A 53,627-nucleotide genomic window follows, 5' to 3' on the forward strand; every position below is an offset into this window, starting at 1 on the left:
TAACCATTTATAACACCGAAAGACCTCATGAAGCACTAAATAATATGACGCCGATTGAGTATAAAACACTAAAACAAGCAGCATGATTTTCTACGTCAGTTTTGTACTAACTATGGGGTATTTACAAAAAGACTGAGCACTAAATTATCTCTATTTAAAAGAAGCGCAAGCCGATGTTGCGGGTAAAGAACTATGCCGTAAATATGGAATGGGCAACTTTATCTTTTATAAATGGCAAAAAAACAACGATATGAAAATTTCAGATATCAATCGTTTAAAGGAGCTGGAAGCTGAAAATCGTAAACTCAAACAGATAATTGCCAAGCTGAGCTTAAAATCCCTGCTTCAAGAGGAAATCATAAAAAAGCTGTAGTGCCTATAACGACACCTAAAGCTTGCACGCAGGAACGACAAGCAAATCATCCTCCTACTATTGCCATCAGCTGCTCTATTACTGGCTTAAGCAGCTGTGCTTATAACTTCTCAGGACAAAACGTAAAAATCGCACCTCCTATGCAGCCCACAGAAGTTATCCACACCCAATAAACAAGGTGAATGCTGGTCAATGGCTTTTATGAGTGGCCGCAGTCGAAATCAGCGTCGCTTTAGAGCTTTCAATATAATAAATCATTTTAATCGGGAAACATTAAGCATTGATATTGCAATCACTTCATTGGCGAAGAGAATTGCCCGTTACTTCAATAAACTGTCTCAATATAGAGTTATCCATTAAAAAGTCGGATGGATAACAGGCCAGAATTTAGCGGAAAACATTTACTAACTGGGCAAAATCACGTGATATAACCATCAATCATATTCAATCAAGCAACCCATATCAAAATGGGCATATTGAATGATTTAATCGTTCGTATCGTACAGAGGTACTGGATTTATATCTTTTTAATAATCTGACACAAGCAAGGAAAGAAACCGAGTCACAATTAACGACTTATAACACCAATTGAATATAAACATTAAATTGAAATCGTAATTTTCTAGTTATTTTGCATACTAAGTATGGGATATTTATATTGGCGCAGGCCGGAAAATATATTTTTATACTTTTGGCAAATATTCACGTGCTAACCAGCGAATCTGCATCTGTGCATCTGGTAGTAGTTGTTGTAATTCAGCTACCGCTGCTTCAACCAGTAACCGCCCGCACATGAAAATATCAATGGCAGCATAGTGGTGTTCCGGCCATGTATGAATGCTGATATGTGATTCCGCCAGTAACAGTACACCGGTCACGCCGCCGCTGCCGCCAAAGGTATGAAAATGGCTGGCCAAAATATGCGCCTGCGCCATCTGTGCCACCTGAAGCAATACCTTTTCAATAGCAATGGCATCCTGCAACCAGCTACTATTCAGTTGATATACATCTAGCAGACAATGTTGTCCTATAGCATGATTAAGCTGCATTATTTATGCCACCGACCGCCGCTGCCATAATAGCCGCCATGTGAAGAATTTACTGAGTTTGATTGATTATTAAATACAGCATAATTGCACCAAGTAAATATGATGACAATCAGAGCTGCTAAATAAAGGTTATATTTTTTGGCACTGTCTGTAGATTCAAATATACCCCATTCCCGATAAGGAATTTTTACAAGCAATCCGTAAGTGATAAAATGAAATATTAATGGCGTGATGCCAAAATCATTATTAGCCAGCCCTCCTACAAATATCATAAAAAATATCGGAAAATTCAAAACAATAAATAAAGCCATCCAGAAGCTGGCAGTGCGAACATCAATGTCGGGCTTCATGACAGTTTGCAAACGCCATTTTCTGATATTACCTATAGTAAAATCTTTTGCCTTGATGTTTTGATGTTCGCGGACAATTTTAACGGCCTTATCAGTTGGCAGTGGTTTTGCCTTGATGCTGATATTTTTATTACCCTGAAACCATGCAGCTACTAATGAGGCCGGAATACTGCTGACAACCGACCACGACTGTTCGTTACGGGTTAGCGTTGTGGATAATTTACGCTGTTCACAGCCATAATCGACGTAATACATACTGTCGCCCGGTGCTACCTGCCAATAAAAAGCACCAGCAGCATAGAGAACCTGAGCGGCATAATCATAAAGAAAAGGAATTTCATCCTTTCTAAAATCAATTGGCTCTAATGGCCTGTTTAAGGTTGGCCAGTCATCGAGTGTTGAAGCCAGTGCCCATTGATTGTTTTCCAGCTCCAGCAGCCATAAAAATCCTTTTTTGGGGGAATAGAGCAGATATTCCGTCCAGCCAAGCGTTTCTGCTTCAGTTTCCTCATGCTCGGCTACCTGAATATATAAAGGTACGTCCTGCATGACTTTATTAACAGGTACTTCATACAGCACCATCGCGCCCAGTACCCACCAGCTTTCATTGCCAATCCGCGCTCTGCTGCCGATTTTAATGGTTAGGTGGCGCTCCTGATGCTGACGCATTTCACTAGTCGCATGCAGCTGGGCAGTTTCTTCCCCCATGTCCAGCTGGCTACGGCAATACTGGCACACAACATAATCGGCAACGCCGCTTACCCAGCGGATTTCGCCACCGCAATTAGGGCATTTACCTCTTTTGGCGCTGCCCTTAACATGGCCTGCACGGGTGCGAATCTGCTCGGGTGTACGGGTATTTTGCAAACGCAGTGATTTTAGTGCTATCCCCTTACCGGCAAATACCTGTGGCTGAACCTCTCCGTCTGAATAATCCAGCGTGATAAAAGATGTGCCATTGCGGCAATCGGCTACCCGAGCAGTTTCAGACTGCGGTAAGGGTATAGGCAACTCCCCCTCGGCGGCATACTGGCCACGCTGGATATTCCGGATATCGGCAACAGCATAACGGCGCTCTTTGTATTTGAAAAAGGTATTACCAATTTTCAGGTTGCTGAACTCAGGCAAGGCACGAAGATCAGGCAGTGCTGGTTGCAGACGGGTGAAAACAAAGCGGTCGTTAGCTTCGGAAAGCCATGCACTGCTACCATCATGCATCAGCGCATGCCATTCATTCCACGAACCAGCATCGTAATTAACCTGCATGCGCCCGATCAGGGTAAATGGTTTGCCCTGCCACACACCGGTGGTACCGATTTGTAGTGGCGACAAATCATTTAAAACCGCAGAATGGCGGCCAGACTGAACCAATTTATTCTGATTAATTAATAAAACAGAATGACAATAACCACAAACAGCAGTTACCGCGGTAGCTGAATGAATGCCGATTTCAGCTCCGCAGCTGGGACAGGTACTATGCAGTAGATAAGAAGAACTGTTCATACAGCCAGTTAACCAGTGATTTTTTTGATAATCTCAGCCTTGGCTGTATCGTAATCATCCTGGCTAATCAGGTTTTGCTCCAGTAAGGTTTTCAGTTGTGCCAGTCTGGCAGTCAGGTCTGTGGCAGCGGCTTCAGCACCACCAGCAGGTGTGGCTGTGGCACCGGTAATACCTGAGGTCATGACATTGGCTATATTCATTCCTGCCGCCAGCCCAGCGCCGATACCGGCAACACCGCCCTCATTCTGGGCAGCCAATGGGATGGCCTGTGCAGTCTGATACTGGGTATAACGTGCCATATCGCCAACTATACCCATACCCATGCGTTCATCCAGACGCTGTTGCAGACTTTCGGGCAGGGTAATACTTTCTACGGTAAAGTTTTCCAGCTCCAGCCCAATGGCGGCAAATGCCGGTTGCAGCAGAGTAGTCATTTGCTGTGACAGCATCAGCTGATTGGCGGCCATATCCAGAAAAGGAATATCAGAACTACCAAAAGCACTGGCCAGCTGGGTAACAGCCAGATTACGCAACTGCTCTTCCAGTGTTTCAGTGCGATATTCCTCACATACGCCGCTTACTTCGCGAAAAAACACCGCCGGTTGAGCAATACGGAAGGAATACATACCAAATGAGCGCACGGAAACGGCGCCGAAATCACTGTCACGAATGGTAACCGGCTGTGCTGTGCCCCAGCGTCTGGATAGCTGCTGGCGCATGTTGAAAAAGTACACATCAGATTTGAATGGCGACTGAAATAATTTGCCCCAGTGTTTCAGGTTGGTGAGTAACGGCAGGTTCTGGGTATTCAGAGTAAACGTGCCGGTGCCAAACTGGTCAGCAATGGCTCCTTCATCCACAAACATGGCATTCTGGGATTCCCGTACTATCAGGGCAGCGCCATTTTGGATTTCCTGATCCTGTAACGGGAAACGCCACATTAATACCTCGGGGTCGGGATTTTCCCACTGGATAACGTCAATAAATTGTTTCTTGATGAAGCCACCCAAACCATTACTACCAAAAATTGAATTCAGTACCATTGTTCGTATCCAGATTTAAAAATTTGATTATTAACTTAATGCAGCAGCATTGAGAATACCAATAGCTACAGACAGGCCAAAAAACAGAATGCCAACTGCGATATTATTGTTTGCCAGTTCCTGATTGGCTTTGGGAATAAGCAGAGTGGCAATAAAATACACCAGAATCTGCACAATCATGGCTGCCACGCCCCAGATAATGAAACTGATCAGGCTTACTGATTGCAGCATGCTGGAAATCAGGGTGATGCAAAAACCGGTCATGGCACCACTGAGTGAAGTAGCACAGGCTATATTGCCCTGTTTAATTAATTTCAGCTCAGCTACAGGAGTGATGCGCAGGTAGACAATAATAAACCCGATTAGCAAAAGCAGAGCAACAGCGAAGTATTTTAAATACTGCAAGTACTGCCATAAGGTAATTGCCATATTTCATTTTCCTGATTATTTCTGCTCTTAAACATACCGTATAATAATAATTTTGTATAGTATGTTTTTACTTTAACCAGCAATAAATTAACAATTGAATCTGCACAGATTGTTGTGTAGCCGGAATAGCTTGGATTCCGGCCGTTGTTATGGGCTAGCAAGGCTGCTTTACAGTAATGGCAGGGCTTACTTGTGAAACTGGTACAAATCACTGTACCTGCAATATTAGAAATCAATAAAGGATAAATTGTGAATCCTGCATTAATTGTGTCGGTGTTTGTGGTAGCCAGTTGCGGGCTGGCCTATGAGTTGATTATGGCGGCACTGGCCAGCTATCTGCTTGGGGATTCGATACTTCAGTTTTCGTCGATCATTGGTGTGTATATGTTTGCCATGGGTATTGGCGCTCATCTGACCCGTTATATTCATGACAAAGATGCGTTAAGCCGCTTTATTGATATTGAAATTCTGGTGGGCATTGTCGGCGGTATTTCTGCACTGCTTTTATTTGTGCTGTTTGGTTTTTCCGCTGCTCCGTTTCGTTCGGTACTGTATGGGCTGGTGCTGATTATTGGCATCATCACCGGTATGGAACTGCCGCTGGTGATGCGGGTGCTCAATTTGCGTGAGGTTGAGTTTAAGGAAGTGGTTAGCCGGGTACTCACCTTTGATTATCTTGGTGCGCTGGCCGTTTCGCTGCTGTTTCCGCTGATTCTGGCACCGAAGCTGGGCATGGCTAGAAGTGCTTTACTGTTCGGGATTCTGAATACAGTTGTTGCGCTATTAACTGCGCGCCTGTTTAAGAAAGATTTGCGCCATTATCGGCACTTGTGCCTGCGGGGCAATATAGTACTGCTTATTCTGCTGCTTTTTTTCTGTTACGCCAATCAGATTACCAACAAGGCTGAAGAGCATTATTTCGGTGACCCTGTGGTGTATAGCACGGCTTCTCCTTATCAGCGGCTGGTAATCACCAAATGGCATAATGATACCCGACTGTTTATTAATGGTAATTTACAGTTTTCTTCGGTGGATGAAGCACGCTATCACGAGGCACTGGTGTTGCCGGCAATGGAGCAGAATCCAAGGGCTGCTAATATTCTGATACTGGGCGGCGGTGATGGGCTGGCGGCGCGCGAAGTGCTGAAATATTCACAGGTTAAACAGGTTACGCTGGTTGATCTGGATGCCAGCATGACCAAAGTATTCCGCACGTCGGCACAACTGCGCGAACTCAATCAGAATTCACTCAATCATCCGAAAATGCGCATTATCAATGCCGATGCTGCACAATGGCTGGAACATAATCAGCAAAAATTCGACGTAATTATTATCGATTTTCCCGACCCTGCCAATTTTTCTCTGGGTAAGCTGTATTCTGTACCGATGTACCGTATGGTGGCAAGGCATTTAAATCCACATGGCAATATTGTGGTGCAATCCACTTCACCCTATTTTGCACCCAACGCTTTCTGGTGCATTGTCACTACATTGGAAGCGGCCGGACTGAAAACCCTGCCCTATCATGTTTATGTTCCTTCCTTTGGTGAGTGGGGCTATGTGATGGCCAGTCAGGAGGGTGAGTTTCTGATTCCCAATGATTATCGTGTACCAACCCGGTATCTGGATGCTAACAGTACTCGCGAAATGTTTAACTTTCCGAAAGACATGCAGCGACGTGCGGTTGAAGTCAATCATCTGAATACGCAAAAACTGGTGGAATACTTTGAAGCAGACTGGCGTGCGGTGATGCGCTAAGGGAGTATTAAGGATGAAAATCAGTCGCCGCCGCTTTCTCGGCCATGCACTCGGTGTCAGCATGTTGGGATTAACCAGCTACGAGGCGTGGCGTTATTTTGTGCCCGGAAGACCGCCAATTAGTGTGGATTTTCCGGGCAAGGCGATTGGCCATGCTATTCGTGATGCACAAGTGCACCCGCCTGCAAATATCCCCACACGCTACGCCAATACGGTGATTATCGGCAGCGGAGCCGCTGCCTTATCCGCCGCTTGGCAATTATCCAGACAGGGCATGCAGGACTATATCCTGCTTGATGGTGCGGAACGTAATGGCAATAATCGCGGCGAAAGTCAGTTTGGCGTGGATTATCCAACCGGCGCTCATTACCTGCCCCTGCCCTCGCCCGAGTCTGAACACATTCGTGAATTACTAGGCGATTTACAGCTTTACCAGCATGGTTTGTATGATGAGCGTGCCCTGCTGCAAGTGCCCAATGAGCGCTTATTTTATCAGCAGAACTGGCAGAATGAACTGCTGCCACGCCGTGATGCCGACAGTGAACGCTTTTTTCGCTTTATCCATCAGCTCAGCAATCAGCGCGGCGCCGATGGCAAACGCCTGTTTACTATTCCGCTGGATTTGTCCAGTACCGACAGCCACTGGCGCCGGCTGGAACAGATAACGTTTGCACACTGGCTGCAACAGCAGGGTTATCATTCACCAACATTATTATGGTATCTGGATTATAGCTGCCGTGATGATTACGGACAGGGTATCAGCCAAATCTGTGCCTGGGCAGGTTTACACTACTTCTGTGCACGCGGTAATGAACAAAATGAGCATGGTTCAGTACTGACATGGCCACATGGTTTGCATGAGCTGTCGCAACGGATACGCACATTCTGCCGCCTGCAACCACTGGAGAGCTGGCCGGAAAGCAGCCAGCCATTTAAGCAACCATACAGCATGAATGCCTTTGTGTCTTCGATTGAAGAACATGCACAGGGTGTGCGCCTGTTAGTCTGTACCGGCCAGCAGAAATATTTCTGGCTTGAAGCGCGCCATGCCATCTGTGCCATGCCGCTGTATATTGCTGCACATGTGGTTAAGAATATTCAACAGTATGGTTTTAAGCCCGAAAGCCATATGCCGCAGTATGCGCCGTGGATTGTGGCTAATTTCTTGTTACGCGGGATGCCACCAGAAAGCAGGGGCAGCAAGCTGGCATGGGACAATATTCTGTATCAGGGTGCGGGACTGGGTTATGTGGTGGCCACCCATCAGCAAATCCGGCAAGGGTCACCGGCTTATACATCTTTTACGGCTTATACGGCACTGAATCAGGATACACCGGGCAATGTGCGCCGCTGGATGCTGTCTGCCTCTCCCGAGGAGATTTACCAGTGTGCTGCAGCGGAGCTGGAACAGATTTACGGAGTAGCCTTGCGCCGGCGCATACTACAGGCACGTTTAAGTCTGCGCGGCCACGCCATGGCGGTACCGCAGCCGGGCTATCTGGCCAATCAGGGCTTACAGGCACTGCGTTCTTATACGGGGCGTTTACAGTTTGCTCACAGTGATTTATCCGGTTATTCGATTTTTGAGGAAGCCTGCTACTGGGGCAAACGTGCAGCAGTACAGATACTGGCACAGCAATAATCAATCGCTACTTGGAAAAACAAAACTGCCTGTGGCCATACAGTTGGTCACAGGCAGTTTTATCTGGTCATTAGTTTATTAGACTTCCAGATAATCCATGATACTCTGTGCCGCATCACGTCCTTCGGCTATGGCGGTAACCACCAGATCTGAACCGCGAGTAATATCACCGCCGGCAAAAATCTTCGGATTGGCGGTTTGCTGTTTATATTCGCCGCCAGTCTGAATGCGGCCACGTTCATCCACGGTTACGCCGACAGTGCTTAACCACGGCATGCTGTGCGGAGCAAAACCAAACGCCACAATCACGGCATCGCAGGCAATTACTTCTTCACTGCCGGCAACGATTTCAGCACGGCGGCGCCCTCGTTCATCCGCTGCGCCCATACTGGTTTTCACCACCTGAATACCAGTAACGGTACCTTCTGCATTGGTCACTACGGCCTGCGGCTGCACATTGAATTTAAACTGCACGCCTTCTTCACGCGCATTATTGAATTCTTTTTTGGAACCGGGCATATTAGCGGCATCGCGGCGATAGGCACAGATAACTTCTTTTGCCTGCTGACGCAAAGCTGTACGCACACAATCCATGGCAGTATCACCACCGCCCAGTACCACTACGCGCTTATCGGCCATGGAAACATAATCTTTACTGGCAATATTCAGCAGATTTTCGGTATTGCCAATCAGATACGGCAAGGCCAGATAGACACCGCTGGCATCCTCATTCTCAATGCCGGCACACAGCCCCTGATAAGTACCTACGCCTAAAAATACAGCATCGTACTGTTGCTCTAGCTGTTGCAGGGTGATATCTGTGCCAACATTGACGCCTAGCTTGAATTCAATACCCATATTGGTAAGTACATGGCGCCGGCGCATCATCACTTCTTTTTCCAGCTTGAAAGCCGGAATGCCAAATGTGAGCAGGCCACCAATTTCTGTCGCCCGTTCGTATACTGTAACGTCTACACCGTTGCGAATCAGCACATCGGCGCAGCCCAGTCCAGCCGGGCCGGCACCCACTACGGCCACTTTTTTGCCCACTTTTTCTACTGCGCTGATATCAGGGCGCCAGCCCTGCGCAAAAGCCTGTTCAGTAATGTATTTTTCGATGGCACCAATGGTAACCGCACCAAATTCAGCATTCAGAGTGCAATCACCTTCGCACAGACGATCCTGCGGGCACACTCGTCCGCACACCTCCGGCAGGCTGTTGGTAGTATGCGCCAGTTCCACCGCTTCGATAATCCGCCCTTCATTCGCTAGCCGCAGCCAATTGGGAATATTATTGTGTAACGGACATTTGTTCTGGCAATACGGATTGCCGCAAGCCAGACAGCGGTCGGCCTGTGCAATCGCCTGTGCGGTAGTAAACGGCTGATAGATTTCCGCAAATTCATGCTGACGCACGGTCAGCGGCTCTTTCGGGGGATCGACACGCGGGACATCGATAAACTGGTAAACATTTTCGCGTTGACTCATCTGGTGTTCCTTGCACTATTTCTAATTATTCCTGCATTGTCCGGCGGCCTTATTGGGTAACAGCACGCAACTCGGTAACGGTACGCGGTTTATGTCCCAGCAGCGCATCTACATCATTGGCTTTCGGTTTAACCAGCACAAAGCGATTAACATAATTGTCCCATTTGGCCAGAATGCGTTCTCCCAGCGGACTGTGGGTATTTTCCACATGCTCGGCAATCAGACCGCGCAGATTTTCCTGATGCATGGTTAGTGTACTGATATCCAGCCCTTCCACCAGCTCGGGATTGATGCGCTGCCTGAAACCGCCGTCCACATCCAGCACATAGGCAAAACCGCCAGTCATACCGGCACCGAAGTTGATTCCGGTTTTGCCCAGTACACATACCACACCGCCGGTCATGTATTCACAGCCATTGTCGCCAATACCTTCCACCACAACCGTAGCTCCGGAATTGCGCACAGCAAAACGCTCACCGGCCTTACCAGAAGCAAACAGTTTGCCACCGGTAGCACCATACAGACAGGTATTGCCAATAATCGTGGTGTCTTCCGGCTGGAATGCTGTACCGCCGTGCGGATGAATCACAATCTTGCCGCCGGCCATTCCTTTGCCCACATAATCGTTGGCATCTCCGGTCAGATACAGGTTCACCGTTCCGGCCAGCCATACACCGAAACTCTGTCCCGCTGTACCATTCAGATATATATCAAAGCGCTGTGGTGCATGGCCGCGATTGCCATAAGCAGCAGCAATCTGGCCGGATAAAGTGGCACCTACCGAGCGATCGGTATTATTGATGTCATAGCTTAAATCTACATCAGCCCCGCTTTGTACCGCGTCGCCAATATCCTGCATGATGGTGCGGTTGAGGCGGCCGCTATCAAATGGTGGATTGGTCTGGGTACAGTAGCGCGAGCTGCCATCCGGCACTTTCGGTGAATACAGCAACTTGCTTAAATCCAGCGTACTTTGTTTCGGCGTAATGCCGGATATGACTTCCAGCAACTCGGTACGGCCGATTAAATCGGTTAACTGGGTTACCCCAAGCTGTGCCATGATTTCGCGCACATCCTGTGCAATGAATTTGAAATAATTCATCGCTTTTTCCGGTAAACCATGGAAATGTTCTTGGCGCAGGGTGTCGTCCTGAGTGGCCACGCCGGTAGCACAGTTATTCAGGTGACAGATGCGCAGATAACGGCAGCCCAGTGCAATCATCGGCCCGGTACCGAAGCCAAAGCTTTCTGCGCCCAGAATCGCTGCTTTAACAATATCCAGACCGGTTTTGAGGCCGCCATCCACTTGCAGACGCACTTTGTGGCGCAGATTATTTTCCACCAACGCCTGCTGTGCTTCGGCCAGCCCCAGCTCCCACGGGCTGCCAGCATATTTCACACTGGTAATCGGACTGGCGCCCGTACCACCATCATAACCGGATATGGTAATCAGATCGGCATAAGCTTTGGCTACACCGGTGGCAATAGTGCCAACACCCGGTAAAGACACCAGCTTTACTGAAATCAGTGCCCGCGGATTAATCTGTTTTAAATCAAAAATCAGTTGTGCTAAATCTTCAATCGAATAAATATCATGATGCGGTGGTGGCGAAATCAGGGTAGAACCGGGCACCGCAAAGCGCAGTTGCGCGATATACGGGGTAACCTTGTCTCCCGGTAACTGACCGCCTTCACCCGGTTTGGCACCCTGCGCCACTTTAATCTGAATAACATCAGCACTCATCAGATAGGCCGGTGTTACCCCGAAACGGCCGGAAGCCACCTGCTTAATCCGCGATACCCGTTCGGTACCATAACGGCGCGGATCTTCGCCGCCCTCACCGGAATTAGAAAAGCCGCCCAGCCGGTTCATCGCTGTGGCCAGTGCCTCATGTGCTTCCGGGCTTAATGCTCCTATCGACATGGCCGCACTGTCAAAGCGCTTATACAGATTTTCCGCCGCTTCCACCTGTTCCAGTGCTACCGGCGTGGCAGTTTCGGTTCTCAGACGCAGCAAATCGCGCAGCATAGAGGGGGGCCGCTTATTTACAGCATCGGCATAGCGGCGATAGTGGGCATAATCGCCACTGTTGACGGCTGCCTGCAAAGTATTTACCACTTCGGGGTTATAGGCGTGAAATTCACCCTGTGGCTTGTATTTCAGATAACCGCCGATTTCCAGCCCTCGGCTTTTCTGCCAAGCGCGTTTATGAAACCAGCGCAGCTCTGCGTCGAGCTGAGCAAAAGTTGCTCCCTCAATGCGGTTAAGCATATTTTTAAAGCACAGCTCCATCACCTCATGATGAAAGCCGATTGCTTCAAACAGACAGGCACAACGATAGGAAGAAATAGTCGAGATGCCCATTTTAGAGATAATTTTATACAAACCCTTATTGATGGCATTGCGGAAATTTATCATTACCTGCCGTAGTGGTTTGGTAATCGCGCCAATGCTCACCATTCTGGCCAGACTCTCATAGGCCAGATAGGGATACACTGCCGTGGCACCCAAACCTATCAATACAGCAAAATGGTGCGGATTACGTGCTGAAGCGGTTTCAACAATAATATTCGCATCACAGCGCAGATTAGTTTCCACCAGTCGCTGCTGAATCGCGCCAACACTGAGAACAGCCGGAATTGGCATAGCATCACGACTGACATTACGGTCTGAAATCACCAGCAGCACGGCCCCGTTTCTGACTGCGGCCACGGCCTCATCACACAGGCGCACCAGTGCCTCTTTCAGGCTGGTTTCGTTCGGGTTATACACTGCATCCAGATGATGATGCTGATAGTGTTCAGCTGATAATTGCAGCAACTGCTGCATATCAGAGTACAGTAGTACCGGCGATTTAAAATTCACCCGGTGTGACATTCCCTCAGCTTCAAAAAACACACTCATTTCGCGCCCGATACAGGTATTCAGGCTCATCACATGCTTTTCACGCAGGGGGTCTATCGGTGGATTGGTTACTTGAGCAAAATACTGGCGAAAATAATCAAACAGCACCCGAGGCCGCTGCGACAACACCGCAAACGGCGTATCGTCTCCCATCGAGCCCACCGCTTCCTGACCATTTTCGCCCAGCACCCGCACCACACTTTCCAGTTCTTCCAAGTCATAACCAAACAGCTTCTGGTACACCAGCAATCTGTCTGCTGAAAAACTGGATTCGCCCACTTCTTCATCCGGCAGTTTCTCAAACGGAACCAGTGATAGAACATTTCTGTCCAGCCACTCCTTATACGGATGGCGCGTTTTCAGTTCGGTGTTGATGTCAGCCGATTGCATCAGCCTACCCTCACGCGTATCAATCACCAACAGTTCACCCGGACCAACACGGCCTTTCTCCACTACTTCATCCGGCGCGTAATCCCAAATACCCACTTCCGATGCAATGGTAATCAGCTTGTCCTGAGTAATCACGTAGCGAGCCGGTCGCAGGCCGTTACGGTCGAGCGTACAGGCTGCATAGCGGCCATCGCTGAGCACAATCCCCGCCGGACCATCCCACGGTTCCATGTGCATGGAATTAAAATCATAAAAGGCGCGCAAGTCCTCATCCATATCCGGATTGTGTTGCCAAGCCGGCGGCACCAATAAGCGCATGGCACGAAACAAATCCATACCACCATTTACAAACAGCTCCAGCATATTGTCCAGTGAGCTGGAATCCGAGCCGGTTTCATTCACAAATGGTGCCGCCGTCTGCAAATCCGGAATCAGCGGAGTGTGATATTTATATGAGCGTGCCTTTGCCCAAGCCCGATTACCAGAAATGGTATTGATTTCACCATTGTGCGCCAGATAACGGAATGGTTGTGCTAGCTGCCAGCGCGGCAGTGTATTGGTAGAAAAACGCTGGTGAAACAGACAAATCGCACTTTGCATGCGTAAATCAGCCAGATCAGGATAAAACCGCGGTAAATCCTTGGGCATGCACAGCCCTTTATAAATCATCACCTGATTAGACAGGCTGCAAATATAAAAATCACGGTGATTAATGCGCTTTTCAATGCGTCGGCGGGTCATAAACAGCCGCCGTTCTAAATCCCGCGGCAGCCAGCCAGCGGGCGCATTGATAAATACCTGCTCAATATGCGGCATATCTGCCAGTGCAATGGCACCGAGCATTTTCGGATTGGTGGGCACAGGTCGCCACAGTGAAATATTCAGCGTTTCACGTGTCAGCTCTTCCTCAATAATAGCCTTATATTCCTGTGTCAATGCTTCATCGCGCGGAAAAAAAATCATTCCCACGGCAAAATTCTTTGCCAGCGTAATGCCTGCTTCCTCCGCTACCGCCTGAAAGAATTTTTTCGGCATTTGCAGCAGCAGGCCACAGCCATCCCCCGTTTTACCATCCGACAGAATCGCTCCGCGATGCTGCATGCGTGACAGCCCCAATATTGCGGTACGCACCACCTTGTGGCTGGGCTCGCCTTCAATATTGGCAATTAATCCAAAACCGCAGTTTTCTTTTACCAGAGAGTGGTCGTATAAGCTGGACATCAGGAAACCTCGCTTGCTGCACTAACTGCAAAGTACAAATTAATTAGTCAAGATAACAAACATACAAAAATTTACCTATATGCGTCAAAAGCTTTTTTGTTTAGCACAGCAAAAAAAACTCTATAATTCTATTGATTTCTAGTTTAAATCACTACAGTTAACCGGATTTGAGCATATTAAAACGGCATTAGGCTGAAAATATGCCATATTTCACCAAATTACACATTTATGGCAGTAAGGCTTTAAAAGCCAAAAAAATTTGCAGAAAGCACAAATAATGCCATCAGCAAGCCATTTAATTGATAATAATAATCAATTAATATTTTAAATCACTAATATAACTCCACCTTTAAAATAAACTTATTCCTAACCATAAGAGCAAAGATAAGCAGTATCCTGTGCTACTTTCACTCAGAAAGATTTCCCGGCCGTAATTCGAAAAGTTTCGCCATCCTGAAAATCCTGCCAGTCACTACACTGTGGAAGCAAAACTGACAGTACGCCGGATATTATTTTTATGCTTTTCAGCTCCTGCGTTAGAAAATCATATTTGCTGAGCTGCATCACCGCCACGGTTACCGGTGATGTTATCGTTTTCATGCTAATAAAAATTACCTACCCGTCAAAATACTTCTTTATACGCATTATCCAGTTACGATATTTTTCTTGTACTGCCCATTAATAAAACAGGGAGATGCAAGCATCTCCCTGTTACAATTTTATTCGCTGACCACACCAGCGTGTTCAGCCTGAACATCGGCATGATAGCTGGAGCGTACCATCGCCCCGATTGCCCCGTGCTTAAAGCCCATCTCATAAGCACGTTTTTCAAAGACCTTAAACTGTTCCGGCGTGACATAACGCAATACTGGTAAATGGCTGTTACTGGGCTGCAAATACTGGCCGATAGTAATCATTTCCACATCATGGGCGCGCAAATCCTGCATCACTTCCAGAATTTCCTCATCACGCTCACCCAGCCCTACCATCAAACCAGATTTCGTCGCCACCTCCGGCCGTAATGCCTTATACTGTTTCAGCAGCTTCAGCGAATGCTGATAATCCGCACCGGGTCGCGCCTGTTTATACAGTCGCGGAGCCGTTTCCAGATTATGGTTGAGTACATCCGGCGGTGTTTGTGCCAGAATATCCAGCGCGGTATCCAGACGGCCGCGAAAATCCGGTACCAGCACCTCAATCTGGGTATGCGGGCTGGACTCACGAATGGCACTAATGCAATCTGCAAAATGCTGTGCCCCGCCATCGCGCAAGTCATCGCGGTCTACCGAAGTAATCACCACATAGCGCAGATTCATCGCTTTCACCGAAGCGGCCAGATGTTGCGGTTCCTGCGGGTCAAGCGGATTGGGGCGGCCATGCCCCACGTCACAAAACGGACAGCGGCGGGTACAGATATCACCCATAATCATAAATGTTGCCGTGCCCTTGCTAAAGCATTCACCAATATTCGGACAACTGGCTTCCTCACATACGGTATGCAGCTTCTGCTGACGGACAATATTTTTAATTTCAAAAAACTTTTGACTGCTGGGTAACCGTGCCCGAATCCATTCCGGTTTTTTCAGTTTTTCTTCCAGCGGCACAACCTTAATCGGAATACGTGCAGTTTTTTCCGCACCCTTATGTTTTACCCCTTGGCTGTTATCTTGATTCATAGTACCACTTTCTGTGTAGATGGCCGCTCAGGCGGCGGTGCATTCAATTGCAAAGTCAGGTAGCCGGTTAAACGTTCGGCAACTTCAGTCAGCGCAGGACAAGGTTCTGCCAGATCAGCAATCTGAGTCATGTGTAATCCGGCATAGCCACACGGATTGATATGTGTAAACGGGGTCAGGTTCATATTCACATTCAGCGCCAGCCCGTGATACACCGCACCCTGTTTGATGCGTAGCCCCAGCGAAGCGATTTTCCGGCCGTTTACATAAACACCGGGGCGTTTCGGGTCATTCTCTGCCGCAATGCCGTAATCGGCCAGCGTAGCAATAATACTGTTTTCCAGCCGGCTCACCAGCTCCCGTACGGTAATATGGCGCCGCTTGAAATCAATCAGCGTATACACCACCAATTGCCCCGGACCGTGATAAGTTACCTGTCCGCCACGGTCAATCTGCACCACTTCAATTTCATCATGCACCAGAATATGTTCTGGCTTGCCGGCCATCCCCTGTGTAAACACCGGCGGATGTTCTACAACCCATAATTCATCTTCCGTTTCAGCTGTGCGATTCGCCGTAAAATCCTGCATCGCCTCAAAAACCGGCTGATAAGCGCGCAAGCCCAGCTGAACCACCTTCATAGCACAACCTTCACCATGGGATGGCTACTTAAAGCACGATAAATATTGTCCAGCTGCTCCTGACTTTCCGCGCGGATAACCACCGTTGCACTAATATAATTTCCCTTACTGCTCGGGCGGGTATTGATATCTGCTGCTGCCGTTGCCGGCGCATGCTGCTGTACTACATCCAATACCGTGGCCGCAAACTCAGGATGCTGCGCACCCATTACCTTAACCGGGAAATCCAGCGGAAATTCAATAATACTGGTTTTCAGATTATCACTCATATCTATACCTTTCCTGTCTGCACACGTTTGTACCATTTAAATCCCATGCAAAACAGGCTTATTCACGTAAAAAATTTTAATCCAAAGCTAACAGCGGTAATAAGCTTATGCTAAGCAACAGCCTTCTGCGCCAGATAAGTCTGTAAACCCCGTTCACGCAGCACACAGCTCGGACACTCACCGCAACCGCCCTCCACCCCGTTATAACAGGTGTGCGTATGCTCGCGCACATAGTCCAGATATCCAAGCTCATCAGCCAGCGCCCAAGTCTGCGCTTTATCCAGATACATCAGCGGCGTAATCAGCCTGAATTCATAATCCATCGCCAGATTCAGCGTTACATTCATCGACTGCACAAACACATTGCGGCAATCCGGGTAACCGGAAAAATCGGTTTCACACACGCCGGCAATCACATCATGAATCCCCTGCCCCTTGGCAAAAATCGCCGCATATAATAAAAACAGCGCATTGCGCCCATCAACAAAGGTATTCGGCAGCCCCTCAGCCGGCGCCTCAATCGCCTGCTGTTCATCCATCAGCGCATTATGGGTAATGCTTTGCAACAGCGATAAATCCATCACCGTTTGCGCCACACCTAAGTCCTGCGCTATCCAGCGCGCCTTTTGCAGTTCAATCGCGTGACGCTGGCCATACTGAAAAGTAATCGTCTGTACATTCTCGCGTCCGTAAGTCGCAATAGCCTGCAACAGACAGGTAGTTGAATCCTGACCGCCGGAAAAAATAACCAGCGCTTGAGCATGTTGTTTCATTATCCAGATTCCTTAGTTTTGATTTCAGAAGCGGCCGAAAAACCCATTTTCCAACCGTCTGACGTGGGAAGTTTGCGAACCACGCAGTCACTTATTATAAAACATTTGCTCTCCCATACTGACAGTCTGACCACGAAAGCGTGTAAAAGAGGTAAAATAATCGGCTTTACTGCTTAAAATTCAAGTATTCAAACATGTTGGTATTGGGAATCGAATCATCCTGTGACGAAACCGGCGTAGCCCTCTACGACAGCACGCACGGACTACTGGCGCATCAACTGCATACACAAATTGCCATGCATGCCGAATATGGTGGCGTCGTACCCGAGCTGGCCAGCCGCGACCATATCCGTCGTCTCACCCCGCTTACTCATGCCTGCCTGCAACAGGCCGGCAAAACCTACCACGACATCGATGCCATTGCCTATACACAGGGGCCGGGTCTGGGCGGAGCCTTGCTGGCTGGCGCCAGCTTTGCTAACGCACTGGCGTTTGCTCTCAACAAACCCATCATTCCAGTACACCACCTTGAAGGTCACATGTTATCGCCGCTGCTTAGCGAAGAAAAACCGGCCTTTCCATTTGTCGCTCTGCTGGTTTCTGGCGGCCATACCCAATTCATGGCGGTAAAAGGCATCGGCGACTATACTCTGCTGGGCGAAAGCATTGATGATGCCGCCGGAGAAGCATTTGATAAAACCGCCAAACTGCTCGGCCTGCCCTATCCGGGTGGCGCAAAACTGTCTGAGCTGGCCAAACTGGGGCAACCGGGCAGCCTGCATTTTCCGCGCCCGATGCTGCATTCACACGATCTGAACATGAGCTTTTCCGGCCTGAAAACCGCCGTACTCACCGCCGTAAACAAAATCCGCACAGAAACTGGTTGCGGCACAGAGCTGCCCGAACAAATCCGCAATAACATCTGCCGCGAATTTCAGGATGCCGTAGTAGACGTACTCACCAGCAAAGCCAAACAGGCACTAAAACAAACTGGCTATCAGCAGCTAGTGGTTGCGGGCGGCGTGGGCGCCAACTGGCAGTTGCGTCAGAGCCTGAGCAGCCTGCCTAAAGTGCGTACATTCTTTCCGCCAATGGCCTACTGTACTGATAATGGCGCCATGATTGCCTTTGCCGGCGCCATGCATCTGGCCAGTGCCCAGCCGGCTGCCGGTTTCAACGTCAAACCACGCTGGCCATTAAGCCAGATTGTCCAGTAACGCCATACCCCGATAGCACTATTCCATCACACTGATTCATATGATCGAAATCAAAAACCTCAGCTTACAGCGTGGCAGCAAACAGCTTCTGAACAACGCCAGCCTGACTATCTATCCTGGCCAGCGCATCGGCCTGATTGGCAAAAACGGTACAGGTAAATCCAGTCTGTTTGCCTTACTGGAAGGTAAAATCAGCCACGACAGCGGAGACATTCGCTTGCCCAAACACTGGCGGCTGGCGACCGTCAAACAGGAAACACCGGCACTGGATACCCCTGCGCTGGATTACGTCTTGCAGGGCGATGGCGAATTACAGGAGCTACAACAGCTACTGCAACAGGCAGAAGCCTGCAACGATGGCCTCAAACAGGCAGAATACCATGCACGGCTGGACGAAATCGGCGCCTACAGCGCTCCGGCTCGTGCTGCCAAACTGCTCAACGGCCTTGGCTTTTCACAGCATGAACAGCAACAGCCGGTAAAATCATTCAGTGGTGGCTGGCGTATGCGCCTGAATCTGGCACAGGCATTGATGTGCCGTACCGATTTACTCCTGCTGGACGAACCCACTAACCATCTGGATCTGGAAACTGTGCTGTGGCTGGAACAACATCTGTCCAATCTGAACACCACCCAGATCATCATCTCGCACGACCGCGACTTTCTCAACGCCACCACCACCCAAACAGTTGAACTGGCACAGCAGCAACTTACACTCTATGGTGGCAACTATGATTTTTACCAGCAGGAACGTGCACAGCGGCTGGCACAGCAACAGGCAGCCTATCTCAAACAGCAGGCACATATCCAGCACCTGCAATCCTTTATCGACCGCTTCAAGGCCAAAGCCACCAAAGCGGTACAGGCACAAAGCCGCATCAAGGCACTGGCACGGCTCGAACGCATCACACCAGCACACTTGGACAGCGAATTCTCCTTTGAATTTGCTCAGCCCGACCACCTGCCCAATCCCCTGCTGAAACTGGAACACATCAATCTTGGCTATGGCGACAAAACCGTATTGCACAATATCGACCTGTCGGTAGAATCTGGTGCCCGCTATGGCCTGCTAGGCGTAAATGGCAGTGGTAAATCTACTCTTATCAAAGCCATATCCGGCAGCCTGCAACCGATAAGCGGCCAGATTGTACGCGCGGAAAAGCTCAAAATCGGCTACTTTGCCCAACACCAGCTCGAAACCCTGCGTTCTGACCAGAGCCCGATCTGGCACATTCAGCAACTGTCGCCCGAAGTGCGCGAACAGGAAATCCGCAACTTTCTTGGCAGCTTTGCCTTTATCGGCGACATGGCCTTACAGCCAATTGCTCCCTTTTCCGGTGGCGAAAAAGCACGTCTGGCACTGGCCATGATTGTGTGGCAGAAGCCCAATCTGTTACTACTGGACGAACCGACCAACCATCTTGATCTCGACATGCGCCATGCCCTGACACTGGCCCTGCAAAGCTTTCAGGGCGCACTGATAGTCGTATCCCACGACCGCAGCCTGCTCGAATCCACTACCGATGCCCTGATTTACCTCAATCAGGGAGAACTTAAACATTTTGATGGCGACCTGAGCAACTACCGCCAGTGGCGTTTAACTCAGCAACAGCACAATGGTGAACAGCCACAAAACTCCAACGATAGCCTTAATCGCAAAGAACAGAAACGCATCGAAGCTCAACAGCGACAAGAACGCGCCCGTCTGGCCAAACCTTTACTAAAAAACATCGAAAAAGCCGAGCGCGACATGGAAAACTGGCAACAGCAGCAACAACAATGTGAAGCATTTCTAGCCAGCGAACAGGCCTACCTTGACGAAAACCGGGAAAAATTACAACAAATCATTACCCAATTGGCCGAGCTCAAAGTAAAATTAACCCAAACTGAAGAAAAATGGCTTGAATGGCAACAACAAGTAGAAGACATCAACCTGAACACGTGAATTAATGATGTACAAGGTTCAATAATGACATACAACAAATTCCTTCCCATACTGATATTGACCGGCGGCCTATTCATGGGGGACAGTGTCTATGCTAAAGTTTATACCTGTCTTGAAAACGGCGAAATTGTCTATACCTCCAAACCAAAGGGCAACTGTGCAGTAGCTAATCTGCCGCCTATCGGCAGCTACAGCGATAGTCGCCGCAGCAGCCCCTCAGCGGCCATACGTAGCCGGCCGCGCCCGGCAACCCGGGTAGCCACGGCCTACAGCGGCCCGCAACCCACGGTTAACATCGTTCCCAAAGGCAGCGACAATACCCGTCGTGCCATTTTGCAACAGGAACTGACCAATGAACGCAACGCTCTGGCACAGGCACAACAGGCTCTCAACCGCAGTCGTACCGGCAAAGGCGGCAACATCACCGAGCTGCAAAGTGCTGTACTTGACCGGCAGCAAAACATTCAGGCCATCCAGCGAGAACTTGGCCGCATGTAAAACCCAAACAAAGGATAAATCATGAAAAAACGCTTAATTTTTGTTGCCCTGTCCACCCTGATCAGTACTTCTGCCATGGCACAGGTATACGAATGTATCGACAGCCGTGGCAATCACAGCTATGTCGAAATTCCCAAAGGCAAGAACTGTCATCCGGCCAGCAATTTGGGCGTAAATTTCTCAACAACTTCCGCCTACAAACCCGCCCCAAGCTACAGCACAACCATCGCTAAAGAAACAGACTCAACTGCCAGCAACCAGCCCAATCCGGCCGCTGTCGCCACGGCTCGCAAAAACCTCGCCGATGCGCAGAAAGCTCTGGAAGAAGGCAAAAAAGTACGTCTGGGCAGCGAACGCAATTACGCACGTTATCAGGAACGCATTAAAGGCCTCGAAGATGTTGTCAAAGCACGGCAACAGGAACTGGATAGTGCCATGGGTAACAGCAATACCAATAATAAAAAATAATTGTGCTACAACCCCATTTAGTCTGCTAAAAATATCCGTATAGTGGTAGTAGCAGTGCTTAATCTGCACACCTGCTACTACCGTTGACCACATTCAGAAACTTACCTGCACCGCTTCATCACCTAGTAATGTGTACAGGCTGTCGAATAAAGTTGCCTCAGGCTTAATTAGCCAGCTTTTATCCGCGCGCAATTCACCATAAGCCTGCTGATACTGGCAGCAGAATTTCAGTGGCACATGCGCCTGCTGCTCACAATAAGGCCGTAACAGCGCCGCTAGTTGACTAACGGGTGTATCCGCAGTGATATGCAATTGTAGACTGCGCGCATAACGGGCACTGGCTTCAGCAAGCGTAAACGCATCGTCAGCAGTAATACGCAGGCCATCGCCGCCATTGTATTCATCTACCGCAACCTTGCATTCCATAATCAATACCTGATCGGCCTTCAGACTGGCACCATATTCTTCCAATGCCTGCCCAGCCACCACTACTTCCTGCTTGGCACTTTCATCTTCCAGTTGCACGACGGCAAATTTACCGCGTTTACCCATGATATAACGTACCCCAGTGACAAAACCGGCTACTTTCTGCTTATTATTGGATGGCTTAAGTGCTGCCAGTTTACTGCTCACCAGTGCGCGTACCTTATCAGCGTAAGGTTCGAAAGGATGGCCGGAAAAATAGAAGCCCATTGCTTGCTTTTCTTCCGCCAGTTTTACCGCCAGTGACCATGGTGCCACTTCTTCCATTTGCAAGGGCTCTATGGCATCTTCCACCATATCAAATAAGCCACCCTGATTAGCATTGGCGGCCACCTGTTCTGCATTGTCCATGGCCAGTCCAATATTGGCCAGCAACTGGGCACGATTCGGATTCAGCTCATCAAATGCACCGGCGCGCACTAGAGCTTCTATAGTGCGGCGGTTCAGATGCTGGCGGTCAACGCGCTGGCAGAAATCAAACAGATCAGTAAACGCACCACCTGTTTCACGAGCACGCACAATTGCTTCTACCGCTCCCTCGCCAGTCCCTTTAATCGCACCCAGCGCATAACGAATCTGCTTGTTATTATTTGGTGTAAACCGATAAAACGATTCATTGATACTGGGTGGCAGGAAAGTAATACCATTTTCAATACCATCATCAACAAAGATTTTCAGCTGATCAGTATTGGTTAACTCACTGGACATCGTACCGGCCAGATATTCAGCCAGATAATGACATTTAAGCCAGGCAGTCTGATACGACACCAGCGCATAAGCCGCAGCATGCGACTTATTGAAACCATAACCAGCGAATTTTTCCATATAATTGAAAATCTCGTTGGCCGTTTGCTTATCTATACCTTTTTCTGCCGCCCCAGCTTCGAAAATGGCACGGTGCTTCACCATTTCCTCCACCTTTTTCTTACCCATAGCGCGCCGCAGTAAATCGGCGCCCCCCAGCGTATAGCCACCGCAAACCTGTGCCGCCTGCATCACCTGTTCCTGATACACCATCACCCCATAGGTGGAATCCAGTACTGGTTCCAGATTGGGATGCAGATATTCCACCTTTTCTTCACCGTGCATACGCCGGATAAAGTCGGGAATCAGATCCATCGGCCCGGGGCGGTACAAGGCCACAAACGCGATAATTTCCTCAAATTTGGTCGGGCGTGCTGTCACCAGCATCTTCTTCATCCCTACCGACTCAAACTGGAATACCGCAGTAGTATTGCCTTTGGCAAAAATATTGGCATAAGTAGCCGCATCATCCAGCGGAATATGATTTACATCAACCTTCTGTCCAGTAGTCTCGAAAATAAACTTTTGCGTCATCTCAATAATGGTCAAGTTGCGCAGCCCAAGAAAGTCGAATTTCACCAGACCAATCTGCTCAACATCGTCCTTGTCAAACATGGAAACCGGAGACGCATCCTCACCACTTGCCTGATAAATCGGGCAGAAATCAGCAATTTTTCCGGGTGCCATCAGCACCCCGCCGGCATGCATACCCAAACCGCGAGTTAGGTCTTCCAGCTTTAGCGCCAGTGTCATCAGCTCTTCTGCTTCTTCTTCACGCAATAACTGCTGAATCTGCGGTTCGGCTTCCTGTGCCTTGGTCAGACTCAACGGCTTATTTGCTTCTACCGGTATCAGCTTGGACAAACGGTCACACAAGCCGAAAGGTAAATCCAGCACACGCCCGACATCACGTACCACAGATTTAGACGACATCGTACCAAAAGTCACAATCTGGCTTACCGCAGGTACACCATATTTATGGCGGACATACTGAATCACACGGCCACGGTTTTCCTGACAAAAATCGATATCAAAGTCCGGCATCGAAACCCGCTCCGGATTCAGAAAACGTTCAAACAGCAGGTTATAACGCAGCGGATCCAAATCAGTAATTTTCAACGAATACGCCACCAGCGAACCGGCACCGGAACCACGCCCGGGGCCCACCGGACAACCGTTCTGCTTGGCCCAGTTAATAAAGTCCTGCACAATCAGAAAATAACCGGGAAACTGCATCTGGATAATAATGCCCAGCTCATAATCCAGTCGCTGCTGATATTCAGGCATTTTTTGTGCCCGCTCAGCCTCATCCGGATACAGAAAAGCCATGCGTTCCTGTAATCCTTCATTACTCAGATGTATCAGCAGGTCGTCCAGCGTCATACCCTCTGGTGTCGGAAACTGTGGCAAATAATGTTTACCCAGAGTCAGCGTCAGATTACAACACTGTGCAATCGCTACCGTATTGGCCAGTGCTTCAGGAATATCAGCAAAGCGCGCCACCATCTCCTCTGGTGTCACAAAATACTGACTAGGCACAAAATCATGCGGACGGCGCTTATCTGCCAGCACATAGCCACTGGCAATACATACCCTTGCCTCATGTGCCTGAAAATCTTCAGCATCCATAAACTGTACTGGATGTGTGGCTACCACCGGTAACTGTTGTTCAGCAGCAAGTGCCACACTACCCGCCACCACGGCTTCCCATTCCGGCCGTTCCGGCAAGCGCTGAATTTCCAGATAAAAGCGGTCGCCAAACCATTGCTGATATTTGGCACAGGCCTGTGCCGCCAGTTCTGGCTTATGCGCCAGCAAAGCCTGCCCAATTTCACCATACTGTGCGCCTGACAAACAAATCAGCCCGCTGTTATCTCCTTCTGCCAGCCATTGCTGCCGAATAAGAGGCTGATGCGGGTGGCGGTCTTCGCCTACATAAGCATCTGTTAGCAATTCATTCAGGCGCAGATAACCTGCATGATTTCTTACCACCAGCATCAGACGAAAAGGCTTGTCAGGCTGCTCCGGATTTTCCACACGCACATCTACCGCCATGATAGGCTTGATACCAGCATTACGGCAGGCCTTATAAAACTTCACCATGCCAAATACATTCATCAAATCACTAATACCGAGCGCCGGTATTCCTAAAGTACTGGCTCGCTTGACTGCTTCTTTAATTCGCACAATACCGTCTTCAATAGAAAACTCAGTATGCAGACGTAACGGAACATAGGGAAAATTGTTGGACATAGCACTTTTCATACCAGAACAATAATTGTCTGGTTTATCGGAAATAAAAAAGAGATAAAACTGATGGACTAAACTGGCAACTTCATCAGCAGCATAGTGAAAAATACAAATGACACTATTTCTGCACATTCAGCCAATGCACAAGCGCATCGCTACAGCGTTAATTTTACCTGATTTGCTCAATCGCACAGCAATAAATATGGGATACAAAACTGATTGATTTATTATTCAGCAACAGAAAAGCGGGCATAACTGTACAAGCATTCCTGGCTTACAGGCCAAACAGCATAGATTTACGCATTTGCACTTAATATAAGCTCAAACTGCATTTTCCAAAAACAGGAAAATTCCAGTTAATCTGGATTTTTGTGAAAAAAAGGCATCTTTTAGTGGCATTTGACAGCATAAAACTACCAAAATATATATCAATCAGATTTCACAACCAGAATACCATCACAATGAATATCGCCAAGCCGGATACACTGAACGCACCATCCAATGAAAAACAGGCTGCCTGAAATCAGGCAGCCTGTTGAAACAGGTTTCCCCCGCATGTGCCGCGTTGGACGCCATCCGCTTGAACCTTGAGGACAAGGCTGGCAGTATCGAATGGTTTCGGGTTCATTCACATGGAATGCTCACGCCCACCATTACCCAACCGCCAAAAAAAGCGAATTATTGGTTCAAAGGAATATATGTCCTTACGAACACAGCAGGGGAAGAAAGAACTATTTTACCACAAGTGTGAGTGTACTTTCACACAACTGGATCATATCCTGCATCTTACGATCGAAATCTCCGACTGCCAAATCGCCATGCATCGTAAGTTTAAGTAAATCGTGCGCCAGATTCAGCGCAGCCATAATCACAATTTTATCCGTTTCAACAATCCGTCCGGAACTCTGAATGGCAGCAATTTTTTCATTCAGCATCTTTACAGCCTGCATCAACGTTTCATGCTCACTTCTGGGCGTACCTATATTGAAAGGACGGCCGAGAATCTCCACACGAACCTGCTGAATTTCATCCATTAAGAATCCTCCTGCACCTGTGGTAAGCGTTGTAGCAATCGCTGTAATTCATCACTGGATGCCTGTAATATCGTGGTATAGCGTTTTTTTTCAGCAATCAGTTCATCAATTGTAGTTTGCATGCTTTCCTGTAAATGAAATTTATCCTGTTCATGCTGTTTACGCATCCGCTCACGTTCTGCCTGAAAATTTTCACCCTGTTGTTGCAACTGTTTTTTTACAGTTGATAACTGCTGGGTCAGCTGATGCTTTTCAGCTAAAAGAGAATTAAAATGTATAACCAGCCGTTTAACACTGCCTTCCAATTGTTCTAGTTGATTTTCCATTCCCTACCCGCTTCCATCCGTAAAATACGCAGCATGGTTGCCTGATTTAGCCATCCGCCAGTCAAATTGTTATTTGTTATAACACTTAAATTATTATTCCGCTCTGGGCGCCCGTTCCATCAATATTTCTGCCAGCGCCTGCACTTCTGTCCGACCCTCAAACAGCTGCTGCAAAATAGTGGCAATCGGCATGTCCACTCCCAGTGAAGCAGCCTGTCGGCACACTTCTTCGACAGTATATACACCTTCGGCAACATGTCCAAGTTCAGTTAACGCTTCAGGCAACGATTTTCCTTCAGCCAGTAGCAAACCTACCCTACGATTGCGCGATAGCGAGCCCGTACAGGTAAGAATCAAATCCCCCATACCAGACAAACCCATCAAAGTAGCTGCCTGTCCACCCAGAGCCTGATTCAGGCGTGAAATTTCTGCCATGCCGCGTGTCATTAATGCCACTCGTGCATTGATACCATAGTGCAGCCCATCGGCAATACCTGTAGCAATAGCCATAACATTCTTCACGGCACCGCCAACTGCCGCACCAATCACATCAGCATTGGCATACAGACGCAAAACTGTATTATTCAGTGTCGCTGCCAGAGCCTGAATCCAGACAAAATTTTCCGAAGCCAGCGTAACTGCACAAGGTAACTGCTGTGCCAGCTCCTGCGCAAAACTCGGACCAGACAATACCCCGATACATTTATTAGCCGACATCACTTCTGCCAATACCTGTTGCGGCAACAAGCCGGTTTGCTGCTCAAACCCTTTACAGGCAGCAATTACCGGCACCTCACCCAAGCCAGCAGCCACCAGTTTTTGCGCACTTTCGCGCAACGCAGCCACCGGTGTAGCAATAATAATCAGATCTGCCGGTGCAAACTTATCAACAACAGAAAGATTCTCCGGTAAAACAAAATCAGGCAGATACCGCCTGTTTACCCTTTCCTGCTGTAATTGTTGCCCATGCCGGGCATTATGTGTCCATAGCCATACCTTATGCGAATGCAAGGCAAAATGAATGGCAAGCGCCGTTCCCCACGCACCAGCACCCAGTACACCAATATTCATGACAAATATTCCCTTTAACAAACTACCGGCAGACAACTGGCCTATACTTTGACCACTAGTTAATTTTAAATTACACGTAAAAATGCCATACCATCTTAAAAATATCAGGTAGCAGCACGAAATAATTTACCAAAGCTACTGGCAGCACATTGTATCCAAAAATTCAGTCTTAAGCTGAACATATTACGTAACAGCAATCACCACAACAACAAGCTATGCAACTTAAAGCATAACCAACCAACACAAAAACACAGGCTGCCTGCTCGTCAGACAACCTGTGTTCATAGTGAATTCTAAGAATGATTAATCCTCAAAGCGCTTAAACGCCAGCGAACCATTCGTACCACCAAAGCCAAATGAATTTGAAATAGCCGCACGAATCTGCAAATCACGCGCTTCATTGGCACAATAATCCAAATCACATCCAGCCTCAATATCCTGTTCAAAGATATTAATGGTTGGCGGAGATTTTTGCGTATGGATAGCCATTACCGTATATACCGCTTCCACACCGCCTGCGCCGCCTAACAAGTGGCCAGTCATGGATTTAGTTGAATTCACAACCAGCTTGTTGGCCTGTTCGCCTAAGGCCAGTTTCAATGCATTGGTTTCATTCACATCACCCAGTGGTGTTGATGTACCATGTGCATTCACGTAATCGATATCTTCCGGATTCAGGCCGCCATCTTTCAGCGCACGTGTTACGCCCAATGCCGGACCTTCCGTATTTGGTGCAGTAATATGATAGGCATCCGAGCTCATACCAAAGCCCACCAGCTCGGCATAGATTTTGGCACCGCGCTTACGTGCATGTTCATACTCTTCCAGCACCATCACACCAGCACCCTCGCCCATAACAAAGCCGTCACGCTCCTTATCCCAGGGTCTGGACGCTGTAGCTGGATCATCATTGCGGGTTGACAGCGCTTTCATGGCAGCAAAACCACCCACACCCAACTCACAGATAGCGCCCTCAGCACCACCAGCAATCATAATATCTGCATCGCCATACTTAATCAGACGGGCAGAATCACCGATACTGTGTGCACCGGTAGTACAGGCAGAAACCATGCCATAGCTTGGTCCCTGATAACCTTTCAGAATCGTCACATGGCCGGCAATCAGATTAATCAAAGAACTAGGGATAAAAAATGGATTAATTTTGCGCGCACCATGCTCTAGAACAGACCGCGTAGTAGCCTCAATCGCAGGCAGGCCGCCAATACCGGATCCAATATTTACCCCTACCCGGGTTTTATCCAGACCCGGTATGTCATCCAGTCCAGCATCGGCAATGGCTTGCAAGGCAGCAGCCACACCAAAATGGATAAAAGAATCCATCCGTCGTGCTTCTTTCGCACTGATGTACTGAGTAACATCAAAATTCTTAACTTCACCGGCAATCTGGCAAACTAAAGACGAAGCATCAAAATGGGTAATAGTGCCAATGCCGCTTTTGCCTGCAAGTAGATTTTGCCATGCTGTGGTTACATCATTACCCACAGGAGATACCTGACCCAGGCCGGTAATGACTACTCTTTTTTTACTCATAATTTGCTCGTAAGAAAAAACCTCTACCGAATCAGGCGAAAAAAATACACCTTAATTTCGACAGAGGAATTTGAATTTGACCAACACTACACGGAATTAATTCAAGTGAGCGCCAACAAAGTCAATAGCTTGTTGTACGGTAGTAATTTTTTCCGCTTCTTCGTCTGGAATTTCGCAACCAAAAGCTTCTTCCAGTGCCATTACCAATTCAACAGTGTCCAGTGAGTCAGCACCCAGATCTTCCTGGAAAGAAGATTCATTTTTTACTTCAGCTTCACTCACACCTAATTGTTCTGCAACAATCTTTTTTACACGTTGTTCGATATTGTTATCCATTGACAGATCTTTCTTTGCTTTGCCCAGCACTAGTGCGGACAGGGTTAATTGAATTAATCAACTTTTTAGTTGTTGATATTATTGTACCTAATAAAAATAGAGTTTTCCATTCAAATTGCCTTTTGCCGTATTTTCCATGGATTTCAGCGATTTTCAACGCACTTTTACTTATCACCGGATACAAATTAAACAGCAAGCGGCAGCCATATTAGCACAGCCTGATTTTTAGCTACAAGCTATATGATTTATATTGAATCATTATTAACAATAGCTTTATATAAAAAATTCATAATCAAAGCAAGCTCTGCTGCCGTATTTTCCTGTGTACTACCACCAGTATGCCCACCTGTATCCGGCGCCGCCAGCCATACTCGCTGTTTTAGCTCACACAAACGCGCATAAAATTTCAGTGCATGTGCCGGATGCACACGATCATCATGCAGATTGGTGGTAATCAGTGCCGGCGGATAGTGTTGCGAATCACCCAAGTTATGATAGGGAGAAATTCGCCTTAATGCTTGATTTTGAATAAAATCATCAGGATTTCCATATTCATCCATCCATGAAGACCCTGCCGACAGAGAAGAATAGCGCAACATATCCGTTAACGGCACCTCACACACCATCGCACCCATACTCTGCGGCTGCCGGCAGAAAGCTGCTGCCACCACCAGACCACCATTACTGCCGCCCTGAATCGCCGTATGCACCGCACTGGCGCGTTGATGACTATACAAATCATGCAGCACTGCCAGCAAATCATCAACACTGACATGCTTGTGAATCCCGCGTGCAGCCTGATGCCATGCCGGCCCAAACTCACCACCGCCGCGAATATTTGCCAGCACAAAAGCATAACCTTTCGCCAGCCAGTGCCGGCCAATACTACCCAGATAATAAGGCAGTTGTGGCATACCAAAGCCGCCATACACATAAACAATAGTTGGCGTATCCTTATCCATATTTTTACCAACATGAAAATAAGGAATAAATGTACCATCCTGCGCAACCGCACTAAACTGCTGCACCTGCATATCCATAGGGTCAAACTGTCGCGGCTGCCGGCGCATAACACACAACTCGCCCAAATGCACATCCAGCGTATATAGCGTCAGTGGTTCCAGAAAGCTGCTGATGGCCAGATACACCACATCACCACCCCATGGCTGGTCAGTAATTTCCAGCGCCCCGGCAGGCAGATCTGGCACAGTAACCTCCTGCCAGCGATTTTCTGCAAAACGCCAAGCCAGCAAACGGCTATGCACATTATCCAGTATCGACACCAGCACAAAACGTCGTGTAGTTTCAATACTTTCAATGGCCTGAGTAGCTGCTGGCTGAAAAATCACCTCAGCCGCGCCCAGCTCACCTTTATGCAACTTCACTGCCACCAGACTGCCTGCCGGATAAAACCGGTTTGCACGCTGCCAGTTGCTGCGTAACTGCACCAACAATTGCCCATACAGATAGCCCATCAGCTCACAATCATCCGGCAACACCAGCGGCTTAACGCTCAAATCTGCCATTACCTGATAATACTGCTTGTGATAAAACCCGCTCGCGGACTCAACCAAATCAATCGGCGCCCCCTGACTATCCAGATAACGCCATGCATTAACCATCATGCCGTCGGCAGGCATTTCCAATACCGGTACCGCCTCCGCAAAAGACTGTCCACGCTGCATCAGCCATACCTGCCGCGGATAGCCGGCCTGAGTTAACTGTCGTTCATCCCATGCAGGAGATACCCACACACTTTCTGTATCACGCCAACTGATAATGCTTTTACTTAACGGAAAATGAAAACCACCCTCAACCACCCTGCCTTCAGCCAGATTGAACTCAATTGTATATGCCGCATCCGCACCACCAGCACTCAAACTGATTAACACATGTTCCGGAGCCTGCACATAATGCGCTACCCCTTGCAAATACACATCATCATTAAGCAGAGCGTCAAAATCAGCAACTGAAAACAGAATCTCCCACTCCGGCAAACCGGCACGGTAACTGGCCGCAGAACATACCCGGTATACACCTTTCGGAAATTCAGCAGACTGATAAAAATGATACATGCGCGCACGATGTTCCTGACAAAAAGGAATCTGCTGCTCATCCCGCAATACTGTCACGATATCATCACGCACCGCCGCATACTCAGTACCCGTAGCAAACTCGGCCTGAGCAGCAGAATTTGCCTGCTGAATAAAAGCCTGAGTCTCCTCACTATCCAGGTCTTCTAAATATGCAAAAGGATCAGTATTCATCATCTAAACTCATTTCCAGAAATTTACACCATCAACAATCAGCCAGCCTGACAAGCCACTGTACCAGCATAAGGTACCACCAACACTTTGCCTACACCAGCCCGCTGAATACCCGAGCCAGCACCGTGTTATCAATACAAACAAAAAGGGCAGCCCCTATAGGCTGCCCTATTATCCAAATTAAACCAACAATATAAATTACAATCTGCTACACAATTCTACTAGCACGCATACATCATATGTAAAAATATAAACTGTTGATTTTAAATATGGTGCCGACAACGAGAATCGAACTCGTACGACCTGTGGTCACCACCCCCTCAAGATGGCGTGTCTACCAATTTCACCATGTCGGCAATTAACTGTAAAAACTTTCTATTCCGGTATCAATGGTTTCTGTGCTGGTTTCGCCGGTACGGCTGGTGCACTGGCCGCCGCCGGATTCGCCGGTACAACCACCTGCTGTTGCTTCACATTGCTGAAATCCAGCCCGCTATGCCGGTGCGTGGATATATAGCCTAGCGCCAGACAGCTAATAAAAAATATAGTGGCAGCAATTGCGGTACTGCGGCTGAGGAAATTTGCATTGCCCGCTGCACCAAAAACACCCTGAGCACTACCGGAACCAAATGCTGCGCCCGCATCCGCACCTTTGCCCTGCTGCATCAGCACCAGCACAATGACACTCAGCGCCGCGAAAATATTCACGATTAAAATAAGGGTTTTAAATGCTTCCATGATATCAACTTTTATCAAGCAGGCGCATATGCAGCCTGAATAATAGCGGTAAAACTGTCAGCCTGCAAAGAGGCACCGCCAACCAGAGCACCGTCAACATGTGACACAGCCAGAATTTCAGCTGCATTGCTCGCGTTGACACTACCGCCATAAAGGACGCGGATTTTAACATCTTCCCCACATAAAGACAAGATTTCCTGATAAATTAACTTATGCATAGCCTCAATCTGTGCCACAGCAGGAACTTTACCCGTACCAATCGCCCATACCGGTTCATACGCCACCACAACTTCTTTCAAGCCCAGCTGCGCCAGCAGTGCCAGTTGCACACTAACCACCTGTTGCTCCTGTCCGGCTTCGCGTTCAGCCAGTGTTTCACCCACACACAGAATCGGCAGCACGCCCGCAGCAACACTATTCTGTACCTTGGCCAGCAACTCTTCATTGTCTTCCTGAAAATACTGCCGCCGCTCCGAATGACCAATCAGCACAAACTGTGCCCCCACATCCGCCAGCATTCGTGCATTTACCTCTCCGGTAAAAGCACCATTGGCAGCAAAACGGCTCACATCTTCCGCCCCAACCGCCAATGCTGTATCAGCAGCAAACTCACTGGCCGCAGCAAGATAAACATTCGGCACCGCCACACCACAATATACATGCGCCACTGCTGCATCCACAGGTTTCAGCAACGCTTGCAGCAGCGCTTGGTTAGTCGCATTAGTGCCATTCATCTTCCAATTGCCAATTACCCATTTATGCTGCCACATATATTTTTCCCTTACTGACAAATAACATGCCAAACCTGAACAAATGGCCATGACCGGTGTTTACCATCCATGCCACAAATTAACATCAGCTTCAAAATGGCGGCATTGTAGCGGAAAACTACCGTCTGCGTCCCATGATTGCTCAGGATTAATTTACAACCGTCAACTTTCGATTTATTTCTGATCCGCGATAATACGATTCAAACGACAGCAAATATTTTCTCATTCTAAAACCTACAGAAACTTTATAGCAAACTTGAATTCCTTGATCTTAATGGTATCACCGACTTACCATTTTTTAGGTTTAAACAATATTGAAATCCGATTTTCTATAACCAAAGTAAACGAAGCCTCAAAAAGCTCGGTCTATTATCCATTTAGAAAATTACCCACCTTCTTAATGCCACTTGAAATACCATAAAAAATAGCAGAACAAGTACCAACATAATTAATTGTTTAATAAAATCAAATGGCGGAGCCTATAAAAAACTAATCAAAAAAAATATAAAACTAAAAATCGACATCCATCCTAATTTAGCGACTAAATTAAAAAAAGACACTACTAACCACAGCAATCACTAATTATTTTAAAAACAAATATTTAGAATTTAATAAATAAATTTCCTGATTTTTAATAATATTACCTGCTAATTAAGCATAAATTTTTACATCCATTCTAACTATATTTTCCTACATACTAACAGTAGAGGGATTTACACAATGATTCAATGCCATAAAACAGTGAAAAACATAACCTTGAATTTATTAATAACAAAACTGTTTAAACAATTAATGTTTATAATAAAAATGATATTAGCCAATAGAAATAAATCAACAGTACCATAGTATTATTTGTACATATTTTCTTTCAATAAAATGAGAAAAATTTATACAATAGTGGTGTTGTGTATATTATTTATTATAAGCGGATGTAATAGCAGCACGCCCTCGCAAAAAATAGATATTTACGTCTATGATATGTTATATGCGTGCGAATATTCGTCGTATAAAATATTTAGAGTAGATGATATATCCACAATAGAAAAAAGTTAAAAGATAGATTAGCCCTTTTGCATATCAAGAATAAAGATCATACCATTTCTCAAGAAATAACCAATGTCATAAACAAGAATAAAAGCGATAGCTTAATTGGCAGAGATATTGATATATCCTTTAACAAAGATAAAGACAGAAAGTGGTTTCTCAATCAGCAAGATACAAATTCAATATGTTATATCTATTATTTTGACGGGAATTTTAAAGATAAAGAAACTTTCATGGTTGATGGCTTTAAACTGATACTTAAATCTCCTGATTACATTACTACAGATGACAACATTCATCATAAATCGAACAAAAAACATGTATAAATCCTTATTTATTCATGTTTTAATACATTAATCAGTATATTAATCCGCATTCTCAGCGTATCAATTCACAATTACCCTATTGTCGCAACCTAAATAGCTTTATAATTCACCAAAGCTGTATTCGTGTGCAATAGTCCCAAAATACAGCACTTTGCTTTTATAAACCTCTTTACCACTCACCCGTTCAGCGGGTGTGCGCATTTCGGAGCAGATATGGATTTCAATACCGCCCGCTATAACATGGTTGAGCAGCAAATCCGTCCTTGGGACGTATTAGATTTCGACTTACTGGATGTTTTGTCCGATATTCCACGTGAACGCTTTGTCCTGCCACAGCAACAGGAAGTAGCCTACACCGATCAGGCGCTTGGACTAGCCAACGGTGGCAAAATGCTCGAACCCAAAGTAGTAGCACGCATGATTCAGGCATTGAAGTTGAATCTAACCGATACCGTAGTAGAAATTGGTACCGGCTCCGGCTATGCCACAGCCATTCTGGCAAAAATGGCTGGTAAAGTCATTACCGTTGATATCGACGCCGAACAGCAGCAGCGTGCCCAACTTGTCCTCAGCGACCTCGACTACACCAACATCAGCTACAAAACCTGCGACGGGCTCGCAGATAAACTGCCCGGTGCACCTTTCAGTGCCATTTATGTCGGCGGTTCCTTACCAACATTACCCACCACCCTGCTTAACCAACTGGCAGAAGATGGTCGCATGGTAGCCATTATTGGCGAAGCACCAGTAATGCGTGCCATTCTGTTTGAACGGCAAAACAATCAGCTTAAAGAAACCATCCTGTTTGAAACAGTAGCTCCTGCCCTGCACAGTCTGGAAATATCAGCACCAAACCGGTTTAAATTCTAATTAAATTAAGTTCATATCAGCAGCACAACTTGTTATTGCCACAGCTTGTGCTGCTACTTACAACAATGTAACTTTTTTATTTGCAGCAATAGCCACTGCTAGCTGTAAGCATTTGCGTGATAACCGTTACCAGCCAGATTTCGTGTTACATCAACATATATCTGTGCTCCGATATCAAACAAACTTTTCATATCTCAGCGCAAAATACACCTAAAATAATTCGATTCCCATCATCCATATTTTGTTTCCTGATAGAAACGAATATGTTTTCTTTTTCCCACTGCAACCTGAATAATAACATCCGCAGCAACCACACCCAAACCAATGACAAAGCAGCAACAAAACAGTTAAATAATATTAAAATCAATAATATATTTAGAAAATTTATTGCTTAAGCCATCACTCTGGTATTAACTAAGGCATAAACCAATTATCAGGAGCAGAACCATGCCTTATCAAAATCGCACCGACCTGCCAGCAGCAGTACAGCATGCATTGCCCGAACATGCACAGGATATCTTCAAAGAAGCATTTAATCATGCCATTAAAGAATATCAAAACCCGCAAAAACGCCGTGATAACAGCGACGCAGAAACCATCGCATTTAAAGTGGCCTGGGCAGCAGTAGAAAAGCTGTACCACAAAGGTAAAGATGGCAAATGGCAGCCTAAATAACCAGCTACGCATAACTTACTCACACCATCTAAACACAAGTTCAACCTCTACGGACTCAATAGTACCGTAGTTAATGGGCTGTACACGGCAAACTTAACAGCCATTGTAATATGCAGCATAACCCGGGTATCATTTGCACCCTAAAGCGAAACAGTTGCAACCTGAGCATCAAATCTGGTTTCACAATTCAAATCATAAATTAATTTCACACATCATCAACTTATCATCATGACTATCCAGACACTAAGCGCCGCACAATTACAGCAATGGCAACAGCAGAATCAGGATTTTATCTTACTCGACGTGCGCGAAGATAACGAAGTTCAGTATGCAGCCATACCCGGCCACCATCATATCCCCATGAACATGATTCCCTTGCGCCAGAATGAATTACCGGATGACAAACCTATCGTTCTGTACTGCCATCATGGTATGCGCAGTATGCAGGTAGCACTGTATCTACAGGAAACCGGCTTTGACAACCTCTACAATCTCCATGGAGGCATTGACGCTTGGTCCCGAGAAGTTGATGCCAGCGTACCCACATATTAATTACCAATCCTCATACCCCCAAACCAGCAGACTCTTATTGTATTGCAAGCTTTGCTAATGAATAGCATCAACAGGCAATAAATATACACAAAGAAAGCCAGTAAAACACAGCATTTCAGCAGCATCTACAATAACGATACTGCTGATAATACTGTGCTAAATTAATTATAAAAACAATAAGTTCAGACAATAACAGCATTAGAACAAATATGCTTTTTCAGCTATTTAAATTCTGAGCATTAAAATTCAGGCTATTTCCTTTTAACTCTTATCTTACCTTCCGATAACAGCACGCCACTAAGCGTAAGCAATGTCCCCACAGCAGCAATCCAGGTAAAAGATTCTTTTAAAATAAGCATCGCAGTCACAATAGTGATAATCGGCACCAGATAAATATAAATACTGATTTTAACCGCACCCACCAATTTAAACGCATAATTCCAAGAAGCAAAACAGATTGCCGAAGCCCCCAAACCTAAAAATAAAATATTAAACACATTGGTTAGCTTGGCAAATCTTGACAACCCCCATTCAAAATCAAATATATACAAAGCCGGCAACATTAAAATCAAACCATAAAAAAAGAAGCGTCTGGTAAGCAAAATAATATTGTAATCATAGTTACTACTCTTTTTAGTCAAAATCGAATAGCCAGCCCAAAACAGGCAGGCAACAACCGCCAGCAAATCGCCTAGCAGATTAAGAGAGAGCACAAACCTGCCATTAAAACTAATCAATGCAACCCCAAAAATAGCCAGCAGGCAACCAATATAAAAGCGCACAGGAGGTATTTCCGCTTTTAAAAAGAATATGGCCAAAATGGCCGTAAACACCGGCGCCAGACTGGCAATCACCCCCACATTAGAGGCAGTCGTATAAGTTAATGCAATATTTTCACATAAAAAATAACTAGTTACCCCACAAAACCCAGCAGCCAGAAACATAAGTTCCTGCCTGATCCCCTGCCAGGCAAACAAACGAGGTGATAAAATCCAGAGTGTGAAATAACCCAGCACAAACCGGAAAAAGAGAATTTCTATTGGCTTGAAATCCGTTAACAGCACTTTAGTAGAAATATAAGTCGTTCCCCAGATAAATATAGTGATTAGCGCAATTAAATGCCCTTGTGCTCTTTTTGAAATCGCCACAAAAAACTCTCTTAATCCACATAAATAAAATACTATTAAAAATTTTTGCCAGTAATCAATAACTGCATTCTAAAGTAAATATCAAGAACATTATCGAAGAATTTAATCATTGAGAAATAAAATACAAACTAAATCGTTATGATTAAAATTTAATACAGTATTCAGATAAATGTATCTGGTGATTTATTAAACAAATCACCTACTAAAGAAGACTATAAATTAATTGCGCCAAAAAGCTAGCGGTCACAATTAACAAAAATATCAGTCACAACCATGCCTATTCATAATATACGTGCAGAAATTGCCTATCTTCTTAAACGATTGGCCAAATTTGCTTACCAAACCAATTCAGACACGGATACCAATATCTATCAGATTACCGTCGAATCCGATGACACTCTGGAAAAAATTGCGAAGAAAAAACACCACAATTGACGTGTTAAGAACACTCAATCCAGATATTGATGAGCGTAAACTTAAACTGGTGCCGGTGTTGAAATATCAAAAAGCATCACTACAACATGTCATCTCTGGCTGGTAAAGCATATCTACAGCAGTGATAGCCAGTCGATATAATGGAAATCGTGATAAGAAATACGCAGAAAAACTTGATTATGTATTAAAACATTTAAGAAGAAACGGCTAAGAAATGAATTGCATAAAATTTATCGGATCATGTCTGGTAGCCTTATTGCCAGTCACAAGCTTTGCTGCCTCCACTACAACTATTCATGACGAACGGGCTTTGCGCGAGGAATGCAGCGCCTTTTCGCAGGCAGGAATGCGGGAATGTCTGAAGAAGGAAGCCGTAAAGAGTCAGAAAGCTTTACAAATGGCTGAGAAAAAAGCGCTTAACACACTTTCCAAATGGGATGAAAAACCCAAGTACATTAGCTTAGCCAAAGCAAATTTAATAGCTGCAAATCAGGATTTCGCCAGATATCGTGATACCCAGTGCAAATTTGCCTCTTCTCTGGGCGCAGGAGCAGCAGGCAATTCACTTGAAATACAACGTTTAGCTTGTGTAGCCGAGCTGAATAACAGACGAGCCAATCAACTACACGATGCAATTTCTGATTTGCATTTGAAGTAGCGATTAGAGCAATTACATGATATTTTTTGCAAAAAATAAGGGTTTCAGCCAAGCTGAAACCCTTAAATATATATCTGGTGCACCCAACAGGGATCGAACCTGTGACCTCCGGCTTCGGAAACCGACACTCTTCCAACTGAGCTATAGGTGCAATACGAATAGAGAATGGCAGATTTTAGCCCAAATTGGCCAACTTGGCAAAAGCTATCCGCACTCATAGCGCACCAAAACTGAGCCCGGCAATCACCATAAAAAACAAACTACTGAAATTAAATACTTTTATTCATACTGGTAATAATCATACAAAAATAGGGATTTATAGCGGCAAAATTGGCATACGTAAAATTTTTGTGCTATGTTTAGCAGATTTAGTTAATTAAATATTATTTAATAACAAATAAATATATTCACAGACAGCTGTCAGGTCTATTAAGCAGGTCACCAATATTATGTATTCTGACAAATGCTCATTTATTCACCCCCTGCCCGCCAATACTGCTTTGGATGTGATTGGCGATGTACATGGCGAATGGGAAGCTTTACAGCAATTGTTACATTTTCTCGGCTACGATGAATCTGGCCGGCATAAACACGGTCGTAAACTGGTATTTGTCGGTGATTTATGTGACCGTGGTCCGGATAGTCCGGCCGTGCTAGACTGGGTAATTAAGGCAGTAGCCGCAGAAAACGCTTTTACCATTATCGGCAATCACGAACTGAATTTACTCATTGACGACCCTAAAGATGGTTCCGGCTGGTATTTTGATAACAGGCCACAGGATGAAGCACGCTTCGCACCGTGGCAGCATTACAGCAGCGCAAAGCGCAAGCAATTGCAGGATACCTTGTCACAATGGCCATTAATTCTGCAACGGCATGATTTGCGTATTGTCCATGCCGCATGGTTGCCAGACAGTATCAATAAACTTTTCCAGTGTAGCGAAACCTCACTGGTTAAACAGTATCACTACTGGGAAGACCGCTTTTTCGATGATTTCCGCCATACCGAATGGTACGAACACTATATGCAGGAAAAACAGCAACTGAATGCAGAACTGGAAAATGAACATTACCCCATGACATTTCAGCCGGGTGTAGCACATTACGATTTACTGCGCAGTTGTCACAACCCGCTACGCGCACTCACCAGTGGCATTCAGGCCATCACACAGCAACCATTCTATATCAATGGCCGCTGGCGCTTTACGGTGAGAAAACCATGGTGGCAACACTATAGCGATCCAGTGGCAGTCATTATCGGACACTATTGGCGCAGCTGGTACGGTACAGGTGTAGCCGAACACCGCAAAGAACTGTTTCAGGAACCACCAACAAACTGGCTGGGCGAGCGGCAACAAGTATTCTGCGTCGACTTTTCCATTGGCGCACGCTGGCGTGAACGCAAAAAAGCAATTTTACCAGCAGACAGCCAGATGCATCTGGCCGCACTGCGCTGGCCGGAAAATCTGATTATGCTAAATAACGGTAAATATTACTCGGGTAAGCGTTCTTACTGAATAATCATGCCAGTAAACAATACAATTTGCTATAATGAACACTTTTACAACAAAACAGCATATGCAAAAAGGGTAAAAGTCCCAGCAAATGCTGTTTATACTTTAATCTGCAATCCACTTTAGTGTGTCACAGGATAGCATGCAGGGCGCTTTTGAGCCTTATTCAAGCTGCTCGGGCAATGAATACTTAGCAGATACAGCTAAATATTCAGGCATACTAAAGCTTATATTTACTCAATATCAGAATGACAGACGCCAACTCCTCTTCCAACCAAGTTAAACGCCATCTGAAAACCCGCCATCTATCAATGATTGCCATTGGTGGCAGTATTGGTACAGGATTGTTTATGGCGAGTGGCAGTGCCATTCACGATGCCGGGCCGGGCGGTGCCTTACTGGCCTATATGGCTATTGGGATTATGGTGTATTTCCTCATGACCTCACTCGGTGAAATGGCCACCTACCTACCAACTTCCGGTTCATTCTCCACCTATGCGGCTCGCTTTGTCGACCCGTCACTGGGATTTGCACTGGGCTGGAATTACTGGTTTAACTGGGTGATTACTGTTGCCGCCGATATTTCCATAGCCTCACTAGTGATTACCTATTGGGAACCATTGCGTTTTATGCCGGCATGGTGCTGGAGCCTGCTGTTTTTTACACTGGTTTTTCTGCTCAATATCTTATCCGTGCGTGCCTATGGTGAATCCGAATACTGGTTTGCCTTGATTAAAGTAGTCACAGTTATCGTTTTTCTGGGCGTAGGCGTACTGACCATTTTCGGTATTCTGGGCGGCCAGTATGTGGGTTTGAGCAATTTCACCATTGGCGATGCACCAATACTCGGACATGGCTGGTCGGGCGGATTTTTTACTGTGCTTGGCGTGTTCCTGATTGCCGGCTTCTCCTTTCAGGGTACGGAGCTTATTGGCATTACTGCTGGCGAATCAGAAAATCCGCAGGAAAGCATTCCCAAAGCAATCAAGCAAGTATTCTGGCGTATTCTGATTTTCTATATTCTGGCCATGCTGGTGATTGGTCTACTGATTCCTTATAACAGCGATGCCCTGCTCGGTGCAGACGTGGATCAGATCGCCAAATCCCCCTTTACCCTAGTATTTGAACGCGCCGGTCTGGCCTTTGCCGCTGCCGTGATGAACACAGTTATTCTTACATCTATTCTGTCTGCCGGTAACTCAGGCCTGTATGCTTCCACACGCATGCTATATGCCATGGGTAAAGGTGGCATGGCACACCGCACTTTCTCCGAAGTAAACCGCCGTGGCGTACCCGTGCCGGCGTTGCTGGCAACCGCGATCGTAGTACTGGCTATTTTCCTACTGGAAAGTGTCGATGAAGGAGCTTACGAATACATTGTGGCTGCTTCCGGCCTTACCGGCTTTATTGCCTGGCTGGGTATTGCCATCAGCCACTACCGCTTCCGCCGTGCCTTTGTGCGGCAGGGTAACGACATCAACTCACTTGTTTATCGCGCTAAATGGTTTCCGTTTGGGCCGATTCTGGCGCTATTACTCTGTATTCTGGTGATTATCGGACAAGACAGCCAATTATTGCTACATGGTGATTTCAAATGGCAGCGCTTTGCCATTACCTACATGGGGCTGCCAGTATTTGCCGCATTCTACCTGTATCACAAACTGCGCTACCGTACCCGTAAAGTGCCGCTGGAACAGGTAAATCTCAGCAAATATATTGATTAAAGCCAATACTTGTATTAATCACAGTTACTACAGGCAGCCACATCTGGCTGCCTGCTGCATTTTCCGCTAACATAAAGCCCGTTTACAGCTTTACTTATTGCAGTCAGATCCTATGCTCACCTATACCCCCAACAAACCCAGCCCGCAAGGCATGAACAAAAAACGTTCATGGCTACTGTTGTTACTGGTATTTGTATGGTTGTGGCCAGGCGTACTGCATCATGATTTATGGACACCGGGTGAACCTTATCTGTTTACCACAGTCAATCAGTGGCAGACAGCACACTGGGCAATTCCCACCATTTTTGGCGAAATAAATTGGGAAGCATCACCTCTCTATATATGGCTGGCCGCCTTGTGCCAGCACCTGTTCAGCCCGAAACAGATGGATGCTTATGAAGCCACCCGCCTCACCAATGTCATCCTGATAGTATGTACGTTTGCCTGCATCGGCGGCTCCGCCCGCCAGCTTCTCGGGCGCGGCTATGGTCGTATTGCAGTACTGATTTTACTGGGCTGTACCGGTATCCTGATACCGGCACACTTTATCAACGACAGTATTATTCTTTGCCTTGGCGCAGCCATGTGCTGGTATGGCTTCTCTCTGGCTAACCAGCGCATCATGATGGCCAGTATGATGCTGGGCGGTGGTTGGACAGTGCTGTCGCTAACCGGCAGCCTACTCTGGCCATTATTGCTGATATTGGTAGCATTCAGCCTGCTTCTGTATCCACAGTGGCGGCACCGGCGTTATCTTCTGGTACTGCTGATTTCCCTATTATGTGCATTACCATTAATGCTGATCTGGCCACTGGCCTTATATCAAACTGCCGCCAATATATTTAATCTGTGGTGGCAATATCATGCATTAGCACCTTTCGGCGGGTTTCGCCATTTTGAGATACATTTCTCCCTCGGCTATTATCTGAAAAACCTGCTCTGGTTTGCCTTTCCGGCGTGGCCGCTGGCCATCTGGACTGCGTCACGCGGCAAGCTGAAAAACCAGTGCTGGGGCATTCTGGCTATCGTATGGCTAGGCCTGAGCCTGCCAGCATTTGCCCTCCTGCCGCAGCAATATCAGGATTTACTTGTATTTATCCTGCCACCACTGGCCGTATTGGGCGCAGCACAACTTGATGCCCTGCGGCGCGGCGCCATCGCATTCCTTAACTGGTTCGGCATCATGGCCTTTGGCTTTCTGGCTGTATTTCTGTGGCTGGGCTTTATCGCCATGAATTATGGCTGGCCAGCCAAACTGGCAGAACGGGCAGTATATTTCAGCCCGTACTATCGCTACGACGTGAACTACTTTCCAGTAATCGTAGCCTGCATACTTACACCACTGTGGCTGTGGGCAATTACCCGCCAGCATATTCGTGGCCGGCAAGCTGTCACCAACTGGGCAGCTGGTGTTTTACTAGTGTGGTCACTGCTGCTTACCCTGTTCTTACCATGGCTGGATGCAGCCAAATCAGCCCGCCCGGTAGTACAGCAAATGCAAAACAGCCTGAGTGAAGATCAACTACAGGCCTTTAGCGACAGACGTGCCTGCATCAGCATCAATCACGACAATTTCAGTACCCGCATCGCCTGGCAGCAATACGGCTGGATTCCACTACAAGCAGATAATCCAGATTGTGACTATCGCCTGATTACCCGCGACCTCAAAGCCACACCACCGGCTCAATGGCACGAAATCTGGGCAGGTGCGCGCCCGCGCGAAAAAAACAAAATCATCGCCTTGTGGGTAAAAACCACTGCAACAAAGGAATAGCAACCATGAATACCCAAGCACAGGAACAAGAACATCTTCCGGCCACATCCACCAATGTCGACGCCAGCGAAATCGACAAATTCAGCCAACTGGCACATAAATGGTGGGATAAAAACAGCGAATTCAAACCATTGCACGACATCAACCCATTGCGGCTTGAATTTATCGACAACTATGCCCAGCTAGCCGGCAAAAAAATACTTGATGTAGGCTGCGGAGGCGGCATTCTGAGCGAGGCCATGGCCAAAGCCGGAGCCAGCAGCGTTACCGGTATCGATTTAGCCAAAAAATCTCTGAAAATTGCCCAGTTGCATGCTATGCAGGAACAGATTGGCAACATTAGCTACCGCATGGTGAGCGTGGAAGATTTAGCCGCAGAATTACCGGCCAGCTTTGGCGCCGTTACCTGCATGGAAATGCTGGAACACGTGCCCGATCCTGGCAGCGTAGTGCGTGCCTGTGCCCAGCTAGTACAGCCCGGTGGCGTAGTCTGCTTTTCCACCATCAACCGCAACACCAAATCCTACCTGCAAGCCATCATAGCTGCCGAATACATCCTGAAACTGATGCCACAAGGTACCCATGATCATCGCAAATTCATCACCCCGGCCGAACTGGCACGCCTGTGCCGACAGGCCGGCCTCGAATGGCTGGGCAGTAGCGGCTTCACCTACAACCCGCTAACGAGACGCTACCACCTCACCGACAGACTGGACGTCAACTACATGATAGCCTGCCGTCGTCCCCTGAACTAACAGTCAGAAAGCAGCACAAAAAAGCCGGTATCAGCCAGATACCGGCAACAACATCACCTTAATTTACCGCAACAAATAAACCTTACTGCCCCACCAGCGATTTCATCACCGGAATAGTCGACCAGTCGATACTGTCGAGCAAATTTTTCACCACCAGCCCCAGCTCCGTATCGCCCTCAATTTTCAGCCTGCGATTAAAAAACAGCGTATCCGGGTCTTCCTGCCGCAGCAGCATCTTCACAAAATCAGCCGTATTTGCGCTCAGGCACAAATCCACCGCAGCAGCATCAGCCACCACAAAACGCTCCTCAGTGGCACTGAAACACAAATTCAAACCCAAATCTGCCACCACAATCCGAAAACAGCGTCCGGCCAGCAAAGACATATCCGCCAGCAAAATCTGCTTTTTCAGCAACTGATTCAGCGTATTAACCAGCAACCATGCCGGCGGCTTCATTGGCAACAGCCCAACCACCTTTTTCAAAAATACCGGCATCACCTTATCAGGCACCTGCATGCATCACCTCTTCACATTGATTAATTCCAGCCCTACCCTGCCAGTAGCCATCCACTAGCGTACCACCTGCATACCTACTCAGTTCAGACAAAGCAGTTTTTTCCGCCATTGTTCCAGCCAGCATCTGCTGATGCAGCCAGATAACTTCCGCCATATATTGCCCTTGTGGGGAAATCCTGAAATACTTCACCCCCATAGCCAACAACTGCTGGTAGCGTGCCAGCAGCGAATGGCAGCCGGCAGACATCGTCTGAATACCGTTAATCGTCAGAAAAGCCTGCTCCTCACGCGTATAGAGCGGCAAACCATCTGCATGTTCCAGACACTTGAATTCACAGCTATCCTTTTTCAGATTGTAGTGCCGTGCTGTAAAACAGCGTGAAGAATACGCCAGCGGCAACTTGCCCCAGCCAAATACCTCACAAGCCATATCCGGTACTGCCGCAATCATCTGTGCCAGCCTGTCAGCCGCCAGCTCAATTGAAGCCACCCAGCGGCAAGCCCCCAGCGACTGCATCAAAGCCAGCGTCTGCTCGTTATAAACATTCAGCGCCTGTCCGGCTACAAAAGGAATACCTTTCGCATGCAGCAGTCGTACCGCAGCCAGGTCATTAGCCTCTACCCGGAAATCCTCCTGTTCTACCAGCTTACGCAAACGCTTCAAATCAGATTCACTTTCCAGCAGCACCTGCGAAGACAACACCACCTCACAGCCACTGGCCGCCACATCCCGCGCCAAATCAATCCAGTCGGCCACTTTCAGCTCCTGCCGGCGCGAACATACCGTTTCACCCATATAAATCGTCGCCAGCGGCTCTCCAGCTATCTGCTGGTAAAAATCCACAATCTGCTGCTTCTGCCAGAAAAACAGAATCGGCCCCAGAGACAAAGCCAGCTTATCCTGTTGCATCATTCACATTCCTTTATTATTTCCACGGCCGGTTATACGCACCCAGCGTTACCTGCTGCCCTTCCGACACCTTTGCCAGCGCCTGCTGCCATAACGGATTTACCGCAAACTGCTCAGGGCATTGCACCGCCAGATCAAGCGCCTGTCGCAACACCTTCGTCACCTGCGCCGTATAAGCCGGACTACGCTGCCGGCCTTCTACCTTAATCGCTGCTACTCCCATCCCCAGCAACTGCGGCAAAATCTCCAGCACATTCAGACTAGTAGGCTCTTCCAATGCATAATACGTTTCCTCATTCACCTGAAAACGCCCCTTACACAAAGTAGGATAGCCTGCCGGTTCATCCACGCCGTAGCGGTCAATCAGAATATTATTCAGACGCGCATCCATCCCCGCAGCATGTTGTTCCCAGCACACATACTTCGCTGGCGAACACACACCAAACGTATTCGGCGATTCTCCCGTTACATAACTTGACAGCAAACAGCGCCCTTCCACCATCACACACAAACTGCCAAAGCCAAATACCTCAATTTCTACCGTAGTATGCTTAATCACCTGCTCTACCTGTGGCAAAGTCAGCACCCGAGGTAATACCACCCTCCGGATCCCAAACAGCTCCTGTGCCAGATTAATCGCCTCATAATTCGTAGCCGAACCCTGCACCGACATATGTAAGGCCAACTGTGGATGCGTCTTACGTGCATAGGCCAGCAAACCCATATCCGCCAGAATCACCGCATCCACCCCCAGCTCAGCCGCCGTATCCACCGCCTGCTGCCATTTCTTTACCTCACCAGCCTGCGCATAAGTATTAATGGCCATCAATACCTTACGCCCTCTCTGATGCGCATACACAATTCCCTCGGCGGCCAACTTTCGGTCAAAATTCAGGCCAGCAAAATTACGCGCATTAGTCGCATCCTTCAGTCCCATATAAACCGTATCCGCACCATGCTCTACCGCCATCTTCAACGCCGGCAAATTACCTGCCGGACACACCAGCTCGGGAATCTTCCTATTCATTCGTTCCCACCAACCCCATACACAAAAACACCAATCAACAGCCAGCAAACAACAGCAAATATCCCGCCAGCATCACACAGGCATTACAACCCTGCACAAGCGCGAGATTAAAACATTTAACAAAACAGAATTTATTGACAAAAAACAAGCCAAAATCGAATAAAACCGGTTTTTTATATTAATTTTAGAAAAAATACAGAATCAAATACCAAATTAAAAAAATCTAATAATCCTGCTAGACCATCCGGCCTCATCATCTCGCCAACTAACTTCTTATATCATCAACTGTTAACAGAAAAGCTCGAACAACATCGGCCAGATGACGATTCCTAATCCGGATCTCAAACAGTATTTTGGCTAATATCAGCAAATGCAGAATCATCCTGAATATACTAATTAAATGGGATAAATTTTTGATATATTTCTTCAAAAGAAACTTATTGCAGCAAGAAAATCTGGCATAAAACAGGAAATCACCCAATCTATTAGCATAAACTGGTAAGTTCTATTTATCTGCCCATACTACATTTGCAATTAAGTAAACTGTACACCCTTCGGCAAGAGGAAATAGATTACAAACAATCACTCCTTAATTTTATTGTTAGAAAATGAGTTGCTATTCCAAGTATTGCGATAGTGCCGGATTGTAGCTGGGGTTGCCGGGGATGGTGCTGTCTTTGCCGGAGAAACCACCGCTGAGGGAGACGTTGCTGGCTTTGAAGCTGGAATGGTTCTCTATGTCTTTGAAGGTGAGGCTATTGGTAGTGAGCTGGTTGTGCTCTTTGGCGGCGGTGGAACCGATGGCACCACCTTGATTGAATTATTATTTACTATAACTATATCGTCTTTTTAAATTAACAAAAAATCCCCACTATTTAAAGTGAGGAATTTTAAAAAAATTAAATTCAATAAGTGTTTATATTTTAGAATAGCTATTATTTAATTAGCTTCTTAATAATTTCTTCTAAAATACGCTTTACTGGTGAACTAGCTCTTTCTAATGCTCTTTCGCTTTTTGATAATAATTGTTCTTTTTTTTCATTATCCAAAGTAGATAAATCTAGGAATCTTAGCGAATCAACACAACTAATAAATAAATCCTCATCAGTTGTGTTAATAATTTCTAAAATCACTTCTAATTCATATGGGCTATGTAAACCTCCCAAACATTCTATAAGTCTTTTTTGCCAAAAAATAGGTTTATCTTTTAGCTGTTTTAACAAAAAAAGCCAATCATTATCGTTAAATCGTTTAAGAATTTCAATTGCTTCTAAAATAGCACAATCATACCAATAATCACTAGGTTCTCTTGCTTGAATGAAATCAGATACACAATCATCAAATTTTTTATTCATATTTTTATATCTTTACTTTATAAAACCCTAGCGTCGGTTTCCCACTAACCGGATAACCCGACCCGCAGTAATGTTATTACTTTCATGTACTAGTTTAGTAGAGGTTCTCACTCTTTAATCATCCTAGCTTTTTAAGCTCTTGATCAACTTGTTTAATAAGTTATTCACCATTTAACTCATAATTTATTAATAACAACTGCATTTTTTGTGTTAAAAAATACCTTTGAGTCTTTTACAAAACCATAAATGCCATGAAGCTTAGTTGCTGTATCTCCCATATGATTTTTGATTGCTACTCCATATTGATTTAGCGTTTCTGGATTTTTCTTTGTTGTTATCCCAAAGTCAACAGCATGTTTAAATTTTTTATCTAGCTATTTTTGAGTGATTTCTGTTAATTAACTGGCCACAGAATTAGTACCTGCCCCCTTTCTAGCATTAGTTGAGTATAAAACAAAACCCTGCAAATACAGGGCTTATCATTTATTTTTATACACCCTTGGAAAATATTCATCAATTTTGTCACTATCAAGCAATCTATCAACAGTAAAATCAACAGTATCTGATATAGCTATTCCATGACGTAATTCTTCTGGGAAATCCTCAATTGAAGCATAGATGGTTGGCATCAAGTATCGGAAATAATCACCCATTTTAGTATCACCATTGTAGCCCACAGGGTAATCTTGCCCTGGATTATCTCCTTCAATGCCATGATAAACAAAAAATCCTTTCCGTGATGGTAAATTAATTTCGCTTAGTGGCTCAAATTGCTTATTATTAATCCAACTATCAATTTCCTTTTTGGACTTAATATCCTTATAAACAAGAGATGAGTATAAATCTAATAGCGTTTCACCATCTTTATTTGGGGAATAATGAGTATATTTTTCTGATTCTTCCCATTTATATTCATTAAGTGCATCTAATAAATTTTCAAAATCATTAACTGACAAAAGCGCATTAGGTAGCCATCCCCAACAATTATTAACCATCACAGCTATTTTTCCGTTCTTATCCATTCCAAACCAGGTATAAATCGTTCCAAATCCCGGTTCCCAAGATGTTTTTAGTTGATTCATTATTTTGTTCCTCGTGGCCAGGTAACCTTACAATTATCACATGTTTTAACGATCACTTTTTCAGAAATTATACTATTTTCCTGCCTAAAAGCTTTTGGTCTAATTGCTTGTGTGAACTGAATATTTTCGGGTTTAGCCCCTTGTGTTATTAAACTATCCGCAGCAGATACTGTAACTATCCCCTAAAATAGTACAGCCTCGAAGTAGAAAATTCTCTTCATTAATCAACAGAGGATTTAAACATAAAAAAGATGACTGAACATCAGATCGTATCTATTTTAAAAGAAGCTGAAGTCGGTACTCCTGTCAAAGAACTTTGCTGTAAATATGGAATCGGCAATTCGACTTTTTATAAATGGCGGGAAAAATACGGTGGTATGGAAACGTCCGATATCAAACGTTTAAAGATGTGGTAGCCGTCTTTGCCGGCAAAGAGGCCGGATTGTTGGTTGACGGCGTTGAGGTGGCCGGAGGCCTGGCTGCTGTTAACACTGCCGGAGACTTCCCACACGCTGCCAAAGCCGCCTTGTAGGTGGAGGTTGGCACCGCTCTGGCTGATTTTTTGGTCTATTTGGTCTTGCGGGCTGATGATGCTCAGTTTGCCGCCGATGTTGGCATCGATGCGGTTGGCACTGGCCTGGGCACCCATCAGGGTGGTGTTGCCTTTGCTGGTCAGGCTGAATTTGTCTGACTGTAAGGTGGTCTGGCTGTGGGTTCTGGCATCCAGATGGTTTTTGCCGCTCTAAAAATTATCCCCGCTAATGCGGGGATAGTTATTCAGTCAGGTATTTTAGCAAGTAGCTGGTTAACCTTATCTTTATCTTCTGGATGAAGTTTTAGATATTTCTCGATTCTATAAAGCTGTATGAATTAGTGTAGCCATTCCAGTTTACCTACAGTTTAAAGTGAAGATTAAATTAAATCAATAAATCTCGGCTAACATCACCTGTGATATAAAAAGATTTAAAAGCATTTATTACAATATCATAGTTGTGTGTTAAATGCCTTGCATCCCAATTATCGCCTAAGATATCAATCATTTCACCTTTTGCTAATTTATTAAAATAAGAACGGACGATATATTCACTTCCATTATCTTCACCTAGTGTAAGTAAGTATTGATTTTTATCGCTTAAAACCTGTAAAGAAATAGCTCCAATTTCATTGTCCAGTCTATCTAAAGTTATACTACCACTATTATTTTTCAGTAATTCTAGATAATATCCAATAGTGGAAAGATCAACTAAATGTGTATTACCACCATCATCATTAATTATCCATGATAGAGAGAATTTCATAATTATTCACGCTCCCGTAAAGTTCTCATGCCCGTTTTCCAATATAAAGTTTTTCCTGTTTTTTGTTCATAAATAGTTAATGATTTCACTCCAGCTTTTTCAGCTACAGCGGCTATATCTCCTCGGCAATATCCACATACAGCTTTCCCAGTTACAGTCATACTTATATCATTAAAACCGAGCAAAGGAAGTTAGTTGTAGAGTTTACGATGCAGGTTTGGAAAATAGGAATATTCTTGTAATCACATAAAAATTTTTTGAGTACTAGAATAAATCTTTAATATTAATTTTTTTTAAATTTAAATCAATAATTAATTTATCAATAAAATTGTTGCATGCGAACTGTAGTTCAGAAAATTTGATATTTGAATAAGTTTTATCCATCCAAATTCCACTAATTTGCCAATTATTTAAATTAATTTTTCTAAATAATAAAATGGGAGCATCTTCGTAATCCATAGATTCATAAAAAAAATCCTTATCACAATTATTCATCCAATCCTTTAATTGTTTTGCTAATTCAAGTAATAGAATTCCTTTTTCTGATAAAATAATTTCGTTATTTATATAAATTATCAGATGTCCTTCAACCTCAGAAAAAATCTGAGATCCATATGTTACATTATTAATATTTAAATCAGTATAATTGATCTCTACCGAGAATTCACAGGGAATGCATTCCATATTTTTCCATCATTTCCAATAATTACTCTAATACTTGTTTGCCCTTTTGTACCAATAGGACGCCCCAAATCAACAACTACACGGAAAGAACCATCAATATTATTTGGAAGAAAATTTGCATTTGGAGAGTCCAATGCTTCTCTAACAATACTTCGAATCTCTGAAACATTGTTTGTGTTGAATTGAGCAGATCTTGTCGCTGCAGTTCCAACCATATGCTTATCTTTTGGTATCCACGTATCAATACTGTTTTTCGATGCACCAAAAGCTGTTTTAGAAGCGTCATCTAACGCTACCCAACTATTATTTTTAACAATCGTTTCTTGTTTAGCAATATTTCCATTCGCCCCCTTTACAGCATTAGCAGCCTCCTTTCCAGCTTCCTTACCAACTCCACGAGATTCACTCTTTATCGCATTCGCTTCTGCGTTCTTGATTACATGTCCTGTGGACGTGACTAGGTCTTCTCCCGGTTTTATTGCTCGCCATATTTTACCTAATATTTTACCCGCCGTATTTAATTTTTGACCATAGCCAAATGATACAAAACCTAATACTCCCCATAACCGGTTTACTTCGTCTCCGCTTAGACTTTGCCCATTTATTAATATATTTCCTGAATCTACGTATCCAATTGCTGGTATGAATGTCAAACCATCAATCAACTGTTTTAAAGATTGATCATTACCTTTTTTGATATCTGTCAATACGGCCTGAGTACAGGCTTCTGAACTCATACCACCATTACATACTCTTGATTTTATTCGATCAATTCTTTTTATATCTTCCTCTATATAGTTATAATTTCGGTCAAAACCACTACGTTGTTGTAATTCATTATTCTCTGCTGCATTCTGCCCAACTACCCCCGTAATCTGTGCATTAACCAGTGAACCGCCCGTTAGCCCGCCTGATACGGTGGCCACCGCTGACGATAGGTCTCTGATGCTGGCTTTGACGCTTTCCGGTAAGCGGTTCGGGTCTATCTCGCCGGTTCTCGGGTCTATCGCTTCGGGGTATTGATCTTTAGGTAATTGTTTAATCAGGTATTGCGCTGCCAGTTCCGCTGCGCTTGCGCCTACTGCTCCTGCTGCGGCATTACCGCCGTTGATGCTGGCGCTGATGGCACCCAGTAGGGCATGTGCTACCAGTTGGGCGGCTTGGTTCTGGTTGTCGCCATGGCCGAATTGTTTGCCGATAAGTTCTGCAGCATACGGTGCGAGGGCGTTGGTAGCCGCTTGCAGGTTGGTCTGGCCGCCGAGGATGCCGGTGACGGCACTGGTGACGGCATTCAGAGCACGGCTCTTGCCGCCGCCGATACCCCATGATTGTGCCTGCTCGTCTGCTGTGCGGTAGTCTTTGCTGATGTCACGCAGGATTTTTTGTTTTTCTGCTTCGCCTCTTCCATTGTAATCCTGCCACAGCTCAGGGTTGTTGGTTTGTAGTTCCTGCTCGGCTTTTTCTCGTGCCTGTTGGCGCTCCTGGTTGGCTTTTCTGGCCATATCGGCACTAAGGGTGCGCACGCTGTTGGCGATGGTGGCGGTGGCATCGGCTACTGCCTGTTGTCTGTCCATGATCTGTTGCAGATCCGGCAGTTGGCTGACGTTGCTGTGGGCGCTGTCGATGTCGCTATGGATGCCCAGTTCCTCTACGCTGGTCTGTTTACCGTTGATGGTGATCTGCCCCGGGCTGATGGTGGCATGGGTGGTGCTATGGTCGCTGCCGCTTTCGTGTTGCGGCAGTGTCGGGTTGTAGCTGGGGTTACCGGGGATGGTGCTGTCTTTGCCGGAGAAGCCGCCGCTGAGGGAGACATTGCTGGCTTTGAAGCTGGAATGGTTTTCTATATCTTTGAAGGTGAGGCTGTTGGTAGTGAGCTGGTTGTGCTCTTTGGCGGCGGTGGAACCGATGGCACCACCTTGCAGGTCTACGCTATCTGCACTGATGTGGTAGCCGTCTTTGCCGGCAAAGAGGCCGGATTGTTGGTTGACGGCGTTGAGGTGGCCGGAGGCCT

Annotated in this window: 46 protein-coding genes, 2 tRNA genes, 1 other RNA gene and 4 pseudogenes; 18 read left to right on the forward strand and 35 right to left on the reverse strand. The window is 46.2% G+C overall.

Annotated features, from left to right (window positions below):
* Positions 1-166: 166 nt before the first annotated feature.
* A pseudogene (locus GYX26_RS11725) lies at positions 167-373 on the forward strand (transposase); the annotation flags it as partial.
* Positions 374-869: 496 nt separating this feature from the next.
* Positions 870-965, forward strand: a pseudogene (locus tag GYX26_RS11730) (hypothetical protein); the annotation flags it as partial.
* Positions 966-1,056: 91 nt separating this feature from the next.
* Here GYX26_RS11730 and speD read toward each other — a convergent pair.
* The 4 genes from speD to GYX26_RS10030 all read right to left on the reverse strand — a co-directional run bounded on the left by speD (position 1,057) and on the right by GYX26_RS10030 (position 4,747).
* Entirely contained in the window at positions 1,057-1,422 is a 366-nt protein-coding gene (gene speD / locus GYX26_RS10015) for an adenosylmethionine decarboxylase (RefSeq protein ID WP_174829136.1), read from the reverse strand.
* The gene (locus tag GYX26_RS10020) at positions 1,422-3,275 is read right to left on the reverse strand and encodes a DUF4178 domain-containing protein (protein ID WP_174829137.1); all 1,854 of its coding nucleotides are present in this window, start codon (positions 3,273-3,275) and stop codon (positions 1,422-1,424) included. Before GYX26_RS10020 ends, speD begins: the two co-directional genes overlap by 1 nt.
* A gap of 8 nt (positions 3,276-3,283) precedes the next feature.
* Positions 3,284-4,285 carry an SPFH domain-containing protein gene (locus tag GYX26_RS10025; RefSeq protein ID WP_174829166.1) on the reverse strand — a complete coding sequence of 334 codons (1,002 nt, stop codon included), beginning with the start codon at positions 4,283-4,285 and terminating at the stop codon, positions 3,284-3,286.
* Between the two features lie 63 nt (positions 4,286-4,348).
* Positions 4,349-4,747: a DUF350 domain-containing protein gene (locus GYX26_RS10030; protein ID WP_100089830.1), complete on the reverse strand. Its 399-nt coding sequence runs from the start codon at positions 4,745-4,747 to the stop codon at positions 4,349-4,351.
* Positions 4,748-4,996: 249 nt separating this feature from the next.
* Between GYX26_RS10030 and GYX26_RS10035 the strand changes: the two genes are divergently transcribed.
* Both GYX26_RS10035 and GYX26_RS10040 read left to right on the forward strand, forming a co-directional pair.
* Positions 4,997-6,505, forward strand: coding sequence for a polyamine aminopropyltransferase (locus GYX26_RS10035; RefSeq protein ID WP_370520882.1), 1,509 nt, complete (start codon positions 4,997-4,999; stop codon positions 6,503-6,505).
* A gap of 13 nt (positions 6,506-6,518) precedes the next feature.
* A complete protein-coding gene (locus tag GYX26_RS10040; RefSeq protein ID WP_174829138.1) occupies positions 6,519-8,147 on the forward strand; it encodes an FAD-dependent oxidoreductase in 1,629 nt (542 codons plus the stop codon).
* 78 nt (positions 8,148-8,225) lie between these two features.
* Here GYX26_RS10040 and GYX26_RS10045 read toward each other — a convergent pair whose 3' ends face one another.
* The 7 genes from GYX26_RS10045 to queC form a co-directional block, all read right to left on the reverse strand.
* Entirely contained in the window at positions 8,226-9,635 is a 1,410-nt protein-coding gene (locus GYX26_RS10045; protein ID WP_174829139.1) for an FAD-dependent oxidoreductase, read from the reverse strand.
* A 49-nt stretch (positions 9,636-9,684) separates the two neighbouring features.
* Positions 9,685-14,151, reverse strand: coding sequence for a glutamate synthase large subunit (gltB, locus tag GYX26_RS10050; RefSeq protein ID WP_174829140.1), 4,467 nt, complete (start codon positions 14,149-14,151; stop codon positions 9,685-9,687).
* Positions 14,152-14,562: 411 nt separating this feature from the next.
* Positions 14,563-14,751 (reverse strand): pyrimidine/purine nucleoside phosphorylase, encoded by a 189-nt coding sequence (locus GYX26_RS10055; protein ID WP_174829141.1) that lies wholly within the window; start codon positions 14,749-14,751, stop codon positions 14,563-14,565.
* A gap of 119 nt (positions 14,752-14,870) precedes the next feature.
* A complete protein-coding gene (lipA, locus tag GYX26_RS10060) occupies positions 14,871-15,827 on the reverse strand; it encodes a lipoyl synthase (protein WP_174829142.1) in 957 nt (318 codons plus the stop codon).
* On the reverse strand, positions 15,824-16,468 hold the full coding sequence (gene lipB, locus GYX26_RS10065) for a lipoyl(octanoyl) transferase LipB (protein WP_174829143.1): 645 nt from the start codon (positions 16,466-16,468) through the stop codon (positions 15,824-15,826). The genes lipA and lipB overlap by 4 nt, the downstream gene beginning before the upstream one ends.
* Complete coding sequence (locus GYX26_RS10070) at positions 16,465-16,737, reverse strand: YbeD family protein (protein WP_194240724.1); 273 nt, start codon at positions 16,735-16,737, stop codon at positions 16,465-16,467. Before GYX26_RS10070 ends, lipB begins: the two co-directional genes overlap by 4 nt.
* Positions 16,738-16,847: 110 nt before the next feature.
* Positions 16,848-17,510, reverse strand: coding sequence for a 7-cyano-7-deazaguanine synthase QueC (queC, locus tag GYX26_RS10075; RefSeq protein ID WP_100090711.1), 663 nt, complete (start codon positions 17,508-17,510; stop codon positions 16,848-16,850).
* A 194-nt stretch (positions 17,511-17,704) separates the two neighbouring features.
* On the opposite strand from queC, the gene tsaD reads away from it, so the two are divergent.
* Genes tsaD through GYX26_RS10095 form a run of 4 tightly spaced genes read left to right on the forward strand, consistent with a single transcriptional unit; the run spans position 17,705 to position 21,638 of the window.
* A complete protein-coding gene (gene tsaD, locus GYX26_RS10080) occupies positions 17,705-18,727 on the forward strand; it encodes a tRNA (adenosine(37)-N6)-threonylcarbamoyltransferase complex transferase subunit TsaD (RefSeq protein WP_174829144.1) in 1,023 nt (340 codons plus the stop codon).
* 40 nt (positions 18,728-18,767) lie between these two features.
* Positions 18,768-20,672 (forward strand): ATP-binding cassette domain-containing protein, encoded by a 1,905-nt coding sequence (locus GYX26_RS10085; protein ID WP_174829145.1) that lies wholly within the window; start codon positions 18,768-18,770, stop codon positions 20,670-20,672.
* Between the two features lie 24 nt (positions 20,673-20,696).
* Positions 20,697-21,170, forward strand: coding sequence for a hypothetical protein (locus GYX26_RS10090; protein ID WP_238791275.1), 474 nt, complete (start codon positions 20,697-20,699; stop codon positions 21,168-21,170).
* 21 nt (positions 21,171-21,191) lie between these two features.
* Positions 21,192-21,638: a lipoic acid synthetase gene (locus tag GYX26_RS10095; RefSeq protein ID WP_174829146.1), complete on the forward strand. Its 447-nt coding sequence runs from the start codon at positions 21,192-21,194 to the stop codon at positions 21,636-21,638.
* A gap of 93 nt (positions 21,639-21,731) precedes the next feature.
* Here the strand turns inward: GYX26_RS10095 and dnaE are convergent, their stop codons facing one another.
* The 11 genes from dnaE to tpiA form a co-directional block, all read right to left on the reverse strand.
* On the reverse strand, positions 21,732-25,178 hold the full coding sequence (dnaE, locus tag GYX26_RS10100; RefSeq protein WP_174829147.1) for a DNA polymerase III subunit alpha: 3,447 nt from the start codon (positions 25,176-25,178) through the stop codon (positions 21,732-21,734).
* Between the two features lie 541 nt (positions 25,179-25,719).
* Positions 25,720-25,900: non-coding RNA, 6S RNA (gene ssrS, locus GYX26_RS10105), on the reverse strand.
* Positions 25,901-25,906: 6 nt separating this feature from the next.
* Positions 25,907-26,209 carry a cell division protein ZapA gene (locus GYX26_RS10110; protein WP_174829148.1) on the reverse strand — a complete coding sequence of 101 codons (303 nt, stop codon included), beginning with the start codon at positions 26,207-26,209 and terminating at the stop codon, positions 25,907-25,909.
* The gene (locus tag GYX26_RS10115) at positions 26,209-26,535 is read right to left on the reverse strand and encodes a hypothetical protein (protein ID WP_100090706.1); all 327 of its coding nucleotides are present in this window, start codon (positions 26,533-26,535) and stop codon (positions 26,209-26,211) included. The genes GYX26_RS10110 and GYX26_RS10115 overlap by 1 nt, the downstream gene beginning before the upstream one ends.
* Positions 26,536-26,628: 93 nt before the next feature.
* Positions 26,629-27,606, reverse strand: coding sequence for an NAD(P)H-dependent glycerol-3-phosphate dehydrogenase (locus GYX26_RS10120; protein WP_100090705.1), 978 nt, complete (start codon positions 27,604-27,606; stop codon positions 26,629-26,631).
* A gap of 303 nt (positions 27,607-27,909) precedes the next feature.
* Entirely contained in the window at positions 27,910-29,157 is a 1,248-nt protein-coding gene (gene fabF, locus GYX26_RS10125) for a beta-ketoacyl-ACP synthase II (protein ID WP_174829149.1), read from the reverse strand.
* A 96-nt stretch (positions 29,158-29,253) separates the two neighbouring features.
* Positions 29,254-29,493 carry an acyl carrier protein gene (gene acpP / locus GYX26_RS10130; protein ID WP_025331393.1) on the reverse strand — a complete coding sequence of 80 codons (240 nt, stop codon included), beginning with the start codon at positions 29,491-29,493 and terminating at the stop codon, positions 29,254-29,256.
* Between the two features lie 245 nt (positions 29,494-29,738).
* On the reverse strand, positions 29,739-31,763 hold the full coding sequence (locus GYX26_RS10135; RefSeq protein WP_370520883.1) for a prolyl oligopeptidase family protein: 2,025 nt from the start codon (positions 31,761-31,763) through the stop codon (positions 29,739-29,741).
* Positions 31,764-32,030: 267 nt separating this feature from the next.
* Positions 32,031-32,116 (reverse strand) — tRNA-Leu (locus GYX26_RS10140).
* Between the two features lie 19 nt (positions 32,117-32,135).
* Positions 32,136-32,498 (reverse strand): preprotein translocase subunit SecG, encoded by a 363-nt coding sequence (gene secG, locus GYX26_RS10145; protein WP_100090703.1) that lies wholly within the window; start codon positions 32,496-32,498, stop codon positions 32,136-32,138.
* 14 nt (positions 32,499-32,512) lie between these two features.
* Positions 32,513-33,268 carry a triose-phosphate isomerase gene (gene tpiA / locus GYX26_RS10150; RefSeq protein WP_174829150.1) on the reverse strand — a complete coding sequence of 252 codons (756 nt, stop codon included), beginning with the start codon at positions 33,266-33,268 and terminating at the stop codon, positions 32,513-32,515.
* Positions 33,269-34,851: 1,583 nt separating this feature from the next.
* On the opposite strand from tpiA, the gene GYX26_RS10155 reads away from it, so the two are divergent.
* From GYX26_RS10155 to GYX26_RS10165, 3 genes are all read left to right on the forward strand, one after another.
* Positions 34,852-35,508 (forward strand): protein-L-isoaspartate O-methyltransferase, encoded by a 657-nt coding sequence (locus GYX26_RS10155; protein ID WP_174829151.1) that lies wholly within the window; start codon positions 34,852-34,854, stop codon positions 35,506-35,508.
* Positions 35,509-35,955: 447 nt separating this feature from the next.
* A complete protein-coding gene (locus tag GYX26_RS10160) occupies positions 35,956-36,183 on the forward strand; it encodes a ChaB family protein (protein WP_100113898.1) in 228 nt (75 codons plus the stop codon).
* A 228-nt stretch (positions 36,184-36,411) separates the two neighbouring features.
* Positions 36,412-36,735 carry a rhodanese-like domain-containing protein gene (locus GYX26_RS10165; protein ID WP_100090699.1) on the forward strand — a complete coding sequence of 108 codons (324 nt, stop codon included), beginning with the start codon at positions 36,412-36,414 and terminating at the stop codon, positions 36,733-36,735.
* A 251-nt stretch (positions 36,736-36,986) separates the two neighbouring features.
* Here GYX26_RS10165 and GYX26_RS10170 read toward each other — a convergent pair whose 3' ends face one another.
* Positions 36,987-37,883 carry a DMT family transporter gene (locus GYX26_RS10170; protein ID WP_174829152.1) on the reverse strand — a complete coding sequence of 299 codons (897 nt, stop codon included), beginning with the start codon at positions 37,881-37,883 and terminating at the stop codon, positions 36,987-36,989.
* Between the two features lie 273 nt (positions 37,884-38,156).
* Here GYX26_RS10170 and GYX26_RS10175 point away from each other — a divergent pair, with 273 nt between their 5' ends.
* Complete coding sequence (locus GYX26_RS10175; RefSeq protein ID WP_174829153.1) at positions 38,157-38,318, forward strand: hypothetical protein; 162 nt, start codon at positions 38,157-38,159, stop codon at positions 38,316-38,318.
* Between the two features lie 214 nt (positions 38,319-38,532).
* On the forward strand, positions 38,533-38,976 hold the full coding sequence (locus tag GYX26_RS10180) for a lysozyme inhibitor LprI family protein (protein WP_174829154.1): 444 nt from the start codon (positions 38,533-38,535) through the stop codon (positions 38,974-38,976).
* A gap of 75 nt (positions 38,977-39,051) precedes the next feature.
* Here GYX26_RS10180 and GYX26_RS10185 read toward each other — a convergent pair.
* Positions 39,052-39,127 (reverse strand) — tRNA-Arg (locus GYX26_RS10185).
* Between the two features lie 298 nt (positions 39,128-39,425).
* Here GYX26_RS10185 and GYX26_RS10190 point away from each other — a divergent pair.
* The 4 genes from GYX26_RS10190 (at position 39,426) to ubiG (ending at position 44,743) form a co-directional block, all read left to right on the forward strand.
* Positions 39,426-40,493, forward strand: coding sequence for a metallophosphoesterase (locus GYX26_RS10190; RefSeq protein WP_174829155.1), 1,068 nt, complete (start codon positions 39,426-39,428; stop codon positions 40,491-40,493).
* A gap of 308 nt (positions 40,494-40,801) precedes the next feature.
* Complete coding sequence (locus tag GYX26_RS10195; RefSeq protein WP_238791277.1) at positions 40,802-42,214, forward strand: amino acid permease; 1,413 nt, start codon at positions 40,802-40,804, stop codon at positions 42,212-42,214.
* Between the two features lie 112 nt (positions 42,215-42,326).
* A complete protein-coding gene (locus GYX26_RS10200) occupies positions 42,327-43,988 on the forward strand; it encodes a glycosyltransferase family 39 protein (RefSeq protein ID WP_174829156.1) in 1,662 nt (553 codons plus the stop codon).
* A 5-nt stretch (positions 43,989-43,993) separates the two neighbouring features.
* Entirely contained in the window at positions 43,994-44,743 is a 750-nt protein-coding gene (gene ubiG / locus GYX26_RS10205) for a bifunctional 2-polyprenyl-6-hydroxyphenol methylase/3-demethylubiquinol 3-O-methyltransferase UbiG (RefSeq protein ID WP_174829157.1), read from the forward strand.
* An 82-nt stretch (positions 44,744-44,825) separates the two neighbouring features.
* Here ubiG and GYX26_RS10210 read toward each other — a convergent pair whose 3' ends face one another.
* From GYX26_RS10210 to GYX26_RS10235, 6 genes and pseudogenes are all read right to left on the reverse strand, one after another.
* On the reverse strand, positions 44,826-45,260 hold the full coding sequence (locus GYX26_RS10210; RefSeq protein ID WP_174829158.1) for an SCP2 domain-containing protein: 435 nt from the start codon (positions 45,258-45,260) through the stop codon (positions 44,826-44,828).
* The gene (locus tag GYX26_RS10215; protein WP_174829171.1) at positions 45,247-46,170 is read right to left on the reverse strand and encodes a U32 family peptidase; all 924 of its coding nucleotides are present in this window, start codon (positions 46,168-46,170) and stop codon (positions 45,247-45,249) included. Before GYX26_RS10215 ends, GYX26_RS10210 begins: the two co-directional genes overlap by 14 nt.
* A gap of 16 nt (positions 46,171-46,186) precedes the next feature.
* Positions 46,187-47,197, reverse strand: a complete 1,011-nt coding sequence (locus GYX26_RS10220; RefSeq protein WP_174829159.1) for a peptidase U32 family protein — start codon at positions 47,195-47,197, stop codon at positions 46,187-46,189.
* Between the two features lie 935 nt (positions 47,198-48,132).
* The gene (locus tag GYX26_RS10225; RefSeq protein WP_174829160.1) at positions 48,133-48,552 is read right to left on the reverse strand and encodes a hypothetical protein; all 420 of its coding nucleotides are present in this window, start codon (positions 48,550-48,552) and stop codon (positions 48,133-48,135) included.
* Between the two features lie 176 nt (positions 48,553-48,728).
* Positions 48,729-48,914, reverse strand: a pseudogene (locus GYX26_RS11735) (colicin D domain-containing protein); the annotation flags it as partial.
* A 117-nt stretch (positions 48,915-49,031) separates the two neighbouring features.
* Positions 49,032-49,634, reverse strand: a complete 603-nt coding sequence (locus tag GYX26_RS10235) for a hypothetical protein (RefSeq protein ID WP_174829161.1) — start codon at positions 49,632-49,634, stop codon at positions 49,032-49,034.
* A gap of 251 nt (positions 49,635-49,885) precedes the next feature.
* On the opposite strand from GYX26_RS10235, the pseudogene GYX26_RS11740 reads away from it, so the two are divergent.
* A pseudogene (locus tag GYX26_RS11740) lies at positions 49,886-50,041 on the forward strand (transposase); the annotation flags it as partial.
* Here the strand turns inward: GYX26_RS11740 and GYX26_RS10245 are convergent.
* The 5 genes from GYX26_RS10245 to GYX26_RS10265 form a co-directional block, all read right to left on the reverse strand.
* Positions 49,984-50,361, reverse strand: coding sequence for a hemagglutinin repeat-containing protein (locus GYX26_RS10245; RefSeq protein WP_174829172.1), 378 nt, complete (start codon positions 50,359-50,361; stop codon positions 49,984-49,986). The pseudogene GYX26_RS11740 and the gene GYX26_RS10245 sit on opposite strands and share 58 nt — an antisense overlap.
* A 190-nt stretch (positions 50,362-50,551) precedes the next feature.
* Positions 50,552-50,932, reverse strand: a complete 381-nt coding sequence (locus tag GYX26_RS10250) for a hypothetical protein (protein WP_174829163.1) — start codon at positions 50,930-50,932, stop codon at positions 50,552-50,554.
* Positions 50,933-50,934: 2 nt separating this feature from the next.
* Entirely contained in the window at positions 50,935-51,093 is a 159-nt protein-coding gene (locus GYX26_RS10255; RefSeq protein WP_174829135.1) for a hypothetical protein, read from the reverse strand.
* Positions 51,094-51,196: 103 nt separating this feature from the next.
* Positions 51,197-51,616 carry a hypothetical protein gene (locus GYX26_RS10260; RefSeq protein ID WP_174829164.1) on the reverse strand — a complete coding sequence of 140 codons (420 nt, stop codon included), beginning with the start codon at positions 51,614-51,616 and terminating at the stop codon, positions 51,197-51,199.
* Positions 51,586-53,627, reverse strand: a 2,042-nt coding sequence (locus GYX26_RS10265) for a VENN motif pre-toxin domain-containing protein (protein WP_174829165.1), incomplete at its 5' end; no start/stop codon positions are given. The genes GYX26_RS10260 and GYX26_RS10265, both read right to left, overlap by 31 nt.

It is taken from the genome of Snodgrassella sp. ESL0253 (assembly GCF_013344965.1).
Lineage (GTDB): Bacteria > Pseudomonadota > Gammaproteobacteria > Burkholderiales > Neisseriaceae > Snodgrassella > Snodgrassella alvi_B.

Bases quoted from the DNA above. Each gene is read 5' to 3' on its own strand.
- secG (WP_100090703.1), bottom strand. From the start codon at position 32,498: ATGGAAGCATTTAAAACCCTTATTTTAATCGTGAATATTTTCGCGGCG.
- GYX26_RS10135 (WP_370520883.1), bottom strand. From the start codon at position 31,763: ATGATGAATACTGATCCTTTTGCATATTTAGAAGACCTGGATAGTGAG.
- GYX26_RS10190 (WP_174829155.1), top strand. From the start codon at position 39,426: ATGTATTCTGACAAATGCTCATTTATTCACCCCCTGCCCGCCAATACT.
- GYX26_RS10085 (WP_174829145.1), top strand. From the start codon at position 18,768: ATGATCGAAATCAAAAACCTCAGCTTACAGCGTGGCAGCAAACAGCTT.
- GYX26_RS10070 (WP_194240724.1), bottom strand. From the start codon at position 16,737: ATGAGTGATAATCTGAAAACCAGTATTATTGAATTTCCGCTGGATTTC.
- acpP (WP_025331393.1), bottom strand. From the start codon at position 29,493: ATGGATAACAATATCGAACAACGTGTAAAAAAGATTGTTGCAGAACAA.
- GYX26_RS10045 (WP_174829139.1), bottom strand. From the start codon at position 9,635: ATGAGTCAACGCGAAAATGTTTACCAGTTTATCGATGTCCCGCGTGTC.
- GYX26_RS10120 (WP_100090705.1), bottom strand. From the start codon at position 27,606: ATGAATATTGGTGTACTGGGTGCTGGTGCGTGGGGAACGGCGCTTGCC.
- GYX26_RS10055 (WP_174829141.1), bottom strand. From the start codon at position 14,751: ATGAAAACGATAACATCACCGGTAACCGTGGCGGTGATGCAGCTCAGC.
- GYX26_RS10175 (WP_174829153.1), top strand. From the start codon at position 38,157: ATGCCTATTCATAATATACGTGCAGAAATTGCCTATCTTCTTAAACGA.
- lipB (WP_174829143.1), bottom strand. From the start codon at position 16,468: ATGAAGGTGGTTCAGCTGGGCTTGCGCGCTTATCAGCCGGTTTTTGAG.
- fabF (WP_174829149.1), bottom strand. From the start codon at position 29,157: ATGAGTAAAAAAAGAGTAGTCATTACCGGCCTGGGTCAGGTATCTCCT.
- GYX26_RS10250 (WP_174829163.1), bottom strand. From the start codon at position 50,932: ATGAAATTCTCTCTATCATGGATAATTAATGATGATGGTGGTAATACA.
- GYX26_RS10095 (WP_174829146.1), top strand. From the start codon at position 21,192: ATGAAAAAACGCTTAATTTTTGTTGCCCTGTCCACCCTGATCAGTACT.
- GYX26_RS10210 (WP_174829158.1), bottom strand. From the start codon at position 45,260: ATGCAGGTGCCTGATAAGGTGATGCCGGTATTTTTGAAAAAGGTGGTT.
- GYX26_RS10235 (WP_174829161.1), bottom strand. From the start codon at position 49,634: ATGAATCAACTAAAAACATCTTGGGAACCGGGATTTGGAACGATTTAT.
- GYX26_RS10165 (WP_100090699.1), top strand. From the start codon at position 36,412: ATGACTATCCAGACACTAAGCGCCGCACAATTACAGCAATGGCAACAG.
- speD (WP_174829136.1), bottom strand. From the start codon at position 1,422: ATGCAGCTTAATCATGCTATAGGACAACATTGTCTGCTAGATGTATAT.
- gltB (WP_174829140.1), bottom strand. From the start codon at position 14,151: ATGTCCAGCTTATACGACCACTCTCTGGTAAAAGAAAACTGCGGTTTT.
- GYX26_RS10040 (WP_174829138.1), top strand. From the start codon at position 6,519: ATGAAAATCAGTCGCCGCCGCTTTCTCGGCCATGCACTCGGTGTCAGC.
- GYX26_RS10255 (WP_174829135.1), bottom strand. From the start codon at position 51,093: ATGACTGTAACTGGGAAAGCTGTATGTGGATATTGCCGAGGAGATATA.
- GYX26_RS10160 (WP_100113898.1), top strand. From the start codon at position 35,956: ATGCCTTATCAAAATCGCACCGACCTGCCAGCAGCAGTACAGCATGCA.
- GYX26_RS10020 (WP_174829137.1), bottom strand. From the start codon at position 3,275: ATGAACAGTTCTTCTTATCTACTGCATAGTACCTGTCCCAGCTGCGGA.
- GYX26_RS10030 (WP_100089830.1), bottom strand. From the start codon at position 4,747: ATGGCAATTACCTTATGGCAGTACTTGCAGTATTTAAAATACTTCGCT.
- lipA (WP_174829142.1), bottom strand. From the start codon at position 15,827: ATGAATCAAGATAACAGCCAAGGGGTAAAACATAAGGGTGCGGAAAAA.
- GYX26_RS10090 (WP_238791275.1), top strand. From the start codon at position 20,697: ATGACATACAACAAATTCCTTCCCATACTGATATTGACCGGCGGCCTA.
- GYX26_RS10200 (WP_174829156.1), top strand. From the start codon at position 42,327: ATGCTCACCTATACCCCCAACAAACCCAGCCCGCAAGGCATGAACAAA.
- GYX26_RS10215 (WP_174829171.1), bottom strand. From the start codon at position 46,170: ATGCAACAGGATAAGCTGGCTTTGTCTCTGGGGCCGATTCTGTTTTTC.
- GYX26_RS10115 (WP_100090706.1), bottom strand. From the start codon at position 26,535: ATGGAAAATCAACTAGAACAATTGGAAGGCAGTGTTAAACGGCTGGTT.
- ubiG (WP_174829157.1), top strand. From the start codon at position 43,994: ATGAATACCCAAGCACAGGAACAAGAACATCTTCCGGCCACATCCACC.
- GYX26_RS10195 (WP_238791277.1), top strand. From the start codon at position 40,802: ATGATTGCCATTGGTGGCAGTATTGGTACAGGATTGTTTATGGCGAGT.
- GYX26_RS10110 (WP_174829148.1), bottom strand. From the start codon at position 26,209: ATGGATGAAATTCAGCAGGTTCGTGTGGAGATTCTCGGCCGTCCTTTC.
- GYX26_RS10220 (WP_174829159.1), bottom strand. From the start codon at position 47,197: ATGAATAGGAAGATTCCCGAGCTGGTGTGTCCGGCAGGTAATTTGCCG.
- tsaD (WP_174829144.1), top strand. From the start codon at position 17,705: ATGTTGGTATTGGGAATCGAATCATCCTGTGACGAAACCGGCGTAGCC.
- GYX26_RS10225 (WP_174829160.1), bottom strand. From the start codon at position 48,552: ATGAATAAAAAATTTGATGATTGTGTATCTGATTTCATTCAAGCAAGA.
- GYX26_RS10260 (WP_174829164.1), bottom strand. From the start codon at position 51,616: ATGGAATGCATTCCCTGTGAATTCTCGGTAGAGATCAATTATACTGAT.
- GYX26_RS10155 (WP_174829151.1), top strand. From the start codon at position 34,852: ATGGATTTCAATACCGCCCGCTATAACATGGTTGAGCAGCAAATCCGT.
- dnaE (WP_174829147.1), bottom strand. From the start codon at position 25,178: ATGTCCAACAATTTTCCCTATGTTCCGTTACGTCTGCATACTGAGTTT.
- GYX26_RS10180 (WP_174829154.1), top strand. From the start codon at position 38,533: ATGAATTGCATAAAATTTATCGGATCATGTCTGGTAGCCTTATTGCCA.
- tpiA (WP_174829150.1), bottom strand. From the start codon at position 33,268: ATGTGGCAGCATAAATGGGTAATTGGCAATTGGAAGATGAATGGCACT.
- queC (WP_100090711.1), bottom strand. From the start codon at position 17,510: ATGAAACAACATGCTCAAGCGCTGGTTATTTTTTCCGGCGGTCAGGAT.